Here is a 57,671-nt window from a genome sequence, read left to right on the forward strand (position 1 = left end):
CTTATTACAACGCCCGAAGACCGCACTCAGCCCTGGGCTACAAGTCTCCAGCATCCCGACTTGCCTTGAACAACCTATTGCAAATCAACACCTAGGGGATGGTGCCTGGATCACAGCAAACATTGCGCCAACCCCTTTGGCGAGTCATACCCGCGCCCTCTGCGGCCACAGTGCCCCACTACAATAGATCGCTTATGGCTTCTGAATTCGACGTTTGTATCCGTGGCGCGGGCATTGTGGGCCGCAGCTTGGCATTGTTGCTGGCGCGCGAGCGCATGCGCGTGGCCCTGGTGGACACGGCCCCAGCGCCCAGCAACAGCGGCCATGGCGATGTGCGCGCCTATGCCCTCAACCCGCTCTCGCGCGAGGTGCTGCAATCGGTGCGCAGCTGGCCCGAGGCGCAGTACGCCACCCCCGTCACCCGCATGGATGTCTATGGCGACCAGGGCGGGGAGGTGCATTTTGATGCGGCGCAGCAGCATACCGAAGCGCTGAACTGGATTGTGGATGTGCCCGCTCTCGAAGCGCAGTTGGCCGCCGCTGTGCGCTACCAGCCGATGGTGGAGACCGTCACCAGCCCGGTCGATGCCCGACTGACGGTGGTCTGCGAAGGTAAGCACAGCCGCACGCGCGAAGAATTTGGCGTGGAATTTACCACCATCCCCTACCACCAGACGGCCGTGGCCACCCGCCTGCGCTGCCAGCGCCCGCATGGCCAGGCCGCACGCCAGTGGTTTTCTGCAGCCGGCGATATTCTGGCCTTTCTGCCGCTGGGCGGGCCGGAGGGCCACGAGGTGGCCGTGGTGTGGTCGCTGCCGGTCAGCCAGGTCGAAGGCGTCAAGGCGCTTGATGATGCGGGCCTGGCCATGGCGCTGGAATCGGCCAGCCAGGGCATGCTGGGTAAGTTGACCGTCTGCGCCGAGCGCGCCGCCTGGCCGCTGCAGCAGTCGGTGGCACGCCAGTGGTGCGGGCCGCTGCCAGGCAGCACGACGCAAGATTCCGCCAAGGCCAGAAGCTGGGTATTGGCAGGTGACAGCGCCCACGCCGTCCACCCCCTGGCCGGCCAGGGCCTGAACCTGGGCATGGCCGATATTGCTGCGCTGGCCCGCTTGCTGACCAGCGACGATGCGCGCTGGCGCCGCCTGTCAGACCTGCGCCTGCTGCGCCGCTATGAGCGCGAGCGCAAGGCGCGCCTGGCCCCCATTGGTTTGGCGATGGACAGCATTCAACAATTGTTTACCCGGCCCGAAACGCCCTTGCAGAGCCTGCGCAACTGGGGCATGCGTGGCTTTGAAAGCAGTGGGCCGCTGAAAACCTGGGTCACCCGCCAGGCCATGGGAGTGAACTTTTAGCGCCCATCTGGTACAAACCCGTGTTCGGCCTAGGAGCCGCTTGTTAGTACCAAAATGTTAATAATTGCGGGGGTTTAGCGCTGCCCCAGGCCTCCAGGCTGCAGCGCCACTGCCTCCCGCCAAGACGGACATTGCCGTACCGCCAAGCGGCTTTCCATGCGTTGGGGACTGCCCAACACCCAGGCTTTCCACTATCAAGATTCAAAAAAAGGTTTCCCATGCGAATTCTCTCTACGGTGTTGGCCAGTGCGGCCTTGGCGGCCAGCTTCTCTGCCAGCGCGCAAGAAGACGTGATCCGCAAGTCGCTGGCAGAGCGTATCCCCCAGCTGCAAAAGATTGACGAAGTCAGCGCCACACCCATGCAAGGCCTGTATGAAGTGCGCGTGGGCACCGATTTGTTCTACAGCGATGCCAAGGGCAACTACCTGATCCAGGGCGAGCTGATCGACACCCAGGCGCACCGCAACCTGACCGAAGACCGCATAAACAAGCTGACGGCGGTTGATTTCAACAGCCTCAACCTGAAGGACGCGATCAAGACCGTCAAGGGCAATGGCTCGCGCAAGATCGCCGTCTTTGAAGACCCGAACTGCGGCTACTGCAAGCGCTTTGAGAAGGACCTGCAAAACGTCAAGGACGTGACGGTCTACACCTTCCTCTACCCCATCCTGAGCCCCGATTCGGTCGAGAAGTCGCGCAACATCTGGTGCGCCAAGGACCCGTCCAAGGAATGGGCCAGCCACATGCTCAAGGGCACCGATTCGCCCGCCGCCCCATCGAGCTGCGATGTGACCGCCCTGCAACGCAATATGGAATTTGGCCGCAAGTACAAGATCACCGGCACGCCGACGATCTTCTTTGCCGATGGCTCGCGCGTCCCCGGCGCCATTGGCTCGGACGACCTGGAAAAGCGCCTCAAGGCCATCAAGTAAGCTTGGCGCGCTGCCCCCCCTTTTTCTCAGGCCCTTTGGGGCCTTTTTTGCGCCTTGGAATCTTCTGCAAAACCCTCGCCCACTGGGATGGGCGCGGATCGGGATAAGACGCAAGCCGTCTTTTGCAGTCAATAGCGGGCTACTAACAACAAAGACAACGCAGCGGATCGCCCGAGTCCGCGTTCAGACCCGTGCAGGGAGCTTTGCAGCGGGCCCCTAACCCCCATTCCCCAGGCCCGCACCCGCCCATGCAATTGGGGCTACGCTTGCAGGCTATGACCCAAAGCGCACCCGCCGTGGCAGCCCATGCCATCCAGTACACCATCACGCCCATTGATCTGCATGCCCACCTCTACCAGATCGTGCTCAATATCCCCCAGCCCAAGGCGATGCAAAGCCTGTCGCTGCCGGTGTGGATACCCGGCAGCTACCTGGTGCGCGAGTTTTCCAAATCCCTGCAGGGCCTGAGCGCCAGCCAGGGCGGGCAGTTGGTCGACATCCAGCAGCAGAACAAGAACACCTGGGTGGTGGACTGCAGCGCGGGCGAGCCGCTCACGCTGAGCTACCAGGTCTGCGCCTATGACAGCTCGGTGCGCACCGCCTGGCTCGACAGCCAGCGCGGCTTTTTCAATGGCACCAGCGTTTTTCTGCGCGTGCATGGCAGCGAGCCGCTCTTGCAGGTGCTGCACATCGAGCCGCCGGCCCAGCAGCCCCACTGGCAAGTGGCCACCGGCCTTACGGCTGCGCACACCAACCCCCAAGGCTTTGGCCGCTACCACGCCAGCAGCTACGACGAGTTGGTGGACTGCCCCGTGGAGATGGGCCCGTTCTGGAGCGCCGAGTTCAGCGCCCACGGCATCGCGCACCGCTTTGTGGTGGCCGGCGCTCCGCCCAGCTTTGATGGCGCGCGCCTCATTGCCGATACGCAAAAGATCTGCGAGACCGAAATCCGCCTCTGGCACCCCCGGGGCAAGCCGCCTTTCGAGCGCTATGTGTTCATGCTCAATGCCATGGACGACAACTACGGCGGCCTGGAGCATAAGAACTCCACCGCGCTGATCTGCAGCCGGCGCGACCTGCCCCGCAAAGGCGAGGCCAAGGCCAGCAGCGGCTACATCACCTTGCTGGGCCTGATCAGCCACGAGTACTTCCACACCTGGAACGTCAAGCGCCTGCGCCCCATGGAGCTGGCCAGCTACGACTACGAACGTGAGAACTACACCGAGCTGCTGTGGTTCTTCGAGGGCTTTACCAGCTACTACGATGACCTGATCCTGCGCCGCGCCGGCCTGCTGGACAACAGCCAGTACCTCAAGCTGCTCAACAAAACCCTCAACCAGGTGCTGCAAACCCCGGGCCGCCATCTGCAAAGCCTGGCTGAATCCAGCTTTGACGCCTGGGTCAAGTACTACCGGCAGGACGAAAACACGCCCAACGCCACCGTCAGCTACTACACCAAGGGCTCGCTGGTGGCCCTGTGCCTGGATTTGAGCCTGCGCCGTGAGGGCCACAGCGGCCTCGACCAGGTCATGCGCGCGCTGTACAAGCGCTGCAAGGCCGGCCCCATGCGCGAGCAAGACTTGCGCGATGTGCTGCAGGAGCTCACCGGCCGCAGCTGGGCAGCGGACATCAGCGCCTGGGTGCATGGCAAGCACGACCTGCCTGTCGCCGCGCTGCTGCAGGCCCATGGTGTGGACTGCCAGCCCGACACGCCCCAGATCGCCCAGCAGCTGGGCCTGCGCGTGGCAGAAGGCGCGGCGGGCATCGGCATCAAGGTGGTGCTGCGCGGCGGCACGGCCGAGGCGGCCGGCATGATGGCGGGCGACGAATGGATCGGCATCGAGCCGCTGCAAGCCAGTGCCGAGAGCTACGGCTGGCGCCTGCACAAGCTCGATGACCTGCCGCTGTATGCCGGTGATGCCCAGCAGGTGCTGGCCCTGGTGGCCCGCGACAAGCGCCTGCTGCGCCTGCCACTACAGCTGCCCCAGCGCGCCACAGAGGCACCCACCAAAGGCCGCAAAAAAACCCCAAAAGCTGCCACCCCGACCGACACCGTCACCTTGGCTGTCGCCGATGTGAATTTGGCCAACCTCTGGCTGGATGGCCGCTGAGCGGTAGCGCCAGCCCGCCTGTCAGCACCCAAAAAGCGCCATCTTGCTGGGCCTGCTGCGCCGCCGCAGTGGGCTTGGTGTAGGATGCCTGTCGACATGCGGGCACCAGCAAGCCGCTGCTGCCCAACAACCAAGGAGATAGACCGTGGCCTATGAAATGATCGAAGTGCGCGTCGAAGCCGAGAAGGTGGGCATCATCACCCTCAACCGCCCCAAAGCGCTGAACGCGCTCAACGACCAGCTGATGAACGAGCTGGGTGAGGCGCTCAAGGCCTTTGACCTCGACAAGAACATTGGCTGCATGGTCATCACCGGCAGCGAAAAAGCCTTTGCCGCTGGCGCCGACATCGGTGCCATGGCCAAGTACAGCTTTGCCGACGCCTATGGCGGCGACTACATCACCCGCAACTGGGAAGCGATCCGCAGCATCCGCAAGCCCGTGATCGCCGCCGTCAGCGGCTACGCGCTGGGTGGTGGCTGTGAGCTGGCCATGATGTGCGACTTCATCATCGCTGCCGACAATGCCCGCTTTGGCCAGCCCGAGATCAAGCTGGGCGTCATCCCGGGCGCCGGCGGCACCCAGCGCTTGCCCCGCGCCGTGGGCAAGGCCAAGGCCATGGACATGGCCCTCACCGGCCGCATGATGAACGCCGACGAAGCCGAGCGTGCCAGCCTGGTCAGCCGCGTGGTGCCGGTGGACAAGCTGATGGAAGAAGCGCTGGGCGCGGCCATCATCATCAGCGGCTTCTCGCAGCTGGCCGTGATGGCCGCCAAGGAATCCGTCAACCGCGCCTTTGAGGGCAGCCTCAACGACGGCGTGATGTTTGAGCGCCGCCTGTTCCACGCGCTGTTTGCCACCAACGACCAAAAAGAAGGCATGGACGCCTTTGTCAACAAGCGCCCAGCCCAGTTCAGCAACAGCTGATCGGGCCCGGTCGCGGCCAAAGAACCGTGATTTGCACAAAACTTTGCAGATTCTTGGGCAGCCTAAAATTTCGGTATATAATTTCCTTCTGCCGGTCGTATAGCTCAGTTGGTTAGAGCGCAGCATTCATAATGCTGATGTCGTAGGTTCAAGTCCCACTACGACCACCAGGTTTCAAACCGCAGTGATTGCAAAATCACTGCGGTTTTTCTCTTTTCGGCATGGCCAAGCCCCAGGCACAATAGCCGGCATGCAAGATCTGTTCAGTCCGCTCGCAGATGCAGGCCATCCACGCTGGGAGCGCATCGCCATCGGCCGCCAGGCCTGCGTGCTGCGCGGCTTTGCACTGCGCTGGGAGCAGGACTTGCTCAGCCAAGTGCAAGCAATGACGGAGCAAGCGCCGTTTCGGCATTTGCGCACGCCCGGCGGGCGCAGCATGCAGGTGGCCATGAGCAACTGCGGCGGCTTTGGCTGGTACAGCGACCAGCACGGCTACCGCTACACCCCCACCGACCCCTTGAGCGGCCACGCTTGGCCACCCATGCCCGAGGCTTTTGAAGCGCTGGCCGCCCAGGCCGCAGAAGCAGCGGAGCTGCCCCCGTTTGCCCCCAATGCCTGCCTGATCAACCGCTACACCGTCGGCACGCGCCTGACCCTGCACCAGGACGAAGGCGACGCCAACCATCCGATCGTGTCAGTATCACTGGGCCTGCCCGCCACCTTCCTCTGGGGTGGCGACAGCCGCGCCGATGCCACGCAAAAGCTGCCGCTGCAGCATGGCGATGTGGTCGTCTGGGGCGGTGTGGACCGCATGCGCTTCCACGGGGTGATGCCGGTGCGCGATGCCATCAGCCCGGTGGCGCACCCCTTGTTGGATGGGGTGCGTATCAACCTCACCTTCCGCCGCGCCACTTAGGCCTCCGGGCCACTGGCCGCACCACCCAGCTCCTGCGACAGACAATCGATAAAGCTGCGCACCTTGGGCGCCAGGTAGCGCCGGCTGGTGTAGATGGCATACAGGGTGACCGTCAGTGCCTCCCACTGGGGCAACACGCGCTGCAGCTGGCCGCTGCGCAGATCGTCCTCCACCAACCAAGATGGCAAAAACCCCAGGCCCATGCCGGCACGCACCGCATGCAGGCTGAGGTTGGAATCATCGGACAGCAGGGCCGGCTGCAAATGCAGCGGCGCACTGCGGCCTCCGGCCTGGCTCAGCTGTAGGGGGCTGATCGATACATAGCTGGGCAGCACGGCAGGGTGCTGGGCCAGGTCCGCTGGCTGCCGGGGCTGGCCTGCGTGCTGCAGGTAAGCGGGCGTGGCCACCAGGTAGAACGGCACCTGGCACAGCGGGCGGGCAATCAAATGCGGGGCGGGGTCAGACGAGGCCCGCAAGGCCATGTCGTAGCCGGCGGTGGCCAGATCGATCTTGTGGTTGTCCAGGTGGATGTCGACCAGCACCTGCGGATAACGGGCGCGGTAGCGCGCCAGAATGCGCGCCATCTGCGGGGTGGCGCACCACACCGGCGCACTGATCTTGAGCTGGCCACTGGGGGCCTGGTTGTGCTGGCCGATCTCCTGGGCAGCGGCATCCAGCATCTCCAGCGCCAGGCTGCTTTGGGCGTACCAGCGCTGGCCCGCCTCGGTCAGGCTGACATGGCGGCTGCTGCGGTTGAGCAGGCGCGCGCCCAGGCGCTGCTCCAGCTGGGCCACATGCTTGCTGACCATCGGCGCCGAGATGCCCAGGCGCTCGCCGGCCTGGGCAAAGCTGCCGTTGTCCACCACCGCCTGGAACACCTGCATGCTGGTGAGCTGGTCCATAGTTTCTCAATAGGAAATCAATTGCTGCATTTTAGCCACTTGGTTTCCTTTTAGGCAGCTACTACATTGGAGACAAGGAGTTTTCAGCATGACCACCACGACCACCCCCACCGCCCCCACCAATACCACGAACACCAGCGGCAGCCGCCTGCCCGTGTACTTCATCTCGCACGGCGGCGGCCCCTGGCCCTGGATGCCCGAGATGCACGACCACTATGCGCAGCTGGCGGCCTCACTGGCCGATATGCCGCGCCAGATCGGCCGCACACCCCGTGCCATCCTGATGGTGTCTGCCCACTGGGAAGCCGATACGTTTACCGTGCAGTCCACGCCGCAGCCCGGCATGATTTATGACTACGGCGGTTTTCCGGCCCATACCTACCAGATCCACTACCGCTCGCCGGGATTGCCTGCGCTGGCCGAGCGGGTGGCTGGCCTGCTGGGCCAGGCCGGCATTGCCGTTCAGGCTGATGCCGAGCGCGGCTACGACCATGGCATGTTCTCGCCGATGGCCGCCATCTACCCCGATGCCCAGGTGCCGGTCGTGCAGCTCTCGCTGCGCCGGGGCCTGGACCCTGCCGAGCACCTGGCGCTGGGCCGGGCGCTGGCTCCTTTGCGCGATGAGGAGGTGCTGATCATCGGCAGCGGGCTGTCGTACCACAACCTGCGCGCCTTCGGGCCCCAGGCTCGGGTGCCTGCCAAAGCCTTTGATGACTGGCTGGCCGAGACCATGCTGCAAGGCGACAGCGCCACCCGCAGCCAGCGGCTGCTGGACTGGGAAGACGCCCCTGCCGCACGCATCGCCCATCCGCGCGAAGAGCATCTGCTGCCGCTGATGGTGGCGGTCGGCGCCGCCGAGGCGGACCGCGCCGTACGCGTCTACCACGAGGAGGCTTTCATGGGCGGGCTGGCGGTATCCAGCTACCGGCTCGACGCCGCATAAACCACCTTGAGGCGTTGCGGCCATGGCGGCCCTCCCAAAAAGTTGCATTACACAACCATATGGATGTATATTGCAACCAACTACTGGAGCGCACCATGGCAGCCGATACCCCCTTGGTCAACGACATCCGCAGCGCCTCCCGCGCCATGGTGCGGGAGCTGGGATTTATGGCCAGCACCTTGGCGGCTACGCCCTATTCCGCGTCCGCCGTCCATGCCTTGCTGGAGATCGATGCACAGGGCAGCACCACGGCGGCACAGCTGGCCGAATGTTTGGGGCTGGACAAATCCAGCATCAGCCGTATGGTGGCCAAGCTCATCAACAACGGCGAGCTGCAAGAGCAGCCTTGCGCCGATGATGCGCGTGCCAAGCAGTTGCTGCTGACCACCCAGGGCCAGCGCCGGGTAGCGGGCATTCACGCCTTCGGCCAGACGCAGGTGCGCAGCGCGCTGGCGCAGCTCAACCCATCGTTGCAGCAAGCCGTGGCGCAAGGATTGACCGCCTACGCGCAGGCCTTGCAGGCGCACCGGCTGGGCAGCACTGCCGGCCAGACATCCTCCGCCAACGCAGCCACCAGCAGCATCCAGATCCACAGCGGCTACCGCCCAGGTCTGATCGGCCGTGTAGCGGAGATGCATGCCGTTTTCTATGCCAAGCACTGGGGCTTTGGCGCGTTTTTTGAAAGCCAGGTGGCCTCGGGCATTGCCGAGTTCAGCGGCCGCCTGGGTGAGCCCTGCAACCAGGTCTGGACCGCCTTGCACAACGACCGCATCGTTGGCTCCGTCGCCATTGACGGCCAGGACCTGGGCAACAACCAGGCCCACCTGCGCTGGTTCATTCTGGATGATGGCTGCCGAGGCGGCGGCGTGGGCCGCCAACTGCTGGCGCAGGCTATGGCTTTTTGCGACCAGCGCAGCTTTGCCAGCACCGAGCTGTGGACCTTCCAAGGGCTGGACGCCGCCCGCAAGCTCTACGAATCCCTGGGCTTTGCGCTGGTGCATGAGGAGGCCGGCCAGCAATGGGGATCGACGGTGGTGGAGCAGCAGTTCAGCCGCCGCCTGCACGGCGCCTAGGCTATGCACGCCCGCCAGCCCGCGCTGTGGGCAGCGGCCACCACCGGCATGCTGGTGGGTGCGGCCATGGTCTCCACCAGCGCGCTATCGTCCGCCGCCTCACCGGCCAGCCTGGCGTTTTTGCGCTATGCCATTGGGCTGGCGATGCTGGCAGTCCCGGCCCTTCTGGCGACCTGGCCACGCTACCGCGCCCGCGATGCACTGGCCATTGCCTTGCTCGGTGTGGCGCAGTTTGCCGTGCTGATATTGCTGCTCAACCATGCGCTGGCGCGCCTGCCCGCATCGACCTGTGCCCTGGTGTTTGCCACCATGCCGCTGTTTACCTGGTGCCTGGCGGCCCTCACAGGGCGCGAAACCTTCAGCCCCCGCAGGCTGGCGGGCCTGGTGTTGGCGGTGGGCGGCGTCGCCGTGCTGCTGATTGGCAGCACGCGCGCTGCCAGCGGCTTGGGCGGCGCTGGCGGCCTGGGCCTGCTGGGCGGTTCAGGCATGGCCGCCTTGCTGGCAGCCACCCTGGTGGGGGCTGCCACCAGCATCCTCTACGGCCCCTATATGCGGCGCTACCCGGCGCTGCCCACCAGTGGCCTGGCGATGGCGGCAGCGGTGCTGTTTCTGGCGCTGTACTGCGCACTGCAAGGCCAGCCGCTGCTGCCGGTGTTCTCTGCAGGGCAATGGGGCCATATGGTCTTCATCGGCCTGTCAAGCGGCCTGGGTTATTTTTGCCTGCTCTGGGCGCTGGGCCGGCTGGAGGCCTCCATGGTGATTGCCTTCCAGGCCTTGGGCCCCGTCACCGCCGCCCTCTTGGAGCTGGCCCTGCACCAGCGCATGCCGTCCACCGCGCTGCTGGCGGCCATGGCCCTGGTGCTGGCGGGCCTCCTTATCAGCACCAAGGCGGCCGCGCGCTAGCCAACCGCCTGCGGCGCGTCGCCCATCGACCAAGCCCCAGTGCCGGACTGCGGCACCCCCAGTGTTTGTAGAATGCGGCCTTCAGCCCCTGGATATACACCATGAACCGCTGCACAACACCCCACACCCACCCACACCGCCTGCGACGCGCCACCCGCGCCAGCCTCGCCGCTCTGGCCCTTGCGCTGGGCGGCATCAGCGCCCTGCCCAGCCTGGCCCAGACCGCCACCTTTGCCCCCTTCCAGGGGCCGGTTCGCGCCTTTCCGCCCCAGGCCCTGCGTGGCAATCTGGTGGTCACCAGCCCGACCGAGGCGACCATCGACAACCAGGCACTGCTGCTGGCGCCAGCCTTCAAGCTCTACAACCCGCAAAACACCACGCTGCGCCCCAACACCGTACTGGGCCAGAAGCTGACGGTGAACTATGTGATCGAGAAAAGCAGCGGCCGCGTGCATGCCGCCTGGATCTTGAACAGCGATGAAGCCGCCCTCAAACGCGACCGCGCCGACAACGGCTTCTGGAGCGGACTCTTTAAATAAAACGCCCGGGCGCAGCAGCGCGGTCTGACCAACTCCGGTCAGGCGCTGCAGGATGACCTGCGCATTCCCCCTGGCAGCAGTGCGCCCGCGAGGCGCCTGGATTTCTGCCGTATTGCCGTATTCCACCCAGGGCCTGCCTTCGCAGCCCCTGGGTCCCCACGAGATTTGCACCATGTCCAAAAAAGTATTTATCAAAACCTTCGGCTGCCAGATGAACGAGTACGACTCGGACAAGATGGCGGATGTGCTGGGCGCCGCCCAGGGCTATGAGCCCACCCAGGACATGGAAGAGGCCGACCTGATCCTGTTCAATACCTGCTCGGTGCGCGAAAAAGCGCAGGAAAAGGTGTTCTCCGACCTGGGCCGCGTCAAGCACCTCAAGGAAAAGGGCGTGCTGATTGGCGTCGGCGGCTGCGTGGCCAGCCAGGAAGGCGCCGAAATCATCAAGCGCGCACCCTATGTGGATGTGGTGTTTGGCCCGCAGACGCTGCACCGCCTGCCCGAGCTGCTCAATGCCCGCGCGGCCAAGGCCAAGCCGCAGGTCGACATCTCCTTCCCCGAGATCGAGAAGTTCGACCACCTGCCGCCGGCCCGCGTCGAAGGCGCATCGGCCTTTGTCTCGATCATGGAAGGCTGCTCCAAGTACTGCAGCTACTGCGTCGTGCCCTACACCCGGGGCGAAGAGGTGAGCCGCCCGTTTGAGGACGTGCTGGTCGAAGTGGCGGGCCTGGCCGAGCAAGGCGTCAAGGAAATCACCTTGCTGGGCCAGAACGTGAATGCCTACCTGGGCAAGATGGGCGATACGGCCGAGATCGCCGATTTCGCGCTGCTGCTCGAATATGTGTCCGAGATCCCTGGCATCGAGCGCATCCGCTACACCACCAGCCATCCCAACGAGTTCACGCCCCGCCTGATCGAGGCCTATGCCAAGCTCCCCAAGCTGGTATCGCACCTGCACCTGCCGGTGCAACACGGCAGCGACCGGATTTTGATGGCGATGAAGCGCGGCTACACCGCCATGGAGTACAAGAGCACGGTCCGCAAACTGCGCGCCATCCGCCCCGATTTGGCGATGAGCAGCGACTTTATCGTGGGCTTCCCCGGCGAGACCGACGAAGACTTCCAAAAGATGATGAAGCTCATCCATGACGTGCGCTTTGACAACTCCTTCAGCTTCATCTTCAGCCCCCGTCCCGGCACACCGGCCGCCAACCTGCCCGACGACACGCCTTACGAGGTCAAGCTGCGCCGTCTGCAAGAGCTGCAGGCCGTCATCAACACCAACATCAAGGACATCAGCGAAGAGCGCCTGGGCACCGTGCAGCGCCTCTTGGTGGAAGGCAAGTCCAAGCGCGACAACGGCGAGCTGATGGGCCGCACCGAGTGCAACCGCGTGGTCAACTTCCCCGGCCAGGAACGCCTGATCGGCCAGATGGTCGATGTGCGCATCACCGAGACCATGACTTACACGCTGCGCGGCGAGGTGCTGATCACCCACTGAATCCCGACAATGGCCAGGCCGTGCAGCGCTCGCCACCGGCGATGAAAGCCGGTAAAAATAGCTTGTTGCCTGCTTTTGTGGCCCACAAAGGCCATACCCGCCTTGGGGGCCGTTAGCATGCAGGGGGCGCATGAGGGATGCGCCATTACTACTAGAAAGGCGTCATCACCATGGCTTCCGCGTCCGATCCAACCACCGCACTGCGCAGCGAGGCGCTCGATGCCTTCCTGGACCATGTAGAAGCCTTTTTTGACGCCGATGATGAGACGCAGGAATGGTCGGCGCGTCAGGCGGCGGCCGCCGAGCAACTGGCCTCGCGCAGCTTGCAGCCCGATGACCTGGACCAGTTGCGCCGCCTCTACCGGCTGTGGAGCATGGCGGGCCAGCCCGCGCAGGCGCTGGCCGCCGTGCAGCAGCACCAGGCCCGCCTCTTGCAGGACCTGGCACCCCAGGCCCAGCGCGATGCCACCCTGACCATGGCGATGATGCAGGCCGATGCCGCCGAGGATGTGGCCGAACTGCCAGCGGGACAGTACCGCACCGTGGTCGAAAACGCCATCGCAGCGGTGGACCAGGCCGGTGACCAGGGCGACCCGGACCGCGCCTGGCGGCATCTGGCACGCCATGCCCACCAGGCCCAGGCCCTGGATCTGCAAGAGCAGATCTACCGCAAACAGCACCAGTACAAAAGCCAGCAGGCCGATCGCGCCCACCTCAGAGCCTGGGATGATGCGGTGCTGGCCACCCGCCTGGGCCGCATCGAAGCGGCCAAAGGCAACCCCGGCGCGGCCCGTGATCTGGGCCACTACGCGCTGCAAAAACTCCAGCACGCAGCAGCGGGCCAGGACATCGACACCGATGACTGGCTGAGCCTGGGCGAGGACATCATTGCACTGGCCCCCGATGCGCTGGCGCAGCACAGCGAGCTGACCCTGGCCAGCCTGCCCAGCACCGCCTCGCCCGCCGCCTGGCGCGACACCCGGGCCCAGCTGGCACGCCTGGCCGCCGGCAGCCTCTACCAGCAAGGCGCCATCGATGCCGCCATCGCCAAGGGCCAGGAAGGCCGCTTCGCGCTGGTGCGCGACAGCGATGACGGCAGCAGCGCGCAGCTGATCGACTGGCTGGTGCAAGCCGCCCGCCTGCCCGAGGCGGCCCACCTGTGCTTTGAGAGCACCTTGCACAGCCGCCCCGCTTCGCGCGAAGCCGCCTGCCGCCAGGCGCTGGCCCATTTGGGCGAATCGGCCGGCGCGCCCTACTGGGCCTTGTGCCTGATGGCCGCCAGCCAGGATGAAGATCTGGCCGAATTTTTGCCCGCCGACATGGATGCCGAGCAGGCCTTTGCGCACTACAGCGCCACCGTGCAGCAGCAGTCGCTCAACCACCCGATGTGGCGCCTGCTGCAGGGCAACCATTTGTTCGAGCAGCAGGACTATGCGCAGGCCTTGCCGCTGCTCGAAACCCTGGCCGAACGCCCCCAATACGCCAATGGCGAGCTGGCCTACCGCCTGTTTGTCTGCCGCGCCCGTGTGGCCGGCCTGGCCAGCGCGCTGCAGTCGGCCTATATCCGTTGCGACAGTGGCAGCTGGTGCTATGCGATGGGCGTGCAGCTGGACGATGACGAAGCGCTGATGAAAGCCATCGGCATGGAAGGCGACGCGCTGCCCGCCGACTGGCCCTATGACGAGCTGCTGCGCTGGATCAAGCACTACTACGAGACCGGCCAGGCCCGCTTTGAGCACTGGTTTGCCACCGGCCAGGGCAGCTACAAAGATGGCAATCTGCACGACTACTCGATGCTGTGCAACAACCTGGCCATCAAGTACCGCTATAACGACGAAAACTACGATGGCGCGCTGGCCCTGCATGCCAAAGGCATTGCGACCAGCCCCTTTGCCGAGCACTACAACGGCATCGTCTCCACCCATATCGACAGCGACAACTACGCGCAGCTCATTGCTGCTGCCGAGCAGCTGTGGCACTACAGCCGGGACAACGGCTACAGCCGCCACAGCCCTTGCGATTACTTCCCCAAGGTCGCCTATGCGCTCTACCAGCAAGACCGCAATGTGGAGAACAGCATCTGGCTGGAGCGCCTGGACGAGTGGTGGAGCCAGCTTGATGAAGACGAGCAGCGCCACGAGCGCTATGACTATTTGCGCAGCCTGCTCAACCAGCTGGACTACTACTCGGCCACCCACGGCGCCGAGGTGCTGCCGCGCCTGCAGGCCCTGTTGCCCGAGCTGTACCAGCGCCAAAACCCCTACCTGCTGCGCCGCGCCGGCGATGCCATGCAGACCTCGGGCACGGACCAGCAAGCCATGCAGATCTACCAGGAGGCGCTGGCCTGCCCTCCAGGCGATGACGCGGCCGAGCGGGAGAAGCTGCAAAGCAGCATCGACAAGCTCAATGCCCAGCTGATCACCACGGTGCCGGGCGCGGCTGGCAGCAAACCCTGGTGGAAGTTCTGGTAGCCATGTCCATACGCAGCAGCACGGTGTACCTGGCGCGCAATGTGGTCAATGCGCCCGAGCTCAAGGCCCACATCAGCGCACGCAGCCGCGCGCGCGGCGACAGCCCCGAGATTGCCGCCTGGCTGCACAACCATTTCTACCGCTACCTGGTGGGCAACTTCCATTCGCCACCCGAGGCGGTGCAGGCCATCACCACCACCGACGCATTGCAGCAGCGCTACGCCGCTGGCGCGCCTGCCTGGGCGCTGGCCCTGCTGGCGCGCAAGGCTGGCCCCGAGCCAGCGCCAAGCGCGCCCCTGCTGTGGTGGATCAGCCCAGCCCATGAGAGCGTGCTGGCGCTGGAGCGCCAGCTTTTGGAGTTTTTGCAATCGCGCCAGGGCACCTCGCTAGAGGGCAAGCTCGCGCGCATCAACTGCCCGCAAGCCCTGGAGCGCTGGGCGCAGGAGCACCAGGCCTTCGAAGCCCAGCAGCTGGCGGGTTGGCGCCAGCACCAGCCCCTGGCCATCCAAGCGGTGTGGCAGGGCAGCCAGGGGGCATTTGTCGAGCTGCTGCCCGGCAGCGGCGTGCTGCGCGAAGAGATGGCTTATGAAAGCCAGATGATGCGCCACTGCCTGGGCCAGTTTGCCAACCGCCGCCAGCTCAGCGGCGGCTATGGCGAGCACTATGCCGTGGGCTGCGAGCAAGGCCGCATGCGCATCTTCAGCTACCGCACCGGACAGGGCCAGCCGCGCATCACCATCAATGCCTGGTTGCAGGCCGATGGGCGCTTGCGCATCGACCAGATCAAGGGCAAGCAAAACCGCCCGCCGATTGACCGCTACCGCGCCGATGTCATCGCCTTTTTGAACCAGCTGAACACCAGCGAAGACACACCCGACGATGCCCTGGGCATGCGCCTGCTGCGCACCACCGGCACCACACCGGGCTGGCATGCGGTCGAAACCTTGCGCAGCGAGGCCGAGCATTTGCAGATCTGGCAACGCCAGCCCCGGCTGCTGGCCCATATTCCCCAGGCATCACCACTGGTGCAATGGCTGGTGGCAGCGCATGACAGCAGCCTGCTCGCAGGCCAGAGCCTGCCGCCCGCGCTCGCCTTCAGCCTGGAGCAAGCCGGCAAAGCGCCGCCCAAAATGCACCGGGGTGCGAGGCCGGGGATGGAGGAGATGCCGCCATGATGCAGATCGTCGTCGCTCTGCTGGGGCTGGGCCTGGTGTGGCAATGCATCCGGGCTTTTCGCCGGCAATGGGGCAGCACCGCATCTGCAGCCTCGGCACCCGTCGCGCACTACCTGCTCACGCCCGAGCAGAACTGGGCCCTGGCTTTGGCACACCCCATGGCCTTCCATGCGCTCAAAGGCGGGTTTGCCGACAGCGATATGCCCTCGCCCACCACCAGCCTGGCGGCATCGTTGCGGCCCATGGCCTTGCATGCCTTTGGGCTGCGCACCGATCTGGACGATGCCAAGGTGCGCGAACAATTGCCCGAGCGTTTGCGCACGCGCTGGTGGTGCCTAGATGTGGAGCGCCTGCAAGCCGGTGACGATGCCCGCGCCGCGATGGCCTTTGCCTGCGTGCGTACCTGCTTTTTTGTGCGCACTGCCGCCATGCTTGGCTGGCTCAGCCCCGAACAGCAGTGGCAGCTGCTACAGCTCAATGCCGCGCGGGCCCGCGATTGCTTTACCAGTTGGGAGACGTTTGCTGAGGCCTATGCACAGGGCCGTGCGCAATGGGTGGCCAAGGGCCGGTCCGATGCGCTGGGCCGCGCCATCAGCCCCGAGGAGCTGCAGCGCTGGCTAGAGGATGCCTCGCACCCCTGGGGTGCTTACGCCTGGCCTTGATCTTGGCCAATGCATTGGCAAATGCCTGCTTACTTCTTGGCCACGATTCATCCGGATATCTGCGCCTTGAATATTATCAAGCGTCAAATATGGTGCGGGCTTCAGTAAATCGGCGCGAGAAATAGGGGTTGGCCAGGCTCACGGTTTTGACTACTCCGCCGCTCGATGGCGCATGCACAAACTGGTTGTTGCCCGCATAAATGCCCATGTGCGAATAGCGCGCGCCCATGGTGTTGAAGAACACAAAATCGCCGCGCTGCAGATCACCCCGTTCGATCTCGGCACTCACCCCCGCCCACTGCGCGGTGGTGCGCGGCAGCCGCCGCGTGGTAATGCCCTGGATCGCGTACTGGATCAGGCCGCTGCAGTCAAAGCCGCCTTCCGGTGTGTTGCCGCCATAGGTATAGGGCGTGTTGACCACCAGCATGACCCGCGCATAGAGCGCCTCGCGCAGCTCGCCGCTCAGCCCCAGGTTGACGGGCACCACGCCCGTGTCCACGCGTGGAGAGGCGCCCAAACCACCGGCCGTGCGCTGGCTGCCCTCTTGCCGTGCCGTGCGCGGCGGTGAGGAACCACAACCGGCCAGCAGCGCCGATGCCGACAGCGCCCAGAGCAAAAATGGCCGGCGCGCAGCCGTGTCGTGGTGGTGCATGGTCTCCCCCTTGGGTTCAGGCAGCAAAAAATTCATGAAGCATATTATTCACAGTTTCATGCAAGCTTGTGAAATGTATTGGTATTTGTCGCTGAGACACGGCTTTTCTCGCATTTTTACCAATTTGTCAAACGTGCTGAATACCCCGAATGCCCAACTATTCTGCTTTCAGAGGGAGAAGACTACAATTTGTGTCGTAAGCATAGAAAACAAGCATCCTTCATTGAAAGGACACCCCCATGGTGCAATTCTCCAGACGCCAGTTCATGAAAGTGACTGGTTCGACTCTGGCGGGTTCCAGCCTGGCAGTGATGGGCTTCTCGCCCGCCACCGCGCTTGCTGGAGTCCGTCAGTACAAACTGGTCGGCAGCACAGTGACACGGCAAACCTGCACGTATTGCTCTGTTGGCTGCGGCATTTTGATGTACTCGCTGGGCGATGGCGGCAAGAACGCCAAACTCTCGGTGATCCACGTCGAAGGCGACCCCGACCATCCCGTCAACCGTGGCACCTTGTGCCCCAAGGGCGCGTCGCTGCTGGACATCGTCCACAGCCCCAACCGCCTGCTCTACCCCGAATACCGCGCGCCCGGCTCTGATGAGTGGAAGCGCCTGTCCTGGGATGAGGCGCTGACCCGCATTACCAAGCTGCTCAAGGACGATCGCGACGCGAACTTCCTGGAGAAGACCGATGATGGCCTGACGGTGAACCGTTGGACCTCGACCGGCATGCTGGCCGCATCGGCTTCCAGCAACGAGGCCGGTTACATCACCTACAAAGTGGCCCGCTCTTGGGGCATGTTGGCGTTCGACAACCAAGCCCGTGTCTGACACGGCCCGACGGTGGCAGGTCTTGCCCCGACGTTTGGCCGTGGAGCGATGACGAACCATTGGGTCGACATCAAGAACGCGGACGTTATTTTGATCATGGGCGGCAATGCCGCTGAAGCCCACCCTTGCGGCTTCAAATGGGTGACCGAGGCGAAGGAGCACAACAAGGCGCACTTCATGGTGGTCGACCCGCGCTTTAACCGCTCGGCTTCGGTGGCGGATTTCTACGCCCCTATTCGCTCCGGTTCGGACATTGTGTTTCTCGGCGGCGTCATCAACTACCTGCTGACCAACGACAAGATCCACCACGAGTACGTGCGCAACTACACCGACTTCACGTTCATCGTGCGGGAAGACTTTGCGTTCGACGAAGGCATCTTCTCGGGCTACAACCCGGAAAAGCGCACCTACGACAAGGCCAGCTGGGACTACGAACTGGGCGAGGACGGTTACGTCAAGACCGACCCAAGCCTGCAGCACCCGCGCTGCGTCTACCAATGGCTCAAGCGCCATTACGCCAGCTACACGCCTGAGAAGGTCGAGAGCGTCTGCGGCACGCCCCAGGCCAAGTTCCTGCATGTCTGCGAAAAGCTCGCATCGACCGCAGAGGCTGGCCGCGCGGCGACCATCCTGTACGCACTGGGCTGGACCCAGCACTCGACCGGCGCGCAGATTCTGCGTACCGGCGCCATGGTGCAGCTGCTCCTGGGCAACATCGGTGTGGCCGGTGGTGGCATGAACGCTTTGCGCGGTCACTCCAACATCCAGGGTCTGACCGACCTGGGCCTGCTGTCCAACGCGCTGCCCGGCTACCTGACACTGGCCAACCAGGGCGAGCAGGACTACCAGAAGTACATCGACGCGCGTACGCAAAAGCCTTTGCGTGCCAACCAGATGAGCTACTGGCAGAACTACCCCAAGTTCCATGTGAGCCTGATGAAGGCCTTCTGGGGACCGGCTGCCACCAAGGAAAACAACTGGGGCTACGACTACCTGCCCAAGCTCGACAAGCAGTACGACATGCTGCAGATCTTCGAGCTGATGAACGAAGGCAAGGTCAACGGCTACATCGCCCAGGGCTTCAACCCGCTGGCGGCGCTGTCCAACAAGAGCCGCGTGCGCGACGGGCTGGCCAAGCTCAAGTTCCTGGTCGTCATGGACCCGCTGGCCACCGAGACCTCGGAGTTCTGGAAGAACTACGGCGAGTACAACGACATCGACACCGCATCGGTGCAGACCGAGGTGTTCCGCCTGCCCACCACCTGCTTCGCTGAAGAAGATGGCGCGGTCGTGAGCTCCTCGCGTGTGCTGCAGTGGCACTGGAAGGCCTCCGAGCCGCCCGGTGAAGCCAAGACCGACATCGCGATCATGTCGGCGCTGCACCTGCGCATGAAGGCGGCCTACCAGAAGGACGGCGGCAAGTTCCCCGATCCGATCCAGAACCTGTGGTGGCCTTATGCACAGCCGGCGCACCCTTCGTCCGAAGAGATTGCCAAGGAGTACAACGGCCGCGCACTGGCGGACCTGACGGCGCCCGATGGCAAGGTCTTGCGCCCTGCCGGCCAGCAGCTGTCTGGTTTTGGCGAGCTGCGCGACGATGGCTCCACGATGAGTGGCTGCTGGATCTGGGCGGGCAGCTGGACCGAAGCGGGCAACCAGATGGGCCGCCGCGACAACAGCGACCCAACCGGTATCGGCAACACGCTGAACTGGGCCTGGGCCTGGCCGGCCAACCGCCGCGTGCTGTACAACCGCGCATCGGCTGACTTGGAAGGCAAGCCTTTCAACCCCAACCGCCCGCTGGTGCAGTGGAACGGCAAGACCTGGGGGGGTGCGGACGTGCCCGACTACGGCGCGACCATCAAGCCCGAAACCGGTACCGGCCCGTTCATCATGAACCCGGAAGGGGTGGCACGCTTCTTTGCCCGCAAGGGCATGAACGAAGGCCCGTTCCCGACCCACTACGAGGCATTCGACAACCCGCTGGGCTACAACCCGATGTACCCGAAGAACGACAAGGCCGTCAGCAACCCTGCCGCCCGCGTCTTCCCGGCCATCTGGGAGACCTTCGGCAAGGCGGACGAGTTCCCGCATGTGGGCACGACCTACCGTTTGACGGAGCACTTCCACTACTGGACCAAGCACGCGTTGCTCAACTCCATCATCCAGCCCGAGCAGTTCGTCGAGATCGGCGAGGCGCTGGCCAAGGAGATCGGCATTGCCACGGGCGCGATGGTCAAGGTCAGCTCCAAGCGTGGCTACATCAAGGCCGCTGCGGTGGTGACCAAGCGCATCAAGCCCATGCAGATCGAAGGCAAGACGGTGCACCACGTGGGTATTCCTATCCACTGGGGCTTCAAGGGCCTGACCAAGCCTGGCTTCCTCGCCAACACCCTCACCCCGTTTGTGGGTGATGGCAACAGCAACACGCCAGAGTTCAAGACCTTCCTGGTGAAGGTCGAGAAGATCTAAGGAGCAGCGATGTCATCTCTTCAATCATTGGATATCAAGCGCCGCTCCGCCACCACCACCCCATCGCCCAGCGTGCGCAGCCCGCATGGCGGTGAGGTGGCCAAGCTGATCGATGTCTCCAAGTGCATCGGCTGCAAGGCTTGCCAAACCGCCTGCATGGAGTGGAACGATCTGCGTGACGATGTGGGTACGGCAGCGGCCGGGGTGTACGACAACCCGACCGACCTGACGGCCAACTCCTGGACCGTGATGCGGTTCACCGAGTACGAAAACGAAGCCACCGGCAACCTGGAATGGCTGATCCGCAAGGACGGCTGCATGCACTGCGAAGACCCGGGCTGCCTCAAGGCCTGCCCGTCTCCCGGTGCCATCTTGCAGTACACCAACGGCATCGTGGACTTCCAGGAGGAACACTGCGTGGGCTGCGGCTACTGCGTGACCGGCTGCCCGTTCAACATTCCGCGCATCTCCAAAAAGGACCACAAGGCCTACAAGTGCACGCTGTGCTCGGACCGCGTGGCTGTCGGCCAAGAGCCGGCCTGCGTCAAGACCTGCCCCACCGGCGCCATCATGTTTGGCACCAAGACCGCCATGCAAGAGCGTGCCGAGGAGCGCATTGTCGATCTGAAGGAGCGCGGCTTTGACAAGGCCGGCCTCTACGATCCGCAAGGCGTGGGCGGCACCCACGTGATGTATGTGCTGCACCATGGCGACAAGCCCTCGCTCTACCACGGCCTGCCCGATGATCCATCGATCAGCCCCATGGTGAGCCTGTGGAAGGGCGTGGCCAAGCCACTGGCGCTGGCGGCCTTGGGTGTTGCCGCTGTCGGCAGCTTCTTCCACTACATCACCAAGGGCCCGCTTGAAGTGCCCGAGGAGCTGGAAGAGGAAGAAGCCGCCAAGGCGCGCGCGGACAAGGGCGCCGACCACCACGAGGAGTCTGGACGATGACAAGCAAGACCCGTGATATCCAGCGCTACACCGCTGGCGAGCGCGCCAACCACTGGGTGGTGGCGATCAGCTTTGTGCTGCTGGCCTTGTCGGGCCTGGCGTTCTTCCACCCCTCGTTCTTCTTCATGACGAACCTGTTTGGTGGCGGACCCTGGACCCGCATCCTGCACCCCTACATCGGTTTGGTGATGACCGTCGGCTTTGTGCTGATGTTCTTCCGCTTCTGGCAGCTCAACATCATTCGCAAGAACGATGTGGAGTGGCTCAAGAACGTGCCCGCGCTGGTCAACGGCGAGCACGAGAAAATGCCGCCTGTGGACAAGTACAACGGCGGCCAGAAAGTGCTGTTCTGGATGCTGGTGCTGTGCATGGCGGGCCTGTTGGTGACCGGCGTGCTGATGTGGCGCGCCTGGTGGAACCTGCCGGTGGACGTGGTGCGCGCTGCGGCGCTGCTGCATGCCGTGTCGGCCTTTGGCCTGATCGGTCTGATCATCGCCCACATCTACGCCGCCATCTGGACCAAGGGCACCATCCGCGCAATGACGCGCGGCACGGTCACCCGCGCCTGGGCCCGCTTCCACCACCCGCTGTGGTACCGCCGCATGACGGGCGATACGACGGACATGGACAAGCAGGCCAGCCACAAACACGGCGCCTGATGCGCTGCGCTCGGGCGGGGCTCAAAGGCCCCAGCCGAGTGCACATTGTCAGCACCCACCCCGCCCCAGGCTGGCCCTGTCTCCTCCTCCCCAACGCCGATAGCCCCGACCGGACTATCGGCGTTGATTTTTGAGAAAATCCCCGTATGCAACGCATTCTTCAACCCGGTGAGATCGAGTCGCTCGACCACACCAGTTTTCCACGCGTGCTGCTGCCCAACACCAGCAGTCTGTTCCTTGACCGTGCCCAGCGCATCCGCCAGCTGGCTGACGGCAACCCGATTGCCGACTACCTGCTGTTCATCGCCAACCTGGTACAAGCCCAGCACAAGGCAGCCCAAGGCCTGCAGGTGGCTGCACCGGATGCAGCAGCCATTGCCCAGGCCCAGCAATTCTCCTCGCCACTCTTGCCCGCCGCTGACCACCTGGATCCGATCTGGCACCAGGTGCTGGACGGCATGCTCGGCCAGCTGGCCAGTGCCGATGGCCTGCCCGAGGCTTTGCAACCGCTGATTGCCGAGCTACAGCGCTGCAATACCGATGACCGCAATGCGCTGGCCAAGCGCCTGCTGACCAAGGAGCTGGCTGCACGCGATGTGGGCCTGGCGCCCTTTGTGATGGCCGCTTTGCAGGTGGTGTTTGCCACCCGCGCCAGCCAGCTGCGTCTGACCGACATCCCCTTTACCGACCCTGCCACCATCTGCCCGGTCTGCGCCACCGAGCCCGTGGCGGGCGTGGTGCGCATTGGCGGCAAGATGGCTGGCCACCGCTACCTGCACTGCGGCTGCTGCGCCACCGAATGGCATATGGTGCGCATCAAGTGCAGCCACTGCGAATCAACCAAGGGCGTGCGCTACCAGGGCCTGGAAGGCGGCAAGGATGTGGTGCTGGCGGAGACCTGCACCGAATGCGGCAGCTACCGCAAAATGGTCAACCAGGAAAAAGACCCGCTGGCCGAGCCGCTGGCCGATGACCTGGCCAGCCTGATGCTGGACCTCTTGATGAGCGAGCAGACCGCGTTCGCACGCGCCAGTGGCAACCCGCTGCTGTTTGTCGCCGTGGCCGAGCCCCAGGCGGCCGACGCCGATGGCACCGTACCTGATCTGCACTGAGATCGCCTCAGTGATCTGAAGCTTGGCACCATGCCATACTGAACGATGGCGCTGCCCGCTGCAGCCCATCGTTTTTTTATGTCTGCCCTTGTTCGAGCTTGTTTGCCCATGAATGCACCGTCTCACCTGCCCTCTGTTGACAAGCTGCTGCAGCACCCGCGCACGGCCGCGCTACTGGACAGCTATGGCAAGAACCAGTGTACGCAGGCCATCCGTGCGGCGCTGAGCGAAGCCCGCAGCCGCTGGCTGGCCAACCCGAGCAGCAGCACCGCCGGCAGTGATGCCTTGCTGGATGCGGCAGAGCGCCAGCTGAAGCAGCTGTTTGCGCCGCGCCTCAAGGCGGTCTACAACCTTACCGGCACGGTGCTGCACACCAACCTGGGCCGGGCTTTGCTGCCCCAAGAGGCCATTGACGCCGTGGTGCAGGCCCTGGCCACCCCCAGCAATCTGGAATACGACCTGGCCGACGGCGGCCGGGGCGACCGCGATGACCTGGTCGAAGACCTGGTCTGCCGCCTCACCGGGGCGCAAGCCGCCACCATCGTCAACAACAATGCCGCCGCCGTGCTGCTGGTGCTGTCCACCCTGGCGCGCGACAAGGAAGTGATCGTCTCGCGCGGCGAGCTGGTCGAGATCGGCGGCGCATTCCGCATCCCCGATGTGATGACCCGCGCCGGCGCCCGCCTGGTCGAGGTGGGCACCACCAACCGCACGCATGAGAAAGACTACGAAGCCGCACTGGGCGAACACAGCGCCGCCTTGATGAAGGTGCATTGCAGCAACTACGCAATCAGCGGCTTCACCAAATCGGTGGCCGAGGCCGATGTGGCCCGCATTGCCCATGCGCGCCAGCTGCCCCTGATCGTGGACCTGGGCAGCGGCACCTTGGTCGACATGCGCGACTGGGGCCTGCCCTATGAGGTGACCGTGCGCGAGACCATCGAGGCCGGCGCCGACATCGTCACCTTCAGCGGCGACAAACTGCTGGGCGGCCCGCAGGCGGGCATCATCGTGGGCAGCAAGGCCTTGATTGCGCAGATCAAGAAGAACCCGCTCAAGCGCGCGCTGCGCGTGGGCAAGCTCACCCTGGCCGCGCTGGAACCCACCTTGCGCCTCTACCTGCACCCAGAAAAACTCGCCGAGCGCCTGACCACCCTGCGCCTGTTTACCCGCCCCGCTGCCGCCATGCAGCAGCAGGCCATGCTTTTGCAGGCACCGTTGCAGGCTTTGCTGGGTGCGGACTATGTGGTGGACCATGCAGCGATGACCAGCCAGATCGGCAGCGGCGCATTGCCCGTCGAGAGCCTGCCCAGCCACGGCCTGGTCGTGCGCCCCAGCGAGCGCAAACGCGCCGGCCGCCTGTTGCAGCAGCTTGAAGCCGGCCTGCGCCAGCTGCCACGCCCGGTGATTGGCCGGCTGCGCGATGATGCGCTCTGGCTGGATCTGCGCTGCCTTGAAGCGGCTGACCAGGCGGCCTTTGCCGCCAACCTGCAGCACTTGGTACTGGGCAACACCGCAGCGGACGGCCAGGCATGATCATCGGCACCGCAGGCCATATCGACCATGGCAAGACCACCTTGGTACGCGCGCTCACCGGGGTAGAGACCGACCGCCTGAAAGAAGAGAAAGCGCGCGGTATCTCGATCGAGCTGGGCTACGCCTACACCCCCCTGGCCAACGGCGATGTGCTGGGCATCATCGATGTGCCCGGCCATGAAAAATTTGTACACACCATGGCTGCGGGTGCTGTGGGCATCGACCATGCGCTTGTCGTGGTAGCCGCCGATGACGGCGTGATGCTCCAGACCTTGGAGCACCTGGAAATCCTGCAGTTGCTGGGCATCCGCCAGGGCACGGTGGCGCTCACCAAGGTGGACCGGGTGGACCGCGCGCGCATTGACGAGGTGCGCAGCGAAATCACCGCCATCCTCGCTGCCAGCCACTTGGCCAACGCAGCCATCTTTGAGACCGCAGCCGCCCTGCCCGATGACCCCGGCGTAGGGGCGCTGCGCCAGCACCTGCACCAGCAGGCCCAGGCCATGCCCCAGCGTGCGCAAGGCGGGCTGTTCCGCCTGGCGGTGGACCGGGTGTTCAGCCTGCCCGGCCAAGGCACGGTGGTCACCGGCACCGTCTTCAACGGCCAGGTTGCGGTGGGCGATAGCCTCGTGCATTCGGCCAGCGGCCAGCCCGTGCGCGTGCGCAGCATCCATGCGCAAAACCAGGCCAGCGAGCTGGGCGTGGCCGGCCAGCGCTGCGCGCTGAACCTGGCGGGCATCGCCAAGGAGGCCATCACACGCGGCGACTGGATCATGGATGCCCGCCTGCACCAAACCACCCAGCGCATCGATGTGCGCCTGCACCTGCTGGCCGATGCCGCGCCACTGGCGCAGTGGGCTGCCGTGCACCTGCACCTGGGCACCATGCGCTGCACTGGCCATATTGCCTTGCTGCAAGACGGTGCACTGGCCCCGGGCACCGAGGCCCTGGCCCAGCTGGTACTGGATGCCCCCGCCCTAGTACTGCCCGGCGACCGCATCATCGTGCGCAATGCCCAGGCCAACCGCACCATTGCCGGTGCCATGGTGCTGGACCCCTATGCCCCCGCACGCAAGCGCCGCAGCGACAGCCGCATGGCCTACCTGGCCGCGCTGACGCATTGGATAGACACGGGCGAAACCGGCCCGCTACTGGCCGAGGCCCCGCTGGGACTGGCACGTTCGCAACTGGTCCGGCTGACCGGCACCGCCACGCCCGCCATCCCAGACCACTGCAACAGCCTGCCGCTGCCCGACGGTGATGTCCTGCTGGTGGACAGCAGTGCCTGGCAAGCGCTGCAAGACCAAGTGCTGCAGGCACTGCAACGCTTCCATGAAGTGGCACCGGACGAGCCCGGCATCAACGCCGCCCGCCTGCGCCGCATGGCGCTGCCCGCGCTGCAGCATGGCCCCCATGACGCCCTTTACAACGGCCTGGTTGATGCGCTGCTGGCCGCAGAACAAATCACCAGCAGTGGCGCATGGCTGCACCTGCCCGGCCACAAAATTCAGCTGAGCGAGGCCGAGCAGGCCCTGGCCCAGCGCCTGCTGCCCGCCATCACCGACGCCCGCTTTGACCCGCCCTGGGTGCGTGATCTGGCGCGCGACCATGGCGCTGCTGAGGAGCTGGTGCGCCAGCTGCTCAAAAAGCTCTCGCGCCAGGGCCTGGTGTTCCAAGTGGTCAAGGACCTGTTCTACGCCGCACCCTGCATGGATGCGCTGGCGGCGCTCACCGCAGAACTTGCCCGCCAGGCCGAGCGCGGCGAAGTGCAAGCCCATGCCTTCCGCGATGCCACCGGCCTGGGCCGCAAGCGCGCCATCCAGATCCTGGAGTTCTTCGACCGCGTGGGCTACACCCGGCGCATGCGCGATACCCATGTGCTGCGCCCCGGCGTGCGCTGGCAGGCCAGCGCTGGCGCCTAGTTGTGGATTTTCAAAGGGCTGCGGCTGCTGCGACGACATACCGCCGGTAGCCCGCAGAGCCGCTACAATCGGCAGACTTTCACAACACGCTCGTGTTGCAGGGAAGGCAATCGTGCCCGGTGGTGCGGCCGGGCTTCAAACCCGGTGAGGGGTGTCAGCCACTCCTGGGTTGGTTCGACTCCAGCTGCTTTCCGCCATCCTCCCCTCTTCCCCTCGCCCCCAAAAACAGCATGCCGCACACCTGCAAGCCAAATGCCGATAATGGTGGGCCGCCATTGGCCGCACCGCTTTTCTCGCTAGCCCGTTACCCATGAGGATGTCTCTATGAATGCCCCCACCACGCCCCTGCCCACCTCGCCGCGTCTGACTTCGCTGTCGCATGGCGGTGGCTGCGGCTGCAAGATTGCCCCGGGCGTGCTGGCCGATCTGATGAGCCGCAGTGCGGTGCCCAAGCAGTTTTATGCACCACTGCTGGTGGGCACGGAGACGGCCGATGATGCGGCGGTCTACCAGATCAATGACACGCAGGCGATCGTGGCGACCACCGATTTCTTCATGCCCATCGTCGATGACCCCTATGACTTTGGCCGCATTGCCGCGACCAATGCGCTGTCGGACATCTATGCCATGGGCGGCACGCCGCTGATGGCGCTGGCGATTGTTGGCATGCCCATCAATGTGCTGCCCCATGCAGTGATTGCCAAGATTCTGGAAGGCGGCGAATCGGTCTGCCGCGATGCCGGCATTCCGCTTGCAGGCGGCCATTCCATCGACTCGGTCGAGCCCATCTATGGCCTGGTGGGCATCGGCATCGTCAACCCCGCGCAGCTCAAGCGCAACCGCGACGCCCAAGCAGGCGATGTGCTGATCCTCGGCAAGGCGATCGGCGTGGGCATCCAATCAGCCGCGCTGAAAAAAGGCCTGCTCAGCGACAGTGCCTACGCCAGCATGGTGCGTACCACCACCCAGCTCAACCGGCCCGGCGCGGCGCTGGCGCAGCTGGCCGATGTGCATGCGCTGACCGATGTGACCGGCTTTGGCCTGCTGGGCCATGCCTTGGAGCTGGCGCGCGGCGCGCAGCTGACCGCCGTGATCGACAGCAAGGCGCTGCCTCTGCTGCCCGGTGTTCTCGATCTCGCCCAGCAAGGCGTGGTCACCGGTGCATCGGGCCGCAACTGGGACGCGTACGGCAGCCATATGGCGCTGGATGCGCAGGTGCCCGATGCCATGCGCAGCCTGTTGACCGATCCCCAGACCTCCGGCGGTCTGCTGGTTTCCTGCACCCCGGCTGCCGCCGGCCAGGTGCTCGATATTTTCAAAAGCCAGGGCTTTGCCGATGCCTGCGTGATCGGCCATATGCAGGCAGGCGAGGCCCAGGTGGTGGTGTCATAAAACACCAGCACCGGAAAACACCAATGCCTGCTTTATGCAGGCATTTTTTATGGCTGAAGCGCACAGGGTCCGTCTCCATGATTTAGCAACAATCGCTCGACCGCCGCGCAATAACAGGCACGCACACTCCGGCATTGGCTAAAAGCTCTTCACTAGAAAGACTGGAAAGGACAGATACCCATGCTTGGGAGACTTGCAGAACAGCTGTTGGCGCGCAGTTTCGCGCCACTCGTCGTCACCGGGGTGCTGGAGGTGGCCTTCCCTTCCGGCAAAAGGCAGTTGTTTGGCGCCGGGCCATCGCCCACGGCAAGCATCCGTTTCACAGATACGTGTGCGATCTGGGCCATTCTGCGAGACCCGGATCTGAACTTTGGCGAGATGTTCATGCAAGGCCGGCTGGTGGTGGAGCACGGCAGCGTCTATGAGGTGCTGGAACTCCTGCTCCGCCACGCCAAGAACGTGCCGGTATCGGCCACCGTACGTACCCTCGATGCCTGGCGCATGCGCCTCAAGCCCTGGCTGCAGAACAACCTCAGGCGCAAGGCACGCGCCAATGTCGCCCACCATTACGACCTGGATGACCGGCTCTACGCACTCTTTCTGGATGGCGAACGCCAGTACTCCTGCGCCTACTTTGAGCAAGGGGATGAGCCCCTGGAGGTGGCCCAGGTCGCCAAGATGCGGCATATCGCCGCCAAGCTGCTCATCGAGCCCGGCCACCGGGTGCTGGACATTGGCTGCGGCTGGGGCGGGCTCTCCCGCTACCTGGCCGAGGTCGCAGGCGCGGGGCAGGTCACCGGCGTCACGCTGTCGGTGGAGCAACTGGAAGTCGCCCGCCAACGTGCAGCGCTGTCAGACAAGACTTCCCGCTTGAACTACCGCCTGGAGGACTACCGCGACACCCAAGGGCCTTTTGACCGCATTGTGTCGGTGGGCATGTTCGAGCATGTCGGCACCGCATTCCATGATGCCTTTTTCCAGCAGTGCCGGTCCTTGCTCAGCGAAGAGGGGGTCATGTTGCTGCACTTCATCGGCAACAGCGATGTGCCGGATTTCAACAACCCCTGGATGGAACGCTACATCTTCCCCGGCGGCCACATTCCGTCCATGTCGGAGTTCATGCCGGCGTTGGAGCGCTCCGGCCTGGTCGTCACCGATATCGAGGTGCTCCGTCTGCACTATGCGCGCACCCTGCGGCACTGGCGCGAGCGCTTTATGGCCAAACGCGCCCAGGCCCTGGAACTCTACGACGAGCGGTTTTGCAGGATGTGGGAGTTCTACCTGTCTATGTCCGAGACGGCCTTCCGCTACCAGGACATAGCGGTCTTCCAGCTGCAGATTGCCCGCAAGCAAGAGGCGGTGCCGTTGACGCGTGACTACATCGCAGCACGCAAGTTGGCGTTGACAGAGCGTGAGCGGCAGCGCCCCTAAGACCAGGGAACACAGAAAGTGAAAAGGCGCCCTGTGCAAGGGCGCCTTGGTGATGGATGAGGCGCAACGCGCCGCACCCCGGAAGTCAGGCGTTCTTAGAACGGCAGCTTGGGCATGCCGCCGCCCATCATGCCCTTCATGCCGCCCATCTTCTTCATCATCTTCATCAGGCCGCCGCCCTTCATCTTCTTCATCATCTGCTGCATCTGGCCAAACTCGTTGAGCAGGCGGTTGACTTCCTGCACCTGCACGCCAGCACCTGCGGCAATGCGCTTTTTGCGCGTGGCCTTGATGAATTCGGGCTTGGCGCGCTCATAGGGGGTCATTGAGCAGATGATGCCTTCCTTGCGGCGCACTTCGCGCTCGGCCTTGTCCATGTCGACCTTGCCGGCTTTACCCGCCAGCTCGGAGGGCAGCTTGTCCATCAGGGTCGACAGGCCGCCCATCTGCTTCATCTGCTGGAGCTGGCCCAGGAAGTCGTTCAGATCAAAGCCGTCGCCGGACTTGATCTTCTCGGCCATCTTCTGGGCCGCCTCCATGTCCACGCCCTTGGAGACCTGCTCAACCAGGGCCACGATATCGCCCATGCCCAGCACGCGCTGCGCATGGCGCTCGGCATCGAACACTTCCAGTCCATCGAGCTTTTCCGACACACCGGCAAACTTGATGGGCGCGCCCGTGATCTGGCGCACCGACAGCGCCGCACCGCCGCGCGAGTCGCCGTCGAGTTTGGTCAGCACAATACCCGTGAGCGGCAAGGCCTCCTTGAAGGCCTTGGCGGTGTTGATCGCATCCTGACCCTGCATGGCATCGACCACAAACAAGGTCTCGACCGGCTTCAAGGCACTGTGCAGTTGCTGGATTTCGGTCATCAGCACTTCGTCGATGGCCAGGCGGCCGGCGGTGTCGACCAGCAGCACATCAAAGTAGTGCTTCTTGGCGTAATCGAGCGCCGCGTTGGCAATGTCCAACGGCTTTTGGTCCGGCGTGCTGGGGAACCATTCCGCACCCGCTTGCTGGGTCACCGTCTTGAGCTGCTCGATAGCGGCCGGGCGGTAGACGTCACCCGAGACGGTCAGCACCTTTTTCTTGCGTCGCTCGATCAGGTGCTTGGCCAGCTTGGCCGTTGTCGTGGTCTTGCCCGCGCCTTGCAGGCCGGCCATCAAAATCACCGCCGGCGGCTGGGCCTGCAGGTTGATGTCGGCCACGCCCTCACCCATGGTGGCGGCCAGTTCCTTGTTGACGATGGACACCAGGGTCTGGCCCGGCTTGAGGCTGCCCAGCACTTCCTGGCCCAGGGCTTTTTCCTTGACGCGGGCAATGAAGTCGCGCACCACGGGCAAGGCCACGTCCGCTTCCAGCAAGGCCATGCGCACTTCGCGCAACATGTCCTGGACATTGGATTCGGTAATACGGGCCTGGCCACGCATTTCCTTGACGAGGCGCGAGAGTTTATCGGTCAGTGCGGAAGCCATAGGGTGGAGTCTTGAGTAATCGTGGCAAAGGGGGCGTTGGGGTGCCCGGGCGCAAAGGGCTGGCGCTGGGGGCTGTAAGCCACAGCCCTGCAAACCTCTGATTCTACCCGCTCGTCCCCAACCGGCCCGGGCCCCGGGCCGCAAACCCGCCGCCAGCCGCAATAAGCTATGACCCGCAAAATACAATAGCCAAATGTTTGACCGCAAATCGCCAAACGAATTTAGGCTGTAAGGCTGCAGGCATGCGTGCCCACGGCCGCGACAATGCACTTACTGCCCTGTGCAAGCCCACCTTGCTGCATCGGCATGGCCACCCGCAACGCCAAAGCCCTGCCCGCCACCTTCAGGTGGCGCTTTCTTTGACCAGGATCACCGATGCCCGACACGCCGTATCGCCACTTGCTAGACCACTTCTCGGACGCCTTTTTCGTGACCGATGCGCAAGGCCGGATCCTGGATGTCAATACCCAGGCCTACCGGGAGATGGGCTACAGCCTGGCCGAGCTGATGGCCATGACGGTGGCCGACTTTGCACTGGACCTTAGCCGCGATGCGTTGCTCGCGCTGTGGCAAAAAATGGAGCCCGGTGAGCACACCGTGGCCACCAACACCCACCGGCGCAAGGACGGCTCCTGCTTTCCGGTCGAGGTCCATATCACCTGCCAGCTGGTCGATGACCAGAAGCGCTTTTTCACCATCGCCCACGACATCACTGAGCGGGTGCGCCGCGACCAGGAAATCCAGCTGCTGAATGCGGCGCTGGAGCAGCAGGTCGAGAAAAGCACCCAGCAGTGGCGCCAGTCCACCCACCTGCTCGATGCGGTGATGCGCGGCACCTCGGACATCGTGTTTGTCAAGGACTTGCAGGGCCGCTATGTATTTGCCAACCCCGCAGCCGAAGCCATTGCACAGGTGCCCCCTGGCGGCCTGAACGGCAAGACCGATGCCGAGATTCTGGGCGGACGCAACAATTTTGCCGAGGACGACGCGGCCGTGCTGCACAGCCCGGTTCCCGTGGTGTCCGAGTCGCACGCCCTCATCGAGGGGCGCCGGCTCAGCTTCCAATCCATCAAGAGCCAGTACCGCAATGAGCATGGCGAGGTCATCGGCCTGCTGGGCATCTCGCGCGACATGACCCAGATGCGCGAATCGGAAAACCAGCTGCGCCAAAGCTATGACTCGCTGCGGCGCGCCGAGCGGCTCTCGCGCATCGGCAGCTGGACCCTCGACCTGGCCAGTGGGCAGATCGAAGCCTCGGACATGATGTACGAGATGAACGGCCTCGACCCCAAGGGCCCCAAGCTGACCGAGAGCGACATTGCCAACTTGCTGCCGCCCCAGGACTATGCCAAGGTCGCCGCTGCCATCGCCCATTGCGCCCAAACCGGCCAGCCGTATCGCCTGGATGTGGTTCACTACACGACCGATGGCGGACAGTTTCCTGCCAGCATCCTGGGCCAGGCGGACTATGACAGCAGCGGCCAGATTGTCAGCCTCAGCGGCACGGTGCAGGATCTGTCCGAACGCGAGCAGGCCCGCCAGCGACTCGAAGCGCTGGCCGACAACCTGCCCAGCGGCGCCATTTACCGGGTCGACGGCGCCGGCAGCAGCCTGCACATGAGCTATATCAGCGCCGGCATCGAAAAGTTAATTGGTATCAGCGCCCAAGCCATCATGGCGGACAACGCCGCCTACACCAACACCATCCACCCCGCAGACCTGGCACGCTACCGGCAGATGCAGCGCGAGGCGCTGGAGGGATTGAGCCTGTTTGATTGCAGCTTCCGCATCATCCGCCCCGATGGCAGCCTGCGCTGGCTGCGCTGCCGCTCCGCGCCCAGCCGCCAGGAATCGGGCACGGTCTGGGACGGCATCATGCTCGACATCACCCGCGAGCGCGAGGCCGAGCTGGCGCTGCAAGCGGCCAAGGAAATGGCCGAAGCTGCCGAGCGCGCCAAGTCCGAGTTCCTGGCCACGATGAGCCATGAGATCCGCACGCCGATGAACACCGTCATCGGCATGACGCGCCTGATCCAGCAGACCCCGCTGCTGCCCAAGCAGCGCAACTACCTGGAGAAGGTGGAGCTGTCAGCCAATGCGCTGCTGTCGGTGATCAATGACATCCTGGATTTTTCCAAGATCGAAGCGGGCATGCTGACCTTGGAGAACGTGGAGTTCGCGCTGGACGATGTGCTCGAAACGGTCTCGGCCGTCACCACCTTGCGGGCGGAGGAAAAAGGCATCGAAGTGGTGTACTCGGTAGCCCCCGATGTGCCCCGCATGCTCGGCGGCGACCCCCTGCGCCTGAGCCAGGTGCTCAACAACCTGGTGAGCAATGCCATCAAGTTCACCCATATGGGCGAAGTGGTGATCAGCATCCGCTCTGCACAAGCGGCAGCCAACCGGCCCCTGGCCGCCGGCAAGATTGGCCTGGAAGTGAACGTCAAGGACACCGGCATTGGCATGAGCGCCGCGCAGATGAGCCAGCTGTTCCGGCCTTTCTCGCAGGCCGACAGCCAGACCACGCGGCGCTACGGCGGCTCGGGCCTGGGCCTGGCCATCAGCCAGCGCCTGGTGGGCCAGATGGGCGGGGAGCTCAAGGTCCAGAGCAGCCCGGGCATCGGCAGCAGCTTTTATTTCACGGTGCAATTGCACACCGCGCAGCCCCAGCAAAGCCCCAAGCCGGTGCGCTACCACGGCACCCCGGTCGACCGCGTACTGATCGTCGACGACAACGCCAGTGCACGCGACATCCTGGCCGACATGGTGCGCGGCTTTGGCATGCGCGCCGATACCGTCGATTCGGGCGAGCAGGCCTTGTCCGATCTGCAACTGGCCTCGCGCGTGGGCACGCCCTACGGCCTGGTGCTGATGGACTGGCGCATGCCCGGCATGGACGGGCTGGAAGTGGCGCGCCGCATCCGGGAGGAAGAGCACCTGTCCTCCACGCCAGCGGTATTGATGGTGACCGCCTATGGCCGCGACGAGGTGATGCGCAAGGCCGAAGCCTTGCGCCTGCAAGGGCTGCTGATCAAGCCGGTGACGCAGTCCGTGCTGTTCAATGCAATTTTGGAAGCCTTGCAATCCCAAGGCCACGGCATTGCCCGGCGCCCGGGTTCCCAGGCCGCCGCCCACGCCTTGGTGCCGCACGCCAACCCGATCCCGCTCTACCCCAATCTGCGCGGCAGAAATGTGCTGGTGGTCGATGACAATGCCCTCAACCGCGAGGTGGCGGCCGATTTCCTCAGCCTGGTCGGCGTGCAGGTGAGCCTGGCGACCAATGGTGCAGAAGCGCTGGACATGCTGGAGCACAGCCACTTTGATGCCGTGCTGATGGATGTACACATGCCGCAGATGGATGGCCTGGACGCCACCCGGGCCCTGCGCCAGTTGCCCCACCTGCAGCATCTGCCGGTGATTGCGCTGACCGCCCAGGCCCGCGTCGAAGACCGCAGCGCCATTGAGGCGGCCGGCATGAACGCCCATTTGACCAAGCCCATCGATGAGCGCAAGCTGTACGAGACGCTGAGTGACTGGATTGTGGGCCCGCACATCAAACCCGAGGCCAGCGCCCAGGTCGCGCCCGACACGCCGCCTGGAGGCGACAGCCGCTTGGCAGCAACCCCAGGCATCAACCAGGCCAAGATGCTGGAACGTTTTCATGGCAATGCCGAGCGGGTGGAGCGCGTACTGGCGGGCTTTTACCGCGATTTCTCGGATGCCCCACAGGCACTTTTGCTGCATGTGCAGCAGGCGGCCTGGCAGCCCTTGTCCATGCTCGCCCACTCGCTCAAAGGCGCCTTGGGCTACCTGGATGCACCCACGCTGGTGCAGGCCGCCGAGACCATTGAGCACCAGGCCGGGCAATGGGCGCAATCCCCGCCATCCTCGCCACAGCCCTCCGCCCGGCTGCATGCCGAAACCACGGAGTTTGCCGCCCAACTGCAGACTTTGCTGCAAGGCCTGGCGCTGCGCCAAAGCCCCGGCAGCCCCGCAGACCTGGCCCCGGCTGCCAGCACCGCGCCCAACCAGCAAGCCAACGCCAGCTTGCGCCGCGATTTGGTGCAGCTCAAGCGCCTGGTGGCCGATGGTGATTACGCCGCCGTCTCCGAGCTGGAGCACATGCTGGCATCCAGCCCGGCAGCGCCCTGGACGCCCTTGCTCCAGCAGATCCTGCAGCATGTGGAAGACCTGGACGGCGATGCGGCGCTGGCGGCCATCGACCGCCTAGAACAACTGCTGCCATGACGGCTTGTGCGCCGCCTTTTTTGAGATTTTCTACGACCGTACCATGCAAGCCGAGCCAGACAACGACCAACCGACCATCCTGATCGTCGACGATGAGCGGGTCAACCGCTCCATGCTTGCCGAGCTGCTGGGCCAGCAATACCGCGTGCTGCTGGCCAAGGATGGCCCCAGCGCCTTGGCCATTGCGGCGCGCGAGTCGCACCGCCTGCTGCTGGTGCTGCTCGATGTCAGCATGCCCGGCATGAATGGCTATGAGGTGTTGACCCTGCTGAAAAAGCAGGAAGCGACCGCTGGCATTGCCATCATCTTCATCACCGGCCAAAGCGATGCCGCCGCCGAAGAGTACGGGCTGCGCCTGGGCGCGGCCGACTATGTTTCCAAGCCCATCCGCCCGGCCGTGGTCAGCGTGCGGGTGCGCAACCAGATTGACCTGGCCCTGCAGCGCCAGGCCTTGCAGCGCCTGGCCCAGGTCGATGGGCTGACCAACCTGGCCAACCGCCGGCATTTTGATGACATGCTGCTACGCAGCTACCGCATGTGCCTGCGCAGAAACGACCCGCTGGGCCTGGCGCTGATCGACATCGACCATTTCAAGCTCTACAACGACCACTATGGCCATGTGCAAGGCGATGAGGCCCTCAAGCAAGTGGCCGGCACCTTGGCCCGCCACGCACGCCGCCCCTATGACCTGGCCGCGCGCTTTGGCGGCGAAGAATTTGCCCTGATCCTGCCCGGCCATGCCGATGCCATGCAGGTGGTGGAACGCTTTCGCCAGGAGATACAAGAGCTGGCCATCGCCCATGCCGCCTCCACCACCGCAGCAGACCTGACGGTGAGTTGCGGCGTGCTGACCATCCACCACGGCCAGAGCCACGAGACCGAAGACTGCCTGCGCCGCGCCGATGAGCTGCTGTATGAGGCCAAGACGACGGGCCGCAATCGGGTCTGTGCCGCCAGCCTGGAGCTTTAAAGCCCGCTGGCGGGGCTGTTTGCGCTCAATAGCCAGCGGATTACCAAGCGTAGCAACGGCTGCAGGCCGCACAGGCCAGCGGCCGCCGCTATGATAGCGGCTATGCTTTCTCCCGCCTTTGCCGCAGCCAGCACCAGCCCCATTGGTTGGGCCCTGGCCATTGCTGCGGCTATTGCCTATGCCATCCCCGCACTTGCGGCCCGCCGCCTGCAGGAGCCCAGTGCGCGCATGGGCCTGCGCGCCGCCTGGGGCCTGCACCTGGCGGCCATCGCCTGGAGCCTGATCGGCGACATGCCCCACTTCGGTTTTGCGCCCGCCTTGTCGGTTACCGCCTGGCTGGTGCTGACGGTGTATGTGGTCGAGCAGCAGCTCTACCCGCAACTGCGCTCGCGCTGGCCGCTGTCGGCCATGGGTTGCATCGCCGTGCTGCTGGCGGGTGTTTTCCCCGGCAGCCCCTTGCATGTGAATGCCTCGCCCTGGCTGCCTCTGCACCTGGCTTTGGGCATTGCTTCTTATGGCCTGTTTGCCGCAGCCGTCGTGCATGCCGCACTGATGACCCGGGCCGAGCGCCAGATGCGCCAGGACGGCAGCCATGACAGCGGACTGCCGCTGCTGGCGCTCGAGCGCCTGACTTTTCGTTTTGTCACGGCGGGCTTCATCCTGCTGTCGGCCACCTTGCTGGCCGGTTGGTGGTTTGGTGAGGCGCTGTACGGCAAGGCCTGGGTCTGGAACCACAAATCGGTGTTTTCGCTGCTGGCCTGGCTGACCTTCGCCATCTTGCTGGTGGGCCGCAAGCGCTTTGGCTGGCGCGGGCAACGCGCCGTCAACATGCTTTACGTGGGCGCCACCTTGCTGCTGCTGGCCTATGTGGGCTCGCGTTTTGTCCTTGAAGTCATCCTGAAACACTGAGCCGCCATGAAGTATTTGCTGGTATTGCTGGTGCTGGCCGTGGGCTGGCACATGTGGCGCCGCCAACGGGTCAAGAACACGCCGCCACCGGCCAAAAACCGGCTGGGCAAACCTGAGCCCATGGTGAGCTGCGCGCACTGCGGCGTGCACCTGCCGCAGTCCGATGCCATCCGCTACCAGGGCCTGCATTACTGCTCGCAGTCCCACCTCGCCCAGGCCGCACCGCCTGGCAAGCAATAAGGCTTGGGCGTTCCCACCATGGCGGCCCTGGAGTTGATGGAGACCCCCTTCAAACGCCTGTGGCGCGGCTATCTGGTGGCCCGCGTGTTTGTGGCCTTGCTGCTGGCGCTGGGGGCGCTGGCCATCATGCCCGCCCAATCGGGCGCGCTGCTGTCGCAACTGGCGCTGCTGGGCATCTATGGCATCTCGGCCATGCTGTATGCCGCGCTCAGCCACAAGCCGCCACCCCAGCGCCGGGTCTATGCCTGGCTGCCCACGATCGGGCTCGATCTGCTGCTGATCTCGCTACTGGAGGTAAGCAAAACCGGCACCTACACCCTGACGCCGATGTTTGGCTTGGCGGTGCTTTTTGCCGGCACCCTGGGCGGTTGGCTGGTGACCTTGGGCAGCTGCGCCTACATCACGATTTTTCTGATTGTCGAGTCGCTGAGCTTTCGCACCTCCGTGTTCGAACCCGATGCCACGCAGAACACCGTGCAGGCCGGGCTGGCGGGCGGGGCCTATTTTCTGGTGGGTATCCTCGTGCGCCTGCTGGCCTCGCGCGTGGAGCGCGAGACCCTGCACGGACTGCGCAATGCCGCCGCCGCCAACCAGCAAGAGCAGATCAATGCGCTGATCTTGCAGAACCTGCCTGATGGCGTGCTGGTGGCCGACCAGGCCTTGCAAGTGCGCAGTGCCAACCCCGCTGCGATGGCCTTGCTGGGCCACCCGCACCTGCCCCTGGCCCTGGCACAACTGCCTGCCTGGCGCGGTGTGGTCGAGCAGGTCACCCAGACCTTCGCCGGGCAAAGACCTATCTCGCAAGACCTGGCGCTCACCGCGCCGCAGATGGCACCCATCGGCCTGCATGTGCGCACCTGGCTGACGCATCCGCTGCCCGCTTTTGGCACCATCGGCAGCCACGACAATGATCCGCTGTGCCTGGTGTTTTTGCATGACCTGCGCGAGATAGAAGCGAGGCTGCGCACCGAGAAAATGGCCGCCATGGGCCGCATGTCGGCCGCCGTGGCCCATGAAATCCGCAACCCGCTGACCGCCATCACCCAGGCCAATGCGCTGCTCGACGAAGAGCTGAGCGACCCGGGCCAAAAGCGCCTGACCTATATGGTTGAGCAAAATGCGCAACGCCTGGGGCGCATTGCCGAAGATATTCTGGACATCGCCCGCGTGCACAACCAGATCCAGCCCGGCGATGGCGAATCCATTGCCCTCAATGACACGGTGCTGCAGATCTGCCACGACTGGATGTCGCTGGCACCTGCCGCACACACCGTAGCGCTTGAGCTGGATGCCAATGACAACCTGGTCGCCTTTGATACCGGGCACCTGCGCCAGCTGCTCTACAACCTGCTCAACAACGGCCAGCGTTACCGCAGTGACTGCGCCGGCTCCTTGCGCGTGGCCACCCAAAGCGGCCTGACCGGCACCGCCAGCTTGGTGGTGTGGAGCGATGGCGCCCCCATCGAGCCCACCATCGAAAAACACCTGTTCGAGCCCTTCTTCTCGTCAGAGAGCCGCTCCAGCGGCCTGGGCCTGTATATCTGCCGCGAGTTGTGCACCCGCCATGGCGCTATGATTCGCTACGAACGGCAGAGCGGGCAGCCCCCCGAACAGATACCCGGCAATGCCTTCATCGTGCAGTTTCGCAGAGCCGCCAGCCCCGCCCATCCCCAGCAGACGGATTTGATCAACCAGGCATGAGTTTTGAAAACACCACTGTTCTGGTCGTGGACGATGAGCCCGACCTCAGAACCCTTTATGAGCTGACCTTGCTGCGCGAAGGCTACCGGGTCTACACGGCTGGCTCGGTCCTGGAGGCCCGCAGCCATTTGCAGCAGCGCCGCTTCGAGATTCTGATCACCGACATGCGCCTGCCCGATGGCCTGGGCATGGAGCTGCTGCAAGATCTGCGCAGCCAGGGCCGCAGCGAGCGCGCCATCGTCATGACCGCCTATGGCTCGGCCGACAATGCCGTCGCAGCCTTGCGCGAAGGCGCCTTCGACTACCTGACCAAGCCGGTGGACCTCAAGCAGTTCCGCCAGGTGGTGGCATCGGCCAGCCAGGGCCTGCCCAATGCGCCTTTGCAGCCCCTGGCCCCAGCGGGCGCGCCCACCCTCATCCGGGCCAGCGCCCCGCCGGCGCCAGGCCCCGCACAGCGCGAGCTGATTGGCCCTTCGCTGGTGATGCAGCAGGTGCGCGAGCGCATTGCCAAAGTGGCTGGCAGCATGGCGCCCATCCTGGTACGCGGCGAATCGGGTACCGGCAAGGAGTTGGTGGCCCAGTCCCTGCACCGCAACAGCCAGCGCGCCAGTGGTCCGATGGTGGCCGTCAACTGCGGCGCCATCCCCGAGAACCTGCTGGAGGCCGAGTTTTTTGGCGCCAAAAAAGGCGCCTACACCGGCGCCAACCAAGACCGTGAAGGCTTCTTCCAGGCGGCCCACGGCGGCACCTTGTTTCTTGACGAGATCGGCGAGCTGCCGCTGTCCATGCAGGCCAAGCTGCTGCGCGCGATCCAGGAGCGCAAGGTCCGGCCCTTGGGCGCTTCGCAAGAGGAAGTGGTCGATGTGCGCATCGTCAGCGCCACCCACCGCGACCTGGCCGCCGATGTGCAGGCCGGGCGGTTCCGCCAGGACTTGTACTACCGCCTCAATGTCATCGACATCTTCATTCCGCCGCTGCGCGAGCGCCGCGAAGACCTGCCCGCCTTGTGCCAGGTGCTGCTCGAGCGCATTGCCCACGAGAGCGGACAGCCGGTACCGCCGCTGACGCAGGCGGCGCTGCACACCCTGGCTGGCCATGCGCTGCCGGGCAATGTGCGCGAGCTGGAGAACCTGCTGCTGCGCTCGGTGGCGTTGAGCGATGGCACAGGCCTGCACATCGAGCAGGCTTACCCGGAGGCGGCCAGCATGTCGCCGCCGCTTGTGGTGGCAGAAGCTCCCCCACTGCACTCGGCTGCCGCCCGCTACCCACTGCCGCCGGCCATGGCGCCGGCCCTCAGCGGCAACCGCTTTCCACAGCACCAGGATTTGCCCGCCGACCTGCAAGCCTGGCTGGATGCGCTGGAGCGCGACATTCTCGTACGTGCCCTGCAGGAGTTTGGCTTCAACCGCACCGCAGCCGCCAACCGCCTGGGCATCAGCCTGCGCCAGATCCGCTACCGCATGGAGCGGCTGCAGATCGCAGACCCCAGCGATGGCGTGCAGCCCTAGGGCCTAACCACATGCCCCAAGACATGCCCGAGAAAACGCCTGGCGCCCCCGCCGCCCAGCCACCGGCAGCGCAGGATGCCGCGCTCTGGAATGGGGGCTGGCTGGCCTCGGCCACGCATTGCCCCTCGCCCAATTTCGGCCCCCGGCCAGAAGGCGCTTGCACCGACTTGGTCGTCGTGCATTCCATCAGCCTGCCGCCCGGCATCTATGGCACGGGCGATGTGCAGCGCCTGTTCAGCAACCAGCTGGACTGGGATGCCCACCCCTACTTCCAAAGCATCCGGGGTTTGCAGGTTTCCTCGCATTTCTTCATCACACGGCAAGGCCTTGTGTGGCAGTTTGTCAGTGCCGACCAGCGCGCCTGGCATGCGGGCCAATCGTTCTGGCGCGGGCGCCCGCGCTGCAATGACGACTCCATCGGCATCGAGCTCGAAGGCCTGGAAGGCGAGCCTTTTGAGCCCGCCCAGTACCAGAGCCTGGTGCAGCTGTGCCAGCAGATCCGCGCGCACTACGCGATTGCCTACATCGCCGGCCATGAGCACATTGCGCCAGGCCGCAAGAACGACCCCGGCCCGGGTTTTAGCTGGCCGCAGTTGCAGCAGGACTTGGCTTGGCCGGCAACCATGTTCCCCGCCTCGCTCAATCTCTAAATTGGGCTATAGCACAACCCTCTAAACAGTCCGCATTTGTGCTGCATCGGCATGCCATGGAAGGCATACGCGCCACAAAAAACACAGCATTTCTCCACACTTGAAAAAATTTTTTGCAAGTGAAATGCCTATGTTTTACGCAGGCTCGCAACCCGGTTCCGCCAGAAAACACACGCACGGCGGTGGTTTGTCTGCGCAAAACACCACGCCATGCGCAGTCGCCGCTGTATTGCTGCGCAGCATGCGCATGCGCCCTGCATACAAAATGCACAAGGCGCCATACACTACAGGTAGTGTCCAGCGCTCAACAAAACACTACATGTAGTGTGATGCGGTATCCAGCGGCTCAGTGATACCGGCCCTCCGCAGCGCTGCTTCTCCTGCTTTTTGCACACCACAGAGAGGACATCATGCGCGCTGCTTCGCTTGCTGAAAATCGGGCCGACCCCGCCATTGGACCGCGTACGCTGGACGGATTCACGGTCTTGCCGGACTACCAGATCATGCGTCGCAACGGAGCCGTGGTGCCCTTCGATCCGCCCAAGATCACCACTGCCATCATGAAGGCCTTTTTGGCCGTGCACGGCAGCCAGGGCTCGGCGTCCGCCAGTGTGCGCGAAGTGGTGGAGAACCTGACCCACACTGTGGTGCGCGCGCTGATGCGCTCTCGCCCGGGCGGCGGCACCTTCCACATCGAAGACGTGCAAGACCAGGTGGAGCTGGGCCTGATGCGCGGCGGCAACCACGAAGTGGCACGCGCCTATGTGCTGTACCGTGAACGCCGCAACCAAGAACGTGCCCAGCTGCAGGCCCAGCACACGCCTGCCCAAGCGCAGTTAAGGGTGATGGACCAGGGCCAGCCGGTGGTGCTGGATGTCAAAAAGCTGCACGACCGCATTGCCGCGGCCTGCCAGGGCCTGGGCCCCGATATCGATCCCGCGCCGATCCTGAGCGAGACCCTGCGCAATCTGTATGACGGGGTCAATATGGATGAGGTGTTCAAGGCCTCGATCCTGGCAGCGCGCACCTTGATTGAGAAAGACCCGGACTACAGCCTGGTCACCGCGCGCTTGCTGCTGCACACCATCACGCGCGAAGTCATCGGCCAGGATGTGCCCTGCGCCGACATGGGCGCAGCCTACAGCCGCAACTTTCCAGGCTTTATCGCGCAGGGTGTGGCCCAGGAGCTGCTCGCCCCCGAGATGCTGAACTTCGATCTTCCGCGCCTGGCCGCAGCGCTTCAGGCCGAGCGCGATCTGCAGTTTGACTACCTGGGTTTGCAGACCTTGTACGACCGCTATTTTCTGCATGTGCGCCAGCAGCGCATCGAGCTGCCGCAGGCCTTTTTCATGCGGGTGGCCATGGGCCTGGCGCTGCAAGAGCGCGACCGCAATGCGCAGGCCATCGCGTTCTACGAGCTGCTGTCCTCGTTCGACTTCATGTCGTCCACGCCCACCTTGTTCAACAGCGGCACCCAGCGCTCGCAGCTGTCGTCCTGCTACTTGACGACGGTGGCCGATGACCTGGGTGGCATCTACGATGCCATCCGCGAAAACGCCCTGCTGTCCAAGTTTGCCGGTGGCCTGGGCAATGACTGGACCCCTGTGCGCGCCATGGGTGCGCGCATCAAGGGCACCAATGGCGAGTCACAAGGCGTCGTGCCCTTTCTCAAGGTCGTCAACGACACGGCCGTGGCCGTCAACCAGGGCGGCAAACGCAAGGGTGCCGTCTGCGCCTATCTGGAGAGTTGGCACCTGGATGTCGAAGAGTTTCTGGAGCTGCGCAAGAACACCGGCGATGACCGGCGCCGCACCCACGACATGAACACCGCCCACTGGATCCCCGATCTGTTCATGAAACGGGTCATGGAACAAGGCATGTGGACCTTGTTCTCTCCCTCTGATGTACCCGATCTGCATGACCGCTTTGGTGAGGACTTTGAGCGCGCCTATACCGCCTACGAAGCCAAGGCCGCCACGGGCGAGTTGGCGCTGAGCAAGGCGATTCCCGCCGTCGATCTCTGGCGCAAGATGCTCTCAATGCTGTTCGAAACCGGCCACCCCTGGATCACCTTCAAGGATGCCTGCAACCTGCGCTCGCCGCAGCAGCATGCCGGCGTCGTGCACTCATCCAACCTCTGCACCGAGATCACGCTCAACACCAGCGCCACCGAAACGGCCGTCTGCAACCTCGGCTCGGTCAACCTGGCGCGCCACCTCAAGGACGATGGCCAAGGCGGCATGGTGCTGGACCATGACAAGCTCAAGAGGACGATCAGCACGGCCATGCGCATGCTCGACAACGTCATCGACATCAACTACTACGCGGTGGACAAGGCACGCGACTCCAACCTGCGCCACCGCCCCGTGGGCCTGGGCATCATGGCCTTCCAGGACAGCCTCTACCAGTTGCACATCCCCTATGCCAGCGATGCGGCCCTGGAGTTTGCCGACAGCTCGATGGAAGCCGTCTGCTACTACGCCTACTGGGCATCGACCGAACTGGCCCGCGAGCGCGGCGTCTACAGCAGCTACCCCGGCTCGCTGTGGAGCCAGGGCATCCTGCCACTGGACTCGCTGGACCTGCTCACCCAGGCCCGGGGCCAGGCCGACTATGTGCAGGTTGACCGCAGCATGCGCCTGGACTGGGAAGCGCTGCGCCGCAAGATTGCGCAGGACGGCATGCGCAACTCCAACTGCGTGGCCATTGCCCCCACCGCCACCATCTCCAACATCGTCGGTGTCGATGCCTCCATCGAGCCCTCGTTCGGCAACCTCTCGGTCAAGTCCAATCTCTCGGGCGAGTTCACCGTCATCAACCAGTACCTGGTGCGCGACCTCAAAACGCTGGGCCTGTGGGACGATGTGATGGTCATGGACCTCAAGCATTTCGACGGCTCGCTGCGCCCCATTGATCGCGTGCCCCACGCACTCAAGGCCTTGTACGCCACCGCCTTTGAAGTCGATCCCGTCTGGTTGGTGGAAGCGGCCTCACGCCGCCAGAAATGGATAGACCAGGCCCAGAGCCTCAATATCTATATGGCAGGCGCCTCGGGCAAAAAGCTCGATGACATCTACAAGCTCGCCTGGGTGCGCGGCCTGAAGACCACCTATTACCTGCGCACCACCAGCGCCACGCAGGCAGAAAAATCCACCATCCAAAGCCGTGTGCTCAATGCCGTGCCCAGCAGCCATGCCATGCCAGCGGCCAGCGCTGTTGCGGCAGCATCCACGCAGACGGCGGCACCGGGCACGGATATCCGCTTTTGCGCCATCGATGACCCCGGCTGCGAAGCCTGCCAGTAGTTCCCGCTGATACCGACCCTGGCCGCAACCGAGGCCAACCACCAGGAGCACCCCTTCATGCTGAGCTTTGAAGAAGAATCCAAGGACTCGCTGGCCTCGCCGGCGACACAGGCTGCCCCCCCGCCCGCAGCTGCGGCAGGCAGCTTCAAACGGGTCCAAGCCGCCGACAAGCGCATCATCAACGCCAAGACCGATGTCAACCAGCTGGTGCCCTTCAAATACAAATGGGCCTGGGAGAAATACCTGGCCACCTGCGCCAACCACTGGATGCCCCAAGAGGTGAACATGACGCGCGACATCGCGCTGTGGAAATCGCCCCAGGGCCTGACCGAAGATGAGCGCCGCATCGTCAAGCGCAACCTGGGCTTTTTCGTCACCGCCGATTCGCTGGCCGCCAACAACATTGTGCTGGGCACCTACCGCCACATCACCGCGCCGGAGTGCCGGCAATTTCTGCTGCGCCAGGCCTTTGAAGAAGCCATCCACACGCATGCCTACCAGTACATCGTGGAGTCGCTGGGCCTGGATGAATCCGAGATCTTCAACGCCTACAACGAGGTCCCCTCCATCCGCAACAAGGATGCATTTTTGGTGCCTTTTATCGAGGCGATCATGGACCCCCATTTTCAGACCGGCACACCGCAAACCGACCAGACCTTGCTCAAGAGCCTGATCGTTTTTGCCTGCCTGATGGAGGGCCTGTTCTTCTATGTGGGCTTCACGCAGATCCTGGCCCTGGGCCGCCAAAACAAGATGACGGGCGCGGCCGAGCAGTACCAGTACATCCTGCGCGATGAGTCCATGCACTGCAACTTCGGCATCGACCTGATCAACCAGCTCAAACTCGAGAACCCCCACCTCTGGACTGCGGCCTTCAAGGACGAGATCAAGGCCTTGTTTATTCACGCTGTAGAACTCGAATATCAATATGCGGAAGACACCATGCCGCGAGGTGTGTTGGGCATGAATGCATCGATGTTCAAGGGCTACCTGCGCTACATCGCCAACCGCCGCGCAACGCAGATTGGCTTGGATGCTTTGTTCCCCAACGAGGACAATCCATTCCCCTGGATGAGCGAGATGATCGACCTGAAAAAAGAGAGAAATTTCTTCGAGACCCGTGTCATCGAATACCAGTCGGGCGGCGCGCTTTCCTGGGATTGACGCCGACCTTGAAGTGCAAACCCCGAAAGAATGTGGTTTTCCTGAGAGAAAACTGTGAAATTTGGCGTCTTTATTGAGGTTTGCACTATGCCAGTTGCTAGCAGCTGATGCACAATTCAGTTTGCTATCAAAACTTCGTGTCGAATTCAATCAGGCATGAAGTCTGCTTTCTAAATTGACCCGAAGGAGAAGAGCATGGCAACGTCCAAAGCAAGCAAGAAAACTGCTGACACCAAGGCACCTGCCAAGAAGGCAGTTGCAACCAAGGCAGCCGCCCCCAAGGCAGCTGCCAAGCCCAAGGCTGCGGCAAAGCCAGCAGCCACCAAGGCAGCTGCAAAGCCTGCCGCCAAGGCAGTCGCCAAAAAGGCCGCGGCCAAGCCCGCTGCTAAAAAAGTGGCTGCCAAGCCAGCCGCCAAATCCAGCGCAGCTGCCAAGCCCGCAGTGAAGAAGGCCGCCGCTCCAGCTAAAAAGGCTGCTGCTCCTGCCAAGAAGGCCGCTGCTCCAGCTAAGAAGGCTGCCGCTCCTGCCAAGAAGGCCGCTGCTCCAGCTAAGAAGGCTGCCGCTCCTGCCAAGAAGGCTGCTGCTCCAGCTAAGAAGGCTGCTGCTCCTGCCAAGAAGGCTGCTGCTCCAGCTAAGAAGGCTGCCGCTCCTGCCAAGAAGGCTGCTGCTCCAGCTAAGAAGGCTGCCGCTCCTGCCAAGAAGGCTGCTGCTCCAGCTAAGAAGGCTGCCGCTCCAGCTAAGAAGGCTGCCGCTCCAGCCAAGAAGGCTGCCGCTCCAGCCAAGAAGGCTGCTGCTCCTGCCAAGAAGGCCGCTGCTCCTGCTAAGAAGGCTGCTGCTCCTGCCAAGAAGGCTGCCGCTCCTGCCAAGAAGGCCGCTGCTCCAGCTAAGAAGGCTGCTGCTCCTGCCAAGGCTCCAGCACCTGCCAAGAAGGCCGCTGCTCCTGCCAAGGCTCCAGCACCTGCCAAGAAGGCCGCTGCTCCTGCCAAAGCTCCAGCACCTGCTAAGAAGGCCGCTGCTCCTGCCAAGAAGGCTGCGCCAGCCAAGGCTGCCGCTCCTACTGCAGCTGCTGCAGAACCGGTCAAGACCGTGCTCAGCACCAATGCTGCATGGCCTTTCCCGACCAACAGCCGCCCTCAATAAAGTTTGCCTTTCAGCGCACGGCCAGGCTTGTCGCCTGGCTCCGTTCACTGCAAACTTTCAGCCAAGGCAACGCATCGCGTTGCCTTTTTTGTTGCCCGCCTGCGGCCCTGCACGGGTTGCGCCTGCGCGCAGTGGGGAGCCGGTTCGCTGGTGCAGACAGGCATACTGCCTGGCCCTTGCGGTGCCGAGAAAAACCAGAGCTTTGCGCTATCCCGGGTACTCACCAGCACGGCATTGGCCGCGATGCATGCTGCGGCAAAACCCCGCCGGCAAGGCCACCGTTTGGTCCGCACCGTGCAACAGCAGCATTGCCTTTTGTGCCACCGCAGATACCGCACAATACGCGCTGTATGAACGACGTCTTTCCCACCCCGCCCCATCCCGCCAGCGCAGACACTGCGGCCATGGCGCGCCCACCCAGCGCAGCGCGCCTGCGCAAGATCCGCACGATCCTGGCCTCGGCAGAGCGGCACTTTGCACTGCTGGGTTTTGAAGGGGCGCCGCTGGAGCAGATTGCACAGGATGCGGGCTTTAGCCGCCACAACCTGCTGTACTACTACCCCAGCAAAGAGGCGCTGTACCAAGCCGTGCTGGCCTCGGTGCTGGATGACTGGTTGGGCCATATGACCGGCCTGTCCAAGGAAGGCGACCCCGCGCTGCAGATCCGCCGGTACATCCATGAGAAGTTCGAATTTGCGCGCACCCGCCCCTTTGGCAGCCAGCTGTTCACCAAAGAGATGATTGCCGGCGCGCCGTTCGCCGCCTCTGCGGTACGCGAACGCATCGCCCCGTTGCTGGCGGCCAATGTGGCCGCGTTCGCCCATTGGGCAGAGCAAGGCCTGATTGCGCCCGTCAATTTTCAGCACCTCATGTTCAGCATCTGGGCCATCACCCAGGGCTATGTCGACCAGCAGACCCAGTTCGCCCTGCTGCAGAACAAGGCAGCGCTGGATGCCAGCGACTACGCCCAGGCAGAGGCCCTGCTGGTGCAGATGCTGGCTGCCACCCTCCACATCCGCCTGCCTGACTGAGCGCGTTTTTACAGACTGCACGCGGCCGCATGGGGCCGCATCGGGGCCCGTGCTGCGGCGACCTGGCCCTGTCCCGCACACGGGCATTCGCAGCCTGGCGCCTGCGCGGTGGATGACGCGCCTTCACCGCGCTTAATCATATTTAATAGCAACAGCATCAATCTGCATCGGCGATTGCGCGATTCCCGCTGAGGGGCTTCGTGATCAGGCAGCGCTGCAGATGGGATTTTTTCAGCCCTCCGCTCTTGAACTGTCATCAAATGACCTTATTATTAGCACTCGAAGGGGTAGAGTGCTAAAACCACCGCTTCTCAGACATTTTTGCGTATTTGGCTCGGCGGCTGCCGGGCCATCTTTCATCAAAACCTGGTATTGAAATTGAAGGAGTTGTTATGAACCTGCGTCCTCTGCACGATCGCGTGATCGTTAAGCGTCTGGAAAACGAAACCAAGACCGCTTCGGGCATCTACATCCCTGACAACGCTGCTGAAAAGCCAGACCAAGGCGAAGTGCTGGCCGTCGGCCCCGGCAAGAAGAACGACAAGGGCGAACCGATTGTTCTGAACGTGAAGGTCGGTGACCGCGTGCTGTTCGGCAAGTACTCTGGCCAGACCGTCAAGGTCGATGGCGACGAGCTGCTGGTGATGAAAGAAGAAGATTTGTTCGCTGTTGTCGAGAAGTAATGCAGCGGCGCTGCTGCCCATGGCAGTGGCGCGCTCAATGCCCGGTCTCGGGCACCTCTCCCAGTTTTCATAGCTGCTGCCCCCTGCGCAAAATGCGCACCAGCAGCCCCATTGATTCAGATTTTAGGAGCCAAAAATGGCAGCAAAAGACGTAGTATTCGGCGGTGAAGCACGTGCACGCATGGTTGAAGGCGTGAACATTCTGGCTAACGCCGTCAAGGTGACCCTGGGCCCTAAAGGCCGTAACGTGGTGCTCGAGCGCTCCTTCGGCGCCCCTACCGTGACCAAGGACGGCGTGTCCGTGGCCAAGGAAATCGAGCTCAAGGACAAGCTGCAAAACATGGGCGCCCAGCTCGTGAAGGAAGTGGCCTCCAAGACCAACGACATCGCTGGTGACGGCACCACGACCGCTACCGTGCTGGCCCAAGCCATCGTGCGCGAAGGCTCCAAGTACGTAGCCGCTGGCCTGAACCCCATGGACCTCAAGCGCGGTATCGACAAGGCTGTCGCTGCCCTGGTGGAAGAGCTGAAGAAGCAATCCAAGGCTACCACCACCTCTAAGGAAATCGCCCAAGTCGGTTCGATCTCCGCCAACTCCGACGAATCCGTGGGCAAGATCATTGCTGACGCGATGGACAAGGTCGGCAAGGAAGGCGTGATCACCGTGGAAGAAGGCAAGTCCCTCGACAACGAACTCGACGTCGTTGAAGGCATGCAGTTCGACCGTGGCTACCTGTCGCCTTACTTCATCAACAACCCAGAAAAGCAAGCCGCGATTCTGGACAACCCCTTCGTGCTGCTGTTCGACAAGAAGATCAGCAACATCCGTGACCTGCTGCCTACGCTCGAAGCCGTGGCCAAGGCCGGCCGTCCTCTGCTGATCGTGGCAGAAGACGTCGAAGGCGAAGCACTGGCCACCCTGGTGGTCAACACCATCCGTGGCATCCTGAAGGTCGTGGCTGTCAAGGCCCCTGGCTTTGGCGACCGTCGCAAGGCCATGCTGGAAGACATCGCCATCCTGACCGGTGGCAAGGTGATCGCTGAAGAAGTGGGCCTGTCGCTGGAAAAAGTGACCCTGGAAGACCTGGGCCAAGCCCAACGCGTCGAAATCGGCAAGGAAAACACCACCATCATCGACGGTGCTGGCCAAGCTGCTGAAATCGAAGCCCGCGTCAAGCAAATCCGCGCACAGATCGAAGAAGCGACCAGCGACTACGACCGTGAAAAGCTGCAAGAGCGCGTGGCCAAGCTGGCCGGCGGTGTTGCCGTGATCAAGGTCGGCGCTGCCACCGAAGTCGAAATGAAGGAAAAGAAGGCCCGCGTGGAAGACGCCCTGCACGCAACCCGCGCTGCTGTGGAAGAAGGCATTGTGGCTGGCGGCGGCGTGGCATTCCTGCGCGCACGTCAAGCTGTGGGTGACCTCAAGACCGGCAATGCCGAGCAAGACGCCGGTATCAAGCTGATCCTGAAGGCCATCGAAGCGCCTCTGCGCGAAATCGTGGCCAACGCCGGTGGCGAGCCATCGGTGGTGGTGGATGCCGTGCTCAAGGGCACCGGCAACTACGGCTTCAATGCTGCCAACGACACCTACGGCGACATGCTGGAAATGGGTATCCTGGACCCCACCAAGGTGACCCGCACCGCACTGCAAAACGCTGCCTCCGTGGCTTCGCTGCTGCTGACCACCGAGTGCATGATCGCTGAAGCCCCCAAGGCTGAAGGCGCAGCTGCCATGCCTGACATGGGCGGCATGGGTGGTATGGGCGGCATGGGCATGTAATTGCCAAGGCTGTCATAGCGCATACCAAGCCCGCAAGAGCCCTTGCGGTCTTGGTGCCAGACACCAAAAACCCGGCACCGTCAAGGTGGCCGGGTTTTTTTATGGCGTATTAATAAGGCCCGCAAGACAGCCCTGTCGCGCTGGGCATCTAACGCTCAGCGACCCGCGCGCTCCAGCATGGCATGCAGCAGCACATTGCAACCTGCGGTGATGTGCTCGGGCTTGGCGTCTTCAATCTCGTTGTGCGATATGCCATCCTTGCAGGGAATGAAGACCATGCCTGCAGGCGCCAGGCGCGCCATGTAGACGGCATCGTGGCCTGCGCCCGAGACGACATCCATGTGGGAGTAACCCAGCATCTGCGCGCCACGCCGCACGGCATCGATGCAGTCAGCGTTGAAAGGCTGCGCGGTGTAGCTGGACACCAGATCGATCTTGATCGGCAGCCCCGTCTTTTGGCTGATGCGTTCGGCCACCGCGCGGATGTCCTGGTCCATGGCCTCGCAATCGGCATCGGTCGCGTTGCGCAGGTCAATGCTGAATTTCACCTCGCCCGGAATCACATTGCGGCTGTTGGGATGCACATGCACCATGCCCACCGTGCCGCGCCCGTGCGGCGGGTGGCGGTGGGCGCAGGCCACCACTTCCTGCATCACCTGGGTGGCGACCTGCAAGGCATCCTTGCGCAGCGCCATCGGCGTGGGGCCGGCATGCGCCTCCATGCCCGTCACGGTGCAGTCATACCAGCGAATGCCGAGCACACCGGTCACCACGCCAATGGTTTTGTCGTGGTCCTCCAGCACCGGGCCTTGCTCGATATGGGTTTCAAAGTAGTAGCCAATCGGGTGGTCACCGGGTTCCTGCGGGCCGATATAGCCGATGCGCGCCAGCTCGTCCTGCACGCTTTTGCCGTCAGTATCTTTGGCCGCATAGGCATGCTCCAGGCTGAAGGCCTTGGCAAACACGCCCGAGCCCATCATCACCGGTACAAAGCGCGAGCCCTCCTCGTTGGTCCAGAAGGCCACCTCAATCGGCGCCTCAGTTTCGATGCCATGGTCATTGAGCGTGCGCACCACCTCAATGCCGGCAAGCACGCCGTAGTTGCCGTCAAACTTGCCGCCCGTGGGCTGGGTGTCGATATGGCTGCCGGTCATGATCGGCGGCAGGCTGTTGTTGCGGCCCGGGCGGCGCATAAAGCCATTGCCGATCTTGTCGATGGTGACGGTCATGCCCGCCTCCGTCGCCCAGCGGGTCACCAGGTCGCGTCCCTGGCGGTCCAGGTCGGTCAATGCAAGGCGGCATACGCCACCCTTGGGAGTCGCACCAATCTGGGCCAGCTCCATCAGCGAAGCCCAGAGCCGGTCCCCATTGATGCGCAGCTGGCTGGTATCGCTCTTCACTTTCGTGTCCATGTTCGATCTCCTTGTTTCATTGCGCGCGTGCAACCGCCGTGGGCGCCGTCTCTTGCGCGCGCTTTTGCACCGCCTGGAAGTTGGGGCCGAAGGCCGGCCGCTTGAAATACTGGCCCGCACCCTTCTCGGCCCGCAGATCGCCAAGGGCATAGACGACCCGGCCTCGGCTGATGGTGTGGCTGGGCAAACCCGTCACCTGCCGGCCTTCAAAGATGTTGAAATCGCCCTTGGAGTGCTGGGTCTTGGCCGACAAGGTCTTGGTGGCCTTGGGGTCCCACAGCACCACATCGGCATCGGCGCCCACACCGATAAAGCCCTTGCGTGGGTAGACGTTGAACAGCTTGGCCGTATTGGCCGAGGTGATGGCGACGAACTCGCTGGGCGTCAGGCGCCCGGTGTTCACCCCTGCATCCCAGACCACGGCCATGCGCTCTTCAACGCCACCGGTGCCATTGGGCGTCTTGGCAAAATTGTCCTTGCCCACCGCCTTTTGCTCCGCGCAGAACGTGCAGTGGTCCGTCGCCGTGGTGTGCAAATGCCCCGCCTGCAGCCCGCGCCACAGCGCTTCCTGGTGTTCCTTGGGGCGGAACGGCGGGCTCATCACATAGGCGGCGGCCGTCGCGTAGTCGGGATGGCGGTAGACGCTGTCGTCAATCGTCAAATGGCCGGCCAGCACCTCGCCGTAGACGCGCTGGCCGCGCGCCCTTGCGCGGGCAATGGCGTCTGCCGCTTCAAGGCAGCTCACATGCACCACATAAATGGGCACGCCCAGTACATCGGCAATGGCAATGGCGCGGTTGGCGGCCTCGGCCTCCACCATCGGCGGGCGCGACAGCGGATGGCCCTCGGGGCCGGTGATGCCCATGCGCGCCACCTCCTGCTGCAGCAGGTAAACCAGCTCGCCGTTTTCGGCATGCACGGTGGGCATAGCGCCCAGCTCCAGCGACCGTTTGAAGCTGTTGACCAAGGTTTCGTCGTCGCACATGATGGCGTTCTTGTAGGCCATGAAGTGCTTGAAGCTGTTGATGCCCTCGTCGCGCACCAGCACGCCCATGTCCTCGCGCACCTGCTCACTCCACCAGGTCACCGCCACATGGAAGGAGTAGTCGGCCGCCGACTTCTCTGCCCAGCCGCGCCACTTGCGGTAGGCGTCCATCAGCGGCTCCTGCGGCGCTGGAATCACAAAGTCGATGATGCTGGTGGTGCCACCGGCCAGGCCAGCGGCAGTACCGGTGAAAAAGTCGTCGGCCGTGACCGTGCCCATGAAGGGCAACTGCATGTGGGTGTGCGGATCGATACCGCCGGGCATCACATACTGGCCGCTGGCATCCAGGGTTTCGGTGCCGGCAGGCGCCTGGGCCGCAGCCCCCTCACCCACGGCCGCAATCTTTCCGTCCACCAGCAGCACATCGGCACGCTCTTCGCGGTCGGCATTCACGACGGTACCACCACGGATGAGAAGGGGGTGGCTGGCTGTGCTCATCATGTCTCTCCTTTGTTCAGGTCTCAAAAACGGCAGCTGCTGCGCTCAAGCGCGCCGCAACATGGCCTGCGAAGCCACCACATGGCTGGCCATGCCGATGCGGTAGACCACACCGGCAATGAACAGGCCAATGAACCAGGCATAGGCATACAGGTCTTTGAAGAGGGTGCCTACATTGGGAAAACTGGCAGGAAACGCCGCATTCAGAAAGCCCGGAATATTGGGCGCCACGCCGCAGGCAAACGCGGCAACGGCCACCCAGTTCCAACCATTGGAATAGCTGTATTTGCCGCCTTCCCGGTAGAGCTCGTCCACATCCAGCTGGGTGCGGCGGATGAGGAAGTAGTCCACCATCAAGATCCCGGCAATCGGGCCCAGCAGCGCCGAGTAGCCAATCAGCCAGGTGAAGATATAACCCTGGGTGGACTCCAAAATCTTCCAGGGCATCATCAGGATGGCAATCGCCACGGTGATATAGCCGCCGGTCCGGTAGCTGATGCGTTGGGGGTTAAGCGCAGAAAAGTCGTAGGCAGGGCCCACCAGGTTGGCGGCCAGGTTGACGCTCACCGTATCCACCAGCAGCACGATGAGGGCGATGAGTACCGCAGCGCCCGTCATGCGCGCCGCCACATCCACCGGATCCCACAGCGCCTTGCCATAGATGACGACCGTGGCCGAGGTGACGATCACCGCCAAGGCGGCCAGCAGACCCATGGGCACCGGCAGGCCAATGGCCTGGCCCAGCACCTGGTCGCGCTGCGAGCGGGCAAAACGGGTGAAGTCAGGAATGTTCAGCGCCAAGGTGGCCCAGAAACCAATCATGGCCGTGAGCGACGGCCAGAAGGTGCCCCAGAACTGGCCCGCCTTGGCTTCACCGGCCGCAAAGGCCGACGGCTTGCTCAGGATCGGGCCAAAGCCGCCCGCCTTGTCATACACCCACCACAGCAGCACAAAGCAGATGACGATCTTGGCCGGTGCGGTATAGGTCTCCAGCTTGCGGATGGACTCGATGCCATGCACCACAAAATAGAACTGGATGGCCCAGAAGACCAGGAAACAGACCAGCTGCGCCACATTGATGCCCAGCCACGTGATCTTCTCGCTCTCCAGCGGATGGCCAATGATCACGCCCAGCAAGGTGTAGATCATCAGGCCGCCAAACCAGGTCTGGATGCCATACCAGCCGCAGGCCACCAGGGCGCGCAACACCGCAGGCAGCTTGGCGCCCTGGGTACCGAAGGAGGCACGGGCCAGCACGGCGTAAGGGATGCCATATTTGGCGCCTGCATGCCCTATGAGCAGCATCGGCACCAGCACAATCAGGTTGGCCAGAAAGACGGTCATGACCGCCTGGAACGCCGACATCCCCCCTTCGACCAGGCTGGCGGCCAAGGTGTAGGCGGGAATGCACATCACCATGCCTATCCACAATGCCGTGAAGTGGTACCAGGTCCACGTTCGCTGCGAGGCTTGCGTGGGTGCGAGGTCGTCGTTCCAAAGGCCGCCGGCTTCATGGCCGGTGGCACCCCCTGCTTGCGCGTCATGGGACATGGCTCACTCCTTGAGAGGTGTTATCAATAGGTTCTAAGCGTCCAAATCAAAATCCGAATCCAAAGTCTTGCGTTCCATCCTGTAGCACACCGGGTCATGCAAAAAGCGCGCCATCTGGGGGGGATAGCGCGCCCACCATTTAAGGTGACACCTGCGCGGCCACCCGTGCCGGGTTGTTGGGGTGGGTGGTCCAGTTGGCGTACTCGCCGGTGACGGTCTTGCCGGTGCGCGCATCCACCTCGCCGGGCTGCAGACTGCGCATGGAAATCGTGTCGGGCACCGGGCAGATAGAGACACAGAGATTGCACCCCACGCATTCGGCCTCGTTCACCTCAAAGCGGCGCTCACCCGCATCGCCCTTTTGGTAGAAGATGGCCTGGTGCGAGGTGTCCTCACACACCACATGGCAGCGCCCGCACTGGATGCAGCTGTCCTGGTAGATGACGGCCTTGTCGATGTGGTTGAGGTTCAGGTCCTTCCAGTCCCTGACGGTGGGCACCGCACGGCCTTGGAAGTCATCGATGGTCTTGAAGCCATGCGCGTCCATGTAATGGGACAGGCCATCGCACATGTCCTGCACGATCTTGAAGCCATAGACCATCGCAGCGGTGCATACCTGCACTGTGCCGCAGCCCAGCGCAATATATTCAGCCGCATCCCGCCAGGTGGTGATGCCGCCAATGCCGGAGATCGGCAGGCCCGCAGTCTGTGGATCGCGCGCAATCTCGGCCACCATGTTCTGTGCAATCGGCTTGACGGCCGGGCCGCAGTAGCCGCCGTGCGAGCCTTTGCCATCGGTGCTGGGGTGCATCACCAAGGTGTCCAGGTTCACGCCCATCACCGAGTTGATGGTGTTGATCAGCGACACCGCATCCGCCCCTCCCGCCTTGGCGGCCCGCGCCGGAAAGCGCACATCGGTGATATTGGGCGTGAGCTTGACGATCACCGGCAACCGGCTGTAGTGCTTGCACCATTCGGTCACCATCTGGATGTACTCCGGCACCTGGCCCACGGCCGCGCCCATGCCGCGCTCGCTCATGCCATGGGGGCAGCCAAAGTTCAGTTCAATGCCATCGGCGCCCGTGTCTTCCACCATCGGCAAGATGCGCTTCCAGCTCTCCTCCACGCAAGGCACCATCAGCGAGGCAATCAGCGCGCGATCGGGCCAGGCCCGCTTCACCCGGGTCATCTCCTCCAGGTTGATCTGCAGCGGGCGATCGGTGATCAGCTCGATGTTGTTCAGCCCCACCACGCGCCGGTCCTGCGACATCAAGGTGGAGTAACGCGGCCCGTTGACGTTGACCACATGCGGGTCCTCGCCCAAGGTCTTCCATACCACGCCGCCCCAGCCCGCTTCGAAGGCGCGGGTGACGTTGATCTCCTTGTCGGTCGGCGGCGCGGATGCCAGCCAGAAGGGATTGGGGCTGCGGATGCCCAGAAAATTGCTGCGAATATCGGCCATGGCGACTCCTTGGTTCGGTGAAAACAGGGCTTGGCGCGCGCCCTCAGGCGCTGATGCCCACTTCGCGCATCAGCATGCGGTGCATGGCGCCTGCGGCGCGTTTGCCGTGCTCCACGGCCTCCACCGTCAGGTCACGCCCGCCCCAGCGGCAGTCGCCCCCCGCCCACACCCGCTCCAGGCTGGTCTGGCCGTCATCGTCCGTCTCGATCCGCCCCCCTTTGAGGGCAATGCGCGAACCAGCTGGCTCCGCGACATAGCTCTGACCGATGGCCTTGAGCACCATGTCCGCCGCCAGCACCGTGGTCTCGCCAGTGGTTTGCAGCTTGCCATCCACGACTTGGGTGCTGGCCAGGCGGATGCCGGAGACGGCACCGTTGTCCACCAGCACTTCCTGCGGCGCCGCCCACAGGCGGATCGTCACGCCATGGGTCTGCGCCCATTGCTGCTCTACGCTCGATGCCGACATGGCATCCTGGCCGCGCCGGTAGACGATGCTCACCTCTTCTGCACCCAGCAAGCGGGCCTGAACGGCCGCATCGACGGCCGTCATGCCGCCGCCAATGACCACCACGCGCCGGCCCACAGGCACGGTGGCTTTATCGGGCGCCTGGCGGATGTCAGCAATGAAATCGACCGCATTGCGCAGGCCCTGGGCCGCCGGCTCGGCAATGCCCAGGTCATTGACCCCCGCCAGGCCCAGGCCCAGAAACACCGCGTCATGGCTGGCCAGCAGGCTGTCCAGGCTGAAGTCCCGCCCCAGCCGCTGGTTGTTGCGCGGGGCAATGCCGCCGACTGACAGCAGCCAGTCAATTTCCTTCTGCGCAAAATCGTCAGTGGTCTTGTAGCTGGCCAGGCCGTATTCGTTCAAGCCGCCCAGCTTGGGCTTGGCATCGAGCAGGCTGACATCATGGCCTTGCAGGGCCAAGAGGTGGGCACAGGCCAGCCCGGCCGGGCCTGCACCCACAACCGCCACTTTCTTGCCCGTCGGTTCGGCCCGCTTGAACAGCGGCGCGCCGCCTGCGGCCATGAAACGGTCGGTGGCATAGCGCTGCAGCGCGCCAATTTCCACCGGCTTGTCCTCGTTCGTATTGCGCACGCAGGCTTGCTCGCAGAGCACCTCGGTGGGGCACACCCGGGCGCACATGCCGCCCAGCGGGTTCGATTCAAGAATGGTCTTGGCGGCGCCCCGGATATTGTCCTGCGCGATGCGGGCGATGAAACTGGGCACATCGATGCTGGTCGGGCAGGCCGTGGCGCAGGGTGCGTCGTAGCAGTAGTAACAGCGCTCGGCTTCGATCGATGCCTGCGCCCATGTCAGCGGCGGGTGCGCATCCGAGAAATTTTCAGCGTACTGGTCCGCGCCAAGCCGTCCTGCGCGCACACCGCATCCCTTGGGTCCGTTCATGACTCATCCTCCTCGACTGGGTTACCAGCGCGAGTGCGAACAGCACCATGAGCATGCCGCCTGCGACCGCGCCACTGCATCTACAACCGGTCCGGCGAATGGCATGGCTGCGCCATCCATTCACCGCCAAAGCTGCACCAACCAGGGAGGGTTCATCAGGCCCTCATCGTGGGTGTTTTATCTATCCTGCGC

At 63.8% G+C, this 57,671-nt stretch carries 42 protein-coding genes and 2 tRNA genes; 36 read left to right on the plus strand and 8 right to left on the minus strand.

Translation table 11 applies throughout. The features are described 5' to 3' along the window. The first annotated feature begins 194 nt into the window (after positions 1-194). The 6 genes from M2375_RS09145 to alkB all read left to right on the plus strand — a co-directional run bounded on the left by M2375_RS09145 (position 195) and on the right by alkB (position 6,236). Entirely contained in the window at positions 195-1,352 is a 1,158-nt protein-coding gene (locus tag M2375_RS09145; protein WP_259165357.1) for an FAD-dependent monooxygenase, read from the plus strand. Between the two features lie 218 nt (positions 1,353-1,570). After that, on the plus strand, positions 1,571-2,284 hold the full coding sequence (locus M2375_RS09150) for a DsbC family protein (RefSeq protein ID WP_259165358.1): 714 nt from the start codon (positions 1,571-1,573) through the stop codon (positions 2,282-2,284). Between the two features lie 275 nt (positions 2,285-2,559). Beyond that, positions 2,560-4,395: a M61 family metallopeptidase gene (locus tag M2375_RS09155; RefSeq protein WP_259165359.1), complete on the plus strand. Its 1,836-nt coding sequence runs from the start codon at positions 2,560-2,562 to the stop codon at positions 4,393-4,395. Positions 4,396-4,540: 145 nt separating this feature from the next. Beyond that, on the plus strand, positions 4,541-5,320 hold the full coding sequence (locus M2375_RS09160; RefSeq protein ID WP_259165361.1) for an enoyl-CoA hydratase: 780 nt from the start codon (positions 4,541-4,543) through the stop codon (positions 5,318-5,320). 93 nt (positions 5,321-5,413) lie between these two features. Next, a tRNA-Met gene (locus M2375_RS09165) sits at positions 5,414-5,490 on the plus strand. An 80-nt stretch (positions 5,491-5,570) separates the two neighbouring features. Next, complete coding sequence (alkB, locus tag M2375_RS09170) at positions 5,571-6,236, plus strand: DNA oxidative demethylase AlkB (RefSeq protein WP_259165364.1); 666 nt, start codon at positions 5,571-5,573, stop codon at positions 6,234-6,236. On the opposite strand, the gene M2375_RS09175 is transcribed toward alkB, so the two are convergent. Beyond that, positions 6,233-7,138 (minus strand): LysR family transcriptional regulator, encoded by a 906-nt coding sequence (locus tag M2375_RS09175; RefSeq protein ID WP_259165367.1) that lies wholly within the window; start codon positions 7,136-7,138, stop codon positions 6,233-6,235. The two genes, alkB and M2375_RS09175, sit on opposite strands and share 4 nt — an antisense overlap. Positions 7,139-7,226: 88 nt before the next feature. Between M2375_RS09175 and M2375_RS09180 the strand changes: the two genes are divergently transcribed. The 8 genes from M2375_RS09180 to M2375_RS09215 all read left to right on the plus strand — a co-directional run bounded on the left by M2375_RS09180 (position 7,227) and on the right by M2375_RS09215 (position 16,405). Further along, the gene (locus tag M2375_RS09180; RefSeq protein ID WP_259165368.1) at positions 7,227-8,081 is read left to right on the plus strand and encodes a class III extradiol ring-cleavage dioxygenase; all 855 of its coding nucleotides are present in this window, start codon (positions 7,227-7,229) and stop codon (positions 8,079-8,081) included. A gap of 95 nt (positions 8,082-8,176) precedes the next feature. Further along, positions 8,177-9,154: a helix-turn-helix domain-containing GNAT family N-acetyltransferase gene (locus tag M2375_RS09185; RefSeq protein WP_259165370.1), complete on the plus strand. Its 978-nt coding sequence runs from the start codon at positions 8,177-8,179 to the stop codon at positions 9,152-9,154. Positions 9,155-9,157: 3 nt separating this feature from the next. After that, positions 9,158-10,057, plus strand: a complete 900-nt coding sequence (locus M2375_RS09190; RefSeq protein ID WP_259165372.1) for a DMT family transporter — start codon at positions 9,158-9,160, stop codon at positions 10,055-10,057. A 101-nt stretch (positions 10,058-10,158) separates the two neighbouring features. Then, positions 10,159-10,596, plus strand: a complete 438-nt coding sequence (locus M2375_RS09195; protein ID WP_259165373.1) for a hypothetical protein — start codon at positions 10,159-10,161, stop codon at positions 10,594-10,596. A gap of 172 nt (positions 10,597-10,768) precedes the next feature. Beyond that, positions 10,769-12,097: a tRNA (N6-isopentenyl adenosine(37)-C2)-methylthiotransferase MiaB gene (miaB, locus tag M2375_RS09200; RefSeq protein ID WP_259165374.1), complete on the plus strand. Its 1,329-nt coding sequence runs from the start codon at positions 10,769-10,771 to the stop codon at positions 12,095-12,097. Positions 12,098-12,267: 170 nt separating this feature from the next. Continuing rightward, complete coding sequence (locus M2375_RS09205) at positions 12,268-14,568, plus strand: hypothetical protein (RefSeq protein WP_259165378.1); 2,301 nt, start codon at positions 12,268-12,270, stop codon at positions 14,566-14,568. A 2-nt stretch (positions 14,569-14,570) separates the two neighbouring features. After that, a complete protein-coding gene (locus tag M2375_RS09210; protein WP_259165379.1) occupies positions 14,571-15,743 on the plus strand; it encodes a hypothetical protein in 1,173 nt (390 codons plus the stop codon). Further along, positions 15,740-16,405 (plus strand): DUF1266 domain-containing protein, encoded by a 666-nt coding sequence (locus M2375_RS09215; RefSeq protein ID WP_259165380.1) that lies wholly within the window; start codon positions 15,740-15,742, stop codon positions 16,403-16,405. The genes M2375_RS09210 and M2375_RS09215 overlap by 4 nt, the downstream gene beginning before the upstream one ends. A 76-nt stretch (positions 16,406-16,481) precedes the next feature. Here M2375_RS09215 and M2375_RS09220 read toward each other — a convergent pair whose 3' ends face one another. After that, entirely contained in the window at positions 16,482-17,057 is a 576-nt protein-coding gene (locus M2375_RS09220) for a C40 family peptidase (RefSeq protein WP_259165381.1), read from the minus strand. A gap of 239 nt (positions 17,058-17,296) precedes the next feature. On the opposite strand from M2375_RS09220, the gene fdnG reads away from it, so the two are divergent. The 9 genes from fdnG to M2375_RS09265 all read left to right on the plus strand — a co-directional run bounded on the left by fdnG (position 17,297) and on the right by M2375_RS09265 (position 29,362). After that, positions 17,297-20,359: a formate dehydrogenase-N subunit alpha gene (gene fdnG / locus M2375_RS09225; protein WP_259165382.1), complete on the plus strand. Its 3,063-nt coding sequence runs from the start codon at positions 17,297-17,299 to the stop codon at positions 20,357-20,359. 9 nt (positions 20,360-20,368) lie between these two features. After that, positions 20,369-21,310 carry a formate dehydrogenase subunit beta gene (gene fdxH / locus M2375_RS09230; RefSeq protein ID WP_259165383.1) on the plus strand — a complete coding sequence of 314 codons (942 nt, stop codon included), beginning with the start codon at positions 20,369-20,371 and terminating at the stop codon, positions 21,308-21,310. Further along, positions 21,307-21,969, plus strand: a complete 663-nt coding sequence (locus M2375_RS09235; protein WP_259165384.1) for a formate dehydrogenase subunit gamma — start codon at positions 21,307-21,309, stop codon at positions 21,967-21,969. Before fdxH ends, M2375_RS09235 begins: the two co-directional genes overlap by 4 nt. Before the next feature lie 146 nt (positions 21,970-22,115). Then, positions 22,116-23,081 (plus strand): formate dehydrogenase accessory protein FdhE, encoded by a 966-nt coding sequence (gene fdhE / locus M2375_RS09240; protein WP_259165385.1) that lies wholly within the window; start codon positions 22,116-22,118, stop codon positions 23,079-23,081. A 108-nt stretch (positions 23,082-23,189) separates the two neighbouring features. Then, positions 23,190-24,617 carry an L-seryl-tRNA(Sec) selenium transferase gene (selA, locus tag M2375_RS09245; protein WP_259165387.1) on the plus strand — a complete coding sequence of 476 codons (1,428 nt, stop codon included), beginning with the start codon at positions 23,190-23,192 and terminating at the stop codon, positions 24,615-24,617. Then, complete coding sequence (gene selB / locus M2375_RS09250; protein WP_259165388.1) at positions 24,614-26,539, plus strand: selenocysteine-specific translation elongation factor; 1,926 nt, start codon at positions 24,614-24,616, stop codon at positions 26,537-26,539. The genes selA and selB overlap by 4 nt, the downstream gene beginning before the upstream one ends. 101 nt (positions 26,540-26,640) lie before the next feature. Next, positions 26,641-26,736 (plus strand) — tRNA-Sec (locus M2375_RS09255). A gap of 127 nt (positions 26,737-26,863) precedes the next feature. After that, a complete protein-coding gene (gene selD / locus M2375_RS09260) occupies positions 26,864-27,931 on the plus strand; it encodes a selenide, water dikinase SelD (protein ID WP_259165389.1) in 1,068 nt (355 codons plus the stop codon). Between the two features lie 180 nt (positions 27,932-28,111). Next, positions 28,112-29,362, plus strand: a complete 1,251-nt coding sequence (locus M2375_RS09265; RefSeq protein WP_259165392.1) for a cyclopropane-fatty-acyl-phospholipid synthase family protein — start codon at positions 28,112-28,114, stop codon at positions 29,360-29,362. Between the two features lie 95 nt (positions 29,363-29,457). Here M2375_RS09265 and ffh read toward each other — a convergent pair whose 3' ends face one another. Beyond that, the gene (ffh, locus tag M2375_RS09270; protein WP_259165397.1) at positions 29,458-30,837 is read right to left on the minus strand and encodes a signal recognition particle protein; all 1,380 of its coding nucleotides are present in this window, start codon (positions 30,835-30,837) and stop codon (positions 29,458-29,460) included. A 375-nt stretch (positions 30,838-31,212) separates the two neighbouring features. Between ffh and M2375_RS09275 the strand changes: the two genes are divergently transcribed. The 13 genes from M2375_RS09275 (at position 31,213) to groL (ending at position 50,166) form a co-directional block, all read left to right on the plus strand. After that, a complete protein-coding gene (locus M2375_RS09275) occupies positions 31,213-35,085 on the plus strand; it encodes a response regulator (protein ID WP_259165399.1) in 3,873 nt (1,290 codons plus the stop codon). A gap of 43 nt (positions 35,086-35,128) precedes the next feature. After that, entirely contained in the window at positions 35,129-36,055 is a 927-nt protein-coding gene (locus tag M2375_RS09280; RefSeq protein ID WP_259165401.1) for a diguanylate cyclase, read from the plus strand. A 102-nt stretch (positions 36,056-36,157) separates the two neighbouring features. Continuing rightward, positions 36,158-36,964, plus strand: coding sequence for an inner membrane protein YpjD (locus M2375_RS09285; RefSeq protein ID WP_259165404.1), 807 nt, complete (start codon positions 36,158-36,160; stop codon positions 36,962-36,964). A 6-nt stretch (positions 36,965-36,970) separates the two neighbouring features. Further along, positions 36,971-37,204: a PP0621 family protein gene (locus M2375_RS09290; RefSeq protein ID WP_259165405.1), complete on the plus strand. Its 234-nt coding sequence runs from the start codon at positions 36,971-36,973 to the stop codon at positions 37,202-37,204. Between the two features lie 3 nt (positions 37,205-37,207). Next, positions 37,208-38,905, plus strand: a complete 1,698-nt coding sequence (locus M2375_RS09295; RefSeq protein ID WP_259165406.1) for a nitrogen regulation protein NR(II) — start codon at positions 37,208-37,210, stop codon at positions 38,903-38,905. After that, positions 38,902-40,413, plus strand: coding sequence for a sigma-54 dependent transcriptional regulator (locus M2375_RS09300; protein WP_259165407.1), 1,512 nt, complete (start codon positions 38,902-38,904; stop codon positions 40,411-40,413). The genes M2375_RS09295 and M2375_RS09300 overlap by 4 nt, the downstream gene beginning before the upstream one ends. 23 nt (positions 40,414-40,436) lie before the next feature. Continuing rightward, positions 40,437-41,063, plus strand: a complete 627-nt coding sequence (gene ampD, locus M2375_RS09305; protein ID WP_259165409.1) for a 1,6-anhydro-N-acetylmuramyl-L-alanine amidase AmpD — start codon at positions 40,437-40,439, stop codon at positions 41,061-41,063. Positions 41,064-41,473: 410 nt separating this feature from the next. Beyond that, positions 41,474-44,368: a ribonucleoside-diphosphate reductase subunit alpha gene (locus M2375_RS09310; protein WP_259165411.1), complete on the plus strand. Its 2,895-nt coding sequence runs from the start codon at positions 41,474-41,476 to the stop codon at positions 44,366-44,368. 57 nt (positions 44,369-44,425) lie between these two features. Then, entirely contained in the window at positions 44,426-45,532 is a 1,107-nt protein-coding gene (locus M2375_RS09315; RefSeq protein WP_259165412.1) for a ribonucleotide-diphosphate reductase subunit beta, read from the plus strand. Between the two features lie 195 nt (positions 45,533-45,727). Further along, positions 45,728-46,672, plus strand: coding sequence for a hypothetical protein (locus M2375_RS09320; RefSeq protein WP_259165413.1), 945 nt, complete (start codon positions 45,728-45,730; stop codon positions 46,670-46,672). A gap of 350 nt (positions 46,673-47,022) precedes the next feature. Further along, on the plus strand, positions 47,023-47,703 hold the full coding sequence (locus tag M2375_RS09325) for a TetR family transcriptional regulator C-terminal domain-containing protein (protein ID WP_259165414.1): 681 nt from the start codon (positions 47,023-47,025) through the stop codon (positions 47,701-47,703). A gap of 392 nt (positions 47,704-48,095) precedes the next feature. Continuing rightward, entirely contained in the window at positions 48,096-48,386 is a 291-nt protein-coding gene (locus M2375_RS09330) for a co-chaperone GroES (protein ID WP_259165415.1), read from the plus strand. A 136-nt stretch (positions 48,387-48,522) separates the two neighbouring features. After that, positions 48,523-50,166, plus strand: a complete 1,644-nt coding sequence (gene groL, locus M2375_RS09335) for a chaperonin GroEL (RefSeq protein ID WP_259165416.1) — start codon at positions 48,523-48,525, stop codon at positions 50,164-50,166. A 155-nt stretch (positions 50,167-50,321) separates the two neighbouring features. Here groL and M2375_RS09340 read toward each other — a convergent pair whose 3' ends face one another. From M2375_RS09340 to M2375_RS09360, 5 genes are all read right to left on the minus strand, one after another. Then, the gene (locus tag M2375_RS09340; RefSeq protein ID WP_259165417.1) at positions 50,322-51,578 is read right to left on the minus strand and encodes a Zn-dependent hydrolase; all 1,257 of its coding nucleotides are present in this window, start codon (positions 51,576-51,578) and stop codon (positions 50,322-50,324) included. 16 nt (positions 51,579-51,594) lie between these two features. Then, positions 51,595-53,061: a dihydropyrimidinase gene (gene hydA / locus M2375_RS09345; protein WP_259165419.1), complete on the minus strand. Its 1,467-nt coding sequence runs from the start codon at positions 53,059-53,061 to the stop codon at positions 51,595-51,597. 45 nt (positions 53,062-53,106) lie between these two features. Continuing rightward, positions 53,107-54,612 carry an NCS1 family nucleobase:cation symporter-1 gene (locus M2375_RS09350; protein ID WP_259165420.1) on the minus strand — a complete coding sequence of 502 codons (1,506 nt, stop codon included), beginning with the start codon at positions 54,610-54,612 and terminating at the stop codon, positions 53,107-53,109. 139 nt (positions 54,613-54,751) lie between these two features. Next, positions 54,752-56,074, minus strand: coding sequence for an NAD-dependent dihydropyrimidine dehydrogenase subunit PreA (preA, locus tag M2375_RS09355; RefSeq protein ID WP_259165421.1), 1,323 nt, complete (start codon positions 56,072-56,074; stop codon positions 54,752-54,754). Positions 56,075-56,117: 43 nt separating this feature from the next. Further along, a complete protein-coding gene (locus M2375_RS09360; protein WP_259165423.1) occupies positions 56,118-57,479 on the minus strand; it encodes an NAD(P)-dependent oxidoreductase in 1,362 nt (453 codons plus the stop codon). Between the last annotated feature and the right edge of the window lie 192 nt (positions 57,480-57,671).

This window comes from Comamonas sp. BIGb0152, from assembly GCF_024809975.1.
In the GTDB taxonomy this organism is placed as follows: domain Bacteria; phylum Pseudomonadota; class Gammaproteobacteria; order Burkholderiales; family Burkholderiaceae_C; genus Comamonas.

Excerpts from the sequence above, each read along its gene's own strand:
- M2375_RS09145 (WP_259165357.1), top strand. The coding sequence starts at position 195 with ATGGCTTCTGAATTCGACGTTTGTATCCGTGGCGCGGGCATTGTGGGC.
- M2375_RS09150 (WP_259165358.1), top strand. The coding sequence starts at position 1,571 with ATGCGAATTCTCTCTACGGTGTTGGCCAGTGCGGCCTTGGCGGCCAGC.
- M2375_RS09155 (WP_259165359.1), top strand. The coding sequence starts at position 2,560 with ATGACCCAAAGCGCACCCGCCGTGGCAGCCCATGCCATCCAGTACACC.
- alkB (WP_259165364.1), top strand. The coding sequence starts at position 5,571 with ATGCAAGATCTGTTCAGTCCGCTCGCAGATGCAGGCCATCCACGCTGG.
- M2375_RS09175 (WP_259165367.1), bottom strand. The coding sequence starts at position 7,138 with ATGGACCAGCTCACCAGCATGCAGGTGTTCCAGGCGGTGGTGGACAAC.
- M2375_RS09180 (WP_259165368.1), top strand. The coding sequence starts at position 7,227 with ATGACCACCACGACCACCCCCACCGCCCCCACCAATACCACGAACACC.
- M2375_RS09185 (WP_259165370.1), top strand. The coding sequence starts at position 8,177 with ATGGCAGCCGATACCCCCTTGGTCAACGACATCCGCAGCGCCTCCCGC.
- M2375_RS09190 (WP_259165372.1), top strand. The coding sequence starts at position 9,158 with ATGCACGCCCGCCAGCCCGCGCTGTGGGCAGCGGCCACCACCGGCATG.
- M2375_RS09195 (WP_259165373.1), top strand. The coding sequence starts at position 10,159 with ATGAACCGCTGCACAACACCCCACACCCACCCACACCGCCTGCGACGC.
- miaB (WP_259165374.1), top strand. The coding sequence starts at position 10,769 with ATGTCCAAAAAAGTATTTATCAAAACCTTCGGCTGCCAGATGAACGAG.
- M2375_RS09205 (WP_259165378.1), top strand. The coding sequence starts at position 12,268 with ATGGCTTCCGCGTCCGATCCAACCACCGCACTGCGCAGCGAGGCGCTC.
- M2375_RS09210 (WP_259165379.1), top strand. The coding sequence starts at position 14,571 with ATGTCCATACGCAGCAGCACGGTGTACCTGGCGCGCAATGTGGTCAAT.
- M2375_RS09215 (WP_259165380.1), top strand. The coding sequence starts at position 15,740 with ATGATGCAGATCGTCGTCGCTCTGCTGGGGCTGGGCCTGGTGTGGCAA.
- M2375_RS09220 (WP_259165381.1), bottom strand. The coding sequence starts at position 17,057 with ATGCACCACCACGACACGGCTGCGCGCCGGCCATTTTTGCTCTGGGCG.
- fdxH (WP_259165383.1), top strand. The coding sequence starts at position 20,369 with ATGTCATCTCTTCAATCATTGGATATCAAGCGCCGCTCCGCCACCACC.
- M2375_RS09235 (WP_259165384.1), top strand. The coding sequence starts at position 21,307 with ATGACAAGCAAGACCCGTGATATCCAGCGCTACACCGCTGGCGAGCGC.
- fdhE (WP_259165385.1), top strand. The coding sequence starts at position 22,116 with ATGCAACGCATTCTTCAACCCGGTGAGATCGAGTCGCTCGACCACACC.
- selA (WP_259165387.1), top strand. The coding sequence starts at position 23,190 with ATGAATGCACCGTCTCACCTGCCCTCTGTTGACAAGCTGCTGCAGCAC.
- selB (WP_259165388.1), top strand. The coding sequence starts at position 24,614 with ATGATCATCGGCACCGCAGGCCATATCGACCATGGCAAGACCACCTTG.
- selD (WP_259165389.1), top strand. The coding sequence starts at position 26,864 with ATGAATGCCCCCACCACGCCCCTGCCCACCTCGCCGCGTCTGACTTCG.
- M2375_RS09265 (WP_259165392.1), top strand. The coding sequence starts at position 28,112 with ATGCTTGGGAGACTTGCAGAACAGCTGTTGGCGCGCAGTTTCGCGCCA.
- ffh (WP_259165397.1), bottom strand. The coding sequence starts at position 30,837 with ATGGCTTCCGCACTGACCGATAAACTCTCGCGCCTCGTCAAGGAAATG.
- M2375_RS09275 (WP_259165399.1), top strand. The coding sequence starts at position 31,213 with ATGCCCGACACGCCGTATCGCCACTTGCTAGACCACTTCTCGGACGCC.
- M2375_RS09280 (WP_259165401.1), top strand. The coding sequence starts at position 35,129 with ATGCAAGCCGAGCCAGACAACGACCAACCGACCATCCTGATCGTCGAC.
- M2375_RS09285 (WP_259165404.1), top strand. The coding sequence starts at position 36,158 with ATGCTTTCTCCCGCCTTTGCCGCAGCCAGCACCAGCCCCATTGGTTGG.
- M2375_RS09290 (WP_259165405.1), top strand. The coding sequence starts at position 36,971 with ATGAAGTATTTGCTGGTATTGCTGGTGCTGGCCGTGGGCTGGCACATG.
- M2375_RS09300 (WP_259165407.1), top strand. The coding sequence starts at position 38,902 with ATGAGTTTTGAAAACACCACTGTTCTGGTCGTGGACGATGAGCCCGAC.
- ampD (WP_259165409.1), top strand. The coding sequence starts at position 40,437 with ATGCCCGAGAAAACGCCTGGCGCCCCCGCCGCCCAGCCACCGGCAGCG.
- M2375_RS09310 (WP_259165411.1), top strand. The coding sequence starts at position 41,474 with ATGCGCGCTGCTTCGCTTGCTGAAAATCGGGCCGACCCCGCCATTGGA.
- M2375_RS09315 (WP_259165412.1), top strand. The coding sequence starts at position 44,426 with ATGCTGAGCTTTGAAGAAGAATCCAAGGACTCGCTGGCCTCGCCGGCG.
- M2375_RS09320 (WP_259165413.1), top strand. The coding sequence starts at position 45,728 with ATGGCAACGTCCAAAGCAAGCAAGAAAACTGCTGACACCAAGGCACCT.
- M2375_RS09325 (WP_259165414.1), top strand. The coding sequence starts at position 47,023 with ATGAACGACGTCTTTCCCACCCCGCCCCATCCCGCCAGCGCAGACACT.
- M2375_RS09330 (WP_259165415.1), top strand. The coding sequence starts at position 48,096 with ATGAACCTGCGTCCTCTGCACGATCGCGTGATCGTTAAGCGTCTGGAA.
- groL (WP_259165416.1), top strand. The coding sequence starts at position 48,523 with ATGGCAGCAAAAGACGTAGTATTCGGCGGTGAAGCACGTGCACGCATG.
- M2375_RS09340 (WP_259165417.1), bottom strand. The coding sequence starts at position 51,578 with ATGGACACGAAAGTGAAGAGCGATACCAGCCAGCTGCGCATCAATGGG.
- hydA (WP_259165419.1), bottom strand. The coding sequence starts at position 53,061 with ATGAGCACAGCCAGCCACCCCCTTCTCATCCGTGGTGGTACCGTCGTG.
- M2375_RS09350 (WP_259165420.1), bottom strand. The coding sequence starts at position 54,612 with ATGTCCCATGACGCGCAAGCAGGGGGTGCCACCGGCCATGAAGCCGGC.
- preA (WP_259165421.1), bottom strand. The coding sequence starts at position 56,074 with ATGGCCGATATTCGCAGCAATTTTCTGGGCATCCGCAGCCCCAATCCC.
- M2375_RS09360 (WP_259165423.1), bottom strand. The coding sequence starts at position 57,479 with ATGAACGGACCCAAGGGATGCGGTGTGCGCGCAGGACGGCTTGGCGCG.